The following is a 52,281-nucleotide window of genomic DNA, read 5'->3' on the forward strand; positions in this document are numbered from 1 at the left end:
GAGTTCTCCCAATTCACGCCGTACGTCCCCGTACAGTCTTTTCGTGCGGTATTTGCTGCCAAAAACAACGTGATACTTGCAGTCCCACGTCGCATGCGAGAGCGGTTGTTCATCCATAGAACCTCCTTGTTCGAAGTCTGGGCCAACCCAGCGGTTCAAGCAGGAGGTCTCTCAACTACCGTGTAGAACTCGTCCAGTCCTCCACCGTAGGTGGAGGTTTATTCATGAATATAAGAAAAGGCCCCGCACTGGCGAGGCCTTGTAGGTTCGCGTCGCGCCTGCGGCATCGTCGCAGGCGCAGACAAGTTGCTTCGTCTCAAATCAGAAGTTCCGCTCGAAACGGAGAATGCCGGCAACCGTATCATCCTTGATATAGTCGTAATGCATGTAGGTTACTTCAGGCTCGATCAGGAAATCCTTGACCGGGTGGATCTTGAGGTTTGTCGTTGCCTCGAAAATCTTCGATTCCGTATAGGCCAGCTGCAGATTCCATTTCAGCTTGTCATTGATCGGAACACCAACCCCGCCCCAAAGAGCCCAATCACCCCAGCCGCATTTGGCGGCATTGACGGTGCCGTTCGACGCCGTGCAGGCCGAAATATCCTGGTTGGTGCCGGCATATTTGTTCAGCTTGTCGCCATCAGTGTTCCAGCCTCCCATCAGGAAGGCTTCCACGCCACCGAATTTGGCATCGATGCGCGCCTTGATGGCGCCTTCCTCGGCGATCGAATCATAACCGCCGACGATCTTGAAGCCCCAATCACCGACCTTGTAACCAGCACCGGCGACGACGTCGGGAGCGTAGTGATTGGCCTTGCCGTCAGTCCACCAGCCTGCGCCATAGGATGCGCCGGAGCCGGTGGAGTAGCTGTCTTCGAGCGAGATGACCGCCGTAAAGCCGTTACCGGCATCGTAATTGTAGGTCAGCTGGTTCAGTTCATAAGGGCCATCATAGATCGCATCGTCGTTGATGACATCGCCGGCATAGCCCGCATAGAGATTGAATTGGGAATCGAGCTTGCCGACGGTGAAACCCGCGAGGCTGATATTGGCGAACAGCAGCTTGGACGAAGTGGCACCTCCATCGTGCCACTCCCAGCGGTCGACGGTGTTGGTCTTCAGGGGGCCGTATTCCGTGTCGGTGGCAGTATCGACATTGAGCTCTACGCGCTCATGCCAGAGCGTGCCGACCTTGCTGCGCGGATTGTAGGCATCGTACCACTCGCCTTCGGTACGGACCTTGCCGCCGATCTTCAGGCAGGTTTCAGTGCCCGGAATATAGAAATAGCCGGTGCCATAGGCATCGCAGATGCGGACATATTCCAGTGGCTCTGGTTCGGCAGACACGATTGCATCTGCAGCATGGGCAGCGCTCGCTGCGGCAATTGCAGCGGCGGAGCCAAGAAGAAGGCCCTTGATGTTCATGGTATCTCCATTCGACGATCCATCAGGGATGGAGTCTCCCGGCAGACAATCTCTTGCCTCTCCATAGCCTGACTGGCTGTTTCCCTTCCCCAAAGGGGTGAAGCAACGAAGCTTCATTATGAAGACTGGACCCGGAGATAAAGTGGAGCAAGTCAACAAGGCCGGCTAACGATTTCCCGCGGCACAGAGGCGGAGTCGTGTGACAAAATCGTCACCGCCATTCATTCGAGCCATCAACACGAAACAAGGTTGCGCCTGCAGGGGCGGGGCGGCGCGTCTCAAGCTACCAAAGATTGCATTCGGTCAATCGCACCGACACCTGCGCAGGTCGTCTTCGACCGCATGCTTGTTCTGCGAAGCAAGTGTTATCGCACCTGGTCGAGTAGGCGCTTGCACTCCAGAAGGTCGTAAAGCGTTTCCTGCAGCAGAGCCCGATCTTCTTTGCCGACACTGGATTTGCCGAGAGAAACATCCGGCACGCCATCGTCACCGCTTACGAAATTGAAGAAGCGGCGGCTTATCGGCGCCTTGGCGCGGCCGACGACCTGATCTTCATCCGGATTGGCGGAGTTCACTCTCGGCTCGACGGGTGCGTGCTCCTGCGCCGCAGAGGCCAGAGCCTCCACGCTGGCGAGATCTCCATGACCGACCGCGATGACGAACTTGTTGCCATTGGTCTTCAAGAGCTTCTGCACGCCCTTGATCGTATAGCCGTGATCGTAGAGCAGGTGGCGGATGCCATTCAGCAGGTCGACGTCCTCGGGTCGATAATAACGCCTACCGCCGCCGCGCTTCATCGGCTTGATTTGCGGAAAGCGGGTCTCCCAGAACCGTAGGACATGCTGCGGCAGATCAAGGTCTTCCGCAACTTCGCTGATCGTGCGAAATGCATCCGGGCTCTTGTCCATCATCATACTCCCACAGCGCGAATGCGGCGCCATTCGGGCCGGATCACGCAAAACCGGATATCGACATCGTATCTCGCCAGGATACGAATCACCATATTTCAACGGTTTGGCAGTGGAAATTCAAGTGGCTTCTGCGGCTGCTGCACAAGCAAGCTGCAAAAGCAGCGGAAAAACGAACGACAAAGGCCGCAGCGCAAGGCATACGGCCTATGGGAAAATCGATCTTTCGACTGAATTAGGAAGCGGGATTGGCCGGCCTGGCTTTCGCCTTACGACTGGCATGCGCCTTCAGAATGCGGGTCTTCAAAACATTCGATGCCTTGAAAGTCATCACCCGCCGCGGAGAGATCGGCACTTCCTCGCCGGTCTTCGGATTTCGACCAATGCGTTCGTTTTTATCGCGCACCTGGAACGTCGCGAACGAGGAGAGCTTTACAGTCTCGCCACGCACGATGGCGTTGCAAATTTCATCGATCACCGTCTCGACAAGCTCTGCCGATTCCGTCCGGGAGAGGCCGACTTTCCGGAATACCGACTCCGCCAAATCTGCGCGCGTCACTGTCTTGCCCGTCATGGCTCCCCGCCCGTATTGATAGGTGATCTTATTCTAGTCGTGCGAGACTATTGCCCTTGCGCCAAACGGTCAAGCTCTTGTTCGGAATCGGCTTTTAGAGATATGGCGTTACCAGCGCAGCAGCACCGCACCCCAGGTGAAACCGCCGCCCATGGCCTCGAGCATCACCATATCGCCCTTCTTGATTCGCCCGTCACCGGCAGCAACCGCGATCGCCAACGGGATCGAAGCGGCCGACGTGTTGCCATGAAGGTCGACCGTGACCACAACTTTTTCGGGAGCAATTCCAAGCTTCTTGGCGGAGCCGTCGATGATGCGCCGGTTGGCCTGATGCGGCACCAGCCAGTCCAGATCGTCCACGGTCGCGCCGGTCGCATCGAAGGCAGCCTGGATGACGTCCGTGATCATGCCGACGGCGTGCTTGAACACCTCGCGCCCTGCCATATGCAGAACGCCGACCGTACCCGTCGAAGACGGCCCGCCGTCGACGTAGAGCTTTTCCTTGTGCGCGCCATCGGAGCGCAGGCTTGCCGCCAGCACGCCACGGTCCGTATTGGCGCCGCTCCCCTCGCCCGCCTCGAGGATCAGCGCACCGGCGCCGTCACCAAAGAGAACGCAGGTGGTGCGGTCGGTCCAGTCGAGGATGCGCGAGAATGTCTCGGCACCGATAACAAGCACGCGCTTGGCAAGGCCACCGCGAATATAGGCGTCCGCAGTCGTCACCGCATAGACAAAGCCGGTGCAGACGGCTTGGACATCGAAGGCAAAGCCGTGATGCATGCCGAGCCGGTTCTGGATATTGACCGCAGTTGCCGGAAAGGTGTTATCCGGCGTCGACGTCGCGACGATGATCAAATCGAGATCGTCGGGCGTCATCCCGGCATTGGCGAGAGCGGCGCGCGCCGCCTGCTCGCCCAGTGAAGCCGTGGTCTCGCCTTCGCCGGCTATGTAACGCTGGCGGATACCGGTGCGCTGGACAATCCAGTCATCGCTGGTGTCGACAACCTGTTCCATCTCGGCATTGGTCATGACGCGCTTGGGGAGCGCCGCCCCAAATCCGCGAACAACTGAACGGATCATTTCGCTTATACCCCGTAGCTCATGCCGCTTCCGGCCCGATCGGGGGCAGCCGTTTGGCATGGTATTTTTTCAAATCGTTTTCGATTTTCTGTGTCAGCCCATTCTTGGCCATATCATAGCCGACATCGATGGCGGCCGCGAAAGCTTCTACATTCGCGCCGCCATGGCTCTTGATGACGATGCCGTTCAGGCCGAGAAAGACGCCGCCATTGACCTTGCTGGGATCCAGCTTCTCGCGCAGGAGATCGAAGGCGCCCTTGGCAAGGACATAGCCGATGCGCGCCAGCAGCGTGCGCGACATGGCCGCACGCAGATAGGAACCGATCTGCTTCGCCGTGCCTTCCGCCGCTTTCAGCGCGATATTGCCGGAAAAACCTTCCGTGACCACGACATCGACCGTACCCTTGCCGATATCGTCGCCCTCGACGAAGCCGAAATATTCCAGCGACTCGAGATTGGCTTCGCGGATCAGGCGGCCGGCATCCTTGACGTCTTCCTGGCCCTTGATCTCTTCGACGCCGACGTTCAGCAAGCCGATCGTCGGGCGCTCGATCTCGAAGAGCGCGCGGGCCATGGCGCCGCCCATCAGGGCGAAGTCGAGCAGCTGCTGCGCATCGGCGCCGATCGTGGCGCCGACATCGAGCACGATGCTTTCGCCGCGAAGCGTCGGCCAGATCGCCGCAATTGCCGGACGTTCGATATTCGCCATGGTGCGCAAACAGAATTTCGCCATCGCCATGAGCGCGCCGGTGTTGCCGGCGGAGACGACGACATCGGCGTCACCTGCCTTCACCGCCTCGATCGAACGCCACATGCTGGAAACGTAGCGGCCGCGGCGAAGCGCCTGGCTCGGCTTTTCATCCATGCTGATGGCAACGTCACATTCGTGAAAGACCGACTTTTCGCGAAGTTTCGGGTATTTAGCGAGGACCGCTTCGCAGCGATCCTTCTGTCCGTAGATGATGAATGTAATATCGGGATGCCTATCCAGCGCCTTGGCCGCGCCGGGAACAACAACCTCAGGGCCGAAGTCGCCACCCATTAGGTCAAGAGAAATTCTGATCACGCGTCCCTAGTCCTTTTTCTCCGCCGAGACCGGCGAATTTGGCGTCAAAATACCGTTTTCTCCCCCGGTTACAACTGATTTGTGCTCGATCGGCACCGGGACCTAATCCTTTTTCCAATCTTTTAGGACCGCAAACGGCGAAGGTTTCCTGTCATTTTCGCCGGTATCTTCCACATGCGCCTCGAACTCGACGCCGGGCTTGCGCGGGTAAGGATCGATGGCAAGAGCGGCGAATTCCGCAACGACGGCGCCGGCATCGATCGTATCCCCAGTGAACGTCTCCGGAAGATCCGGGCCGTCCGGATCGAGCACCATTTCGCCCGCATCCATCGAAGGCGAGCGCGCCAGCTTGGAATCCTCCGGCACGAAGATGTGCTCGAAATCCTCATCGATCTCAGATTCGACCGGCTCGAGCGTGACGACGCAAGCCTGGGTGATCTTTGCCTTCACGTTGCCTTTAACCCGCACCCCGTCACGCTTCCAGCGCGAGATCTTGAGATCGGCCTCCAGCTTTTCCACGGAAAGGACATCCCAAAGCTTAGCAAGCCCGGCAAGCTCGCGCTTGTCCGCCTCGACATGCACGTCGACGGGATTGGCCGAGATGTGGCCGACCTTCACGAGATAGGAAAAGGGCGTTTCGTCGGAACCGTGTGTTTTCATACCTGCCTCCTATAACTACTCTTGGCCGCGCCCGGACGGCAGCGGCAGCGCCGCCGAACCGGTAGCGAGCTCGGCCTCCGTCACGGCAGCCAGATGCGCCTCCGCCGTCATCATCCAGTCGGCCAGCGGGACCATCGACGCCGCGCCCTCATCCGCCTTCGGATAGATGTTGCGCCGAAGCGCCGCCGCAAGGGCGATGCGATCATCGACGTCCATGGCAGCCGCATAGCTTTCAAGCCGCCCGTAAAACATACCGGCCAGTTTCTTCATGCGCTTCGGCACGCTGTTGTCACCGATTCCCAGTTCGCGGATCGAATAGTCGATATCCTCGAAAAACGCATCGACGATTTCCTGCGCAAGTTCCTGGCCGCTGGTCGCGGAAGACCGCGTGCGGCGAAAAAACAGGATCATGACCACCGAAAGCAATTCGAAGCGCCCCATCACCGTGTCGGGCACGTCATAGTCGGTATAGAAAACCGGCTGCCGCGCCGTCGATGTCAGGAGTTCATATTGCCTGACGACGATGATCTGATTGTGATTTCTTTTGCGAAAGAGCCCAAAAATCATGAGAATTCCCGGTATTGGCTCATTCAGAGCGCGCCGTTTTTGCTTGGCCTTGTTGCATCCACGCAAAAGCTGGTTTACCGAAGCAGGCGCGAATTGCAATGCCGTTTTGCCCGCTTCGAGGCTCCTGCCCTTAACCGTCGTCACGTTGTGAATGATCGGTGATGAAGAGTGCCGAACAGCATCTTGTGCCTTTTTCAATCGCGGAAAGGCCACAATGATGTGCACAGCAAGGTCATACCGGCCGTCCGGCCATCGGATTGATTCATTAGGGGAGATGAGATGTCGTTGACCAGACGGTATTTCAAGTCTGACATATCTTTCAGCAGCACTGCCGCCATCGCCCTGGTGATTGCGACCATGGGACTTTCGGGTTGCAAGACCAGCGAGGTCATGAACAACGGCTACATCTTCGATCCGCAGTCGCTCGCGCTTGCGCCGGTCGGTTCAAGCCGCGAGCAGGTTCTGCTCTCGCTCGGCACGCCTTCGACCACCGCGACGTTCGACGGCGAGGTTTTCTACTACATCTCGCAGAAGCGCACGCGCGCTGCTGCCTTCATGAAGCCGAAGCTGGTCGACCAGAACATCCTGGCGATCTACTTCGACAAGGATGGCATCGTGAAGCAGGAAGCCAATTACGCGCTGAAGGACGGCAAGGTCTTCGACATGATCAGCCGCACGACGCCGACGGGCGGTCGCGACATCACCTTCCTGCAACAGATCCTGCAGGGCGGCGGCAGCGGCATCAACGGCGCGAGGAACTTCCTCAACAACCTCAATCCGGGCCAATAAGCCGGGAAGCTATTGCAGAGAAAAACCCGCGAGGCTTGCGCCCCGCGGGTTTTCTTTATGCATCCGGTTTGCTTTCCCTAGAGCCGGATGATTTTAGGTCGAACCGACCTAAAATCTGAATCCGCGCTAGAATCAAAGAAGTAGAGCATGATGTCGTGCGAAAACCGCAGACACTTTTCGGCATCATGCTCTATCCGGCAAGGATGGCGAGCAGCAGCAATGCGACGATATTGGTGATCTTGATCGCCGGATTGACGGCGGGGCCAGCCGTATCCTTGTAGGGATCGCCGACGGTGTCGCCCGTGACTGAGGCCTTATGCGCTTCGGAGCCCTTCATATGGCGTGTCCCGTCCTTGTCGACGAAGCCATCCTCGAAGCTCTTCTTGGCATTGTCCCATGCACCGCCGCCCGACGTCATCGAGATGGCGACGAAGAGGCCGTTGATGATCACGCCGAGCAGCGAAGCGCCAAGTGCGGCGAAAGCCGAAGCCTTGGAGCCGGAAAGCAGCAGAACGCCGAAATAGACGACGATGGGTGCTAGAACCGGCAAGAGCGACGGGATGATCATTTCGCGAATAGCGGCCTTGGTCAGCAGATCGACGGCGCGGCCGTAGTCGGGACGCTCCGTGCCCAGCATGATGCCCGGCTTCTCGCGAAATTGCCGGCGCACTTCCTCGACGATGGAACCGGCAGCGCGGCCGACGGCCGTCATGGCGATACCGCCGAAGAGATAGGGAATGAGGCCGCCGAACAGCAACCCGGCAACAACGTAAGGGTTCGAAAGCTCGAACGAGATCGTGCCCACATTGGCGAAGTAAGGGAACTTATCGCCGTGAGCGGCGAAGTACCGCAGGTCGTTCGAATAGGCTGCGAACAATACCAGCGCGCCGAGGCCGGCCGAACCGATGGCATATCCCTTGGTGACGGCTTTGGTGGTGTTGCCGACCGCATCCAGCGCATCGGTGGATTTGCGCACTTCCGGCGGAAGATGCGACATTTCCGCGATGCCGCCGGCATTGTCCGTGACCGGGCCGAAGGCGTCGAGCGCGACGATCATGCCGGCGAGGCCAAGCATGGCCGTCACGGCAATGCCCGTGCCGAACAGGCCGCCAAGCTGATAAGTAGCGATGATGCCGCCGACGATGACGATTGCCGGCAGCGCCGTCGATTCGAGCGAGACAGCGAGGCCTTGGATGACATTGGTGCCGTGACCGGTCACCGACGCCTGGGCGATGGAGTTGACCGGCCGCTTGTTCGTGCCGGTATAGTATTCGGTGATGACGACGATCAGCGCCGTGACGATCAGACCGACGATGCCGCAGGCAAAGAGCCTCGTGCCGGTGATATCGAAGCCGGCGACGGTGCCGATAGAGCCCCAGCCAATGGTCAGCGAGGTGGCTGCACCGAGACCGATGATCGACAGGATGCCCGTGGCGATCAGGCCCTTGTAGAGTGCGCCCATGATGGAGCCATTGGCACCGAGCTTTACGAAGAACGTGCCGATGATCGAGGTGATGATGCAGGCGCCGCAGATCGCCAGCGGATAGATCATGGCGGAGCCGAGGATCGGTGAGCCGGCAAAGAAGATTGAAGCGAGAACCATCGTCGCGACGACGGAAACCGCATAGGTCTCGAACAAGTCTGCCGCCATGCCGGCGCAATCGCCGACATTGTCGCCGACGTTATCGGCGATGGTGGCTGGGTTGCGCGGATCGTCCTCCGGAATACCGGCCTCAACCTTGCCGACGAGGTCGCCGCCGACGTCGGCGCCCTTGGTGAAGATGCCGCCGCCGAGACGGGCGAAGATCGAGATCAGCGACGCACCGAAACCGAGGGCCACCAGCGCGTCGATGACATCGCGCGAGCCGGCTTCATGACCGACGACCACCGTCAGAAAATAGAAATAGATGGAAACGCCAAGCAGGGCGAGACCCGCGACGAGCATGCCGGTGATGGCGCCCGACTTGAAGGCGATGTCGAGGCCCGCGGACAAGCTCTGCGACGAGGCTTGCGCGGTGCGGACATTGGCGCGCACGGAGACGTGCATGCCAATGAAACCTGCGGCGCCTGAGAGGATTGCGCCGATCAGGAAGCCAAAAGCGGCTTCGGACGACAAGAGGAGCCAGGCCGCGATGAAAACAATGACCCCGACAATGGCAATGGTTCTATATTGACGCGCAAGATAAGCCTGCGCTCCTTCACGAATATACCCGGCAATCTCTTGCATGCGGGCGTTGCCCTGATCGGCAGCGAGCACCGATCGAGTTGCCCATACGGCATAGATGACCGAGAGCAGTCCGCATGCGATCACTCCTAAAAGAATCGACATTTCGCTTTTTCCCTCCAAAAAAACCGGCGGTTCACTCCTCCCCCGGCCGCCTGCGACGTCGGTCGCTCCCCTCCTCCAGGGCAATCGACAGATGTGCAATGCGAGATTGCTGTTGAGAAAACGTCGCGTCAAGACCGCCCGCGGGTAAAACGCCCGCAGGAGGTTCAAAAGAATATTCGGAGATGAAATCAGGCGCGAACGAAGGAAACGAAAGTGCTGAACTTTGCCTTATTCGGGCTTGGCGAAACCTATTTCTTGGCTTCGCCGCGAACCTGCTTGGCGATTCGGTCGAGCACGGCGTTTACGAGCTTCGGCTCGTCCTCTTCGAAGAAGGCATGCGCGATCTCGACATATTCGGTGACGATGACCGGAACCGGCACGTCCTTGCGGTCGAGCAGCTCGAATGTGCCGGCACGCAGGATGGCGCGTACGGTGCTGTCGAGACGCGACAGCGCCCAGTCGTCCTGAAGGGCGGAGCCGATCAGCGGGTCGAGCCGGGTCTGCTCGCGCACGACACCGGACACGATGGAGCGGAACCAGGAGGCGTCGGCCTTCAGATAGGTCTCGCCGTCCAGCTCCTGTCCGAGACGGTGGGCCTCGTATTCAGCCACCACCTCGAGAACGCCGGTTCCGCCGATATCCATCTGATAGAGCGCCTGCACCGCCGCAAGGCGCGCTGCGCCCCGCTGGTTGGCGGGCTTTGCCGGTCGCTCGTTATCCTGATTGCTCATGAATTATGCACCCAACTTCTCTTTCAGCGCGATCATGGTCAGCGCCGCGCGAGCGGCAAAGCCGCCCTTGTCCTTGTCCGAACGGCGGGCGCGTGCCCATGCCTGCTCATCGTTCTCGACGGTCAGGATACCGTTGCCGATCGCGAGGGATTCGCTGACGGCCAGATCCATCAGCGCCCGCGAAGATTCATTGGCGACGATATCGAAATGATAGGTTTCGCCGCGGATGACCATGCCGAGGGCGACATAGCCATCATAGATGACGCCGCCATTATCGCCGCCGTCGAGCGCCATTGCAATCGCAGCCGGGATCTCCAGCGCGCCGGGCACGGTAACGATGTCATAGGTCGCGCCGGCGGCGTCGAGAGCGGCCTTGGCGCCGTCGAGCAGAGCATCGGCCATATCATCGTAGAAGCGGGCTTCGATGATGAGGATATGGGCATTGGAAGAGCTGGACATACATCACCTGAGGATTGAGAGGGGGCGCGGCACCTTATTAGGCCGGGTCAAACCACGGCGGGCCTCACTTGGCAAGTGTTTTTCAATGGTCCATGCCGATTCCGACCCTATTTGGAAATGATCGGAGCGACGCAGAAATTGTGGCTTCCGCGCACGCAACCGCTTCGATAATAATTTCGGGCCTGCAAAGGGGGAATTCATGACGAAGAAATCCGCACCCGCCGTCAATGTCGGCGAGCTTGAACTGGAGCACTGGCAGCAGGGCAGCTTCTTTGCCGGCAGCGATACGTCCTTCGGGTCGATGCTCGGGCTGAAGCAGCTCGGGATCAGTTACAACGAGGTGCCGCCGGGCAAATCCGGTTGTCCGTTTCACAATCACCACGTCGAGGAAGAGCTTTTCGTCATTCTCGATGGCGAAGGCGAATATCGCTTCGGCGATCAACGTATCGCGGTCAGCAAGGGCGATGTGCTGGGTGCTCCGGCAGGCGGCCCGGAGACGGCGCATCAGCTGATCAATATCGGCCCCGGCGTGCTGGTCTATCTTGCCATTTCCACGAAGGCGCGAACCGAAATTGTCGAATATCCCGATTCCGGCAAATTCCTGGCCAAGACCTACAGCGACGGCAAGACAGCGTTCCGTGCGATCGGTCGTGCCGCCGCTGCCAACCTCGATTACTGGGACGGCGAGCCCGGCGCCTCGAACGACTGAATATCACCAAATTTTGTCAGCAAAGATCCGTAGCTATGACCGTTATTCCGACGTTGACGACCGACCGCCTTTTGCTGCGCGGACACAGACTGGATGATTTCGATGACTTCCTGGCTCTCTGGAAGCACAAGGATCTCGTCCGCTTCATCGGCGGCGAGATGCCGACGCGCGAGCAGGTCTGGGCTCGCCTCCTGCGCTATGCCGGCCTGTGGCACCATCTCGGCTTCGGCTTCTTCGCAGTCGAGGAACGGCAAAGCGGGAAGCTGATCGGCGAAGTTGGCTTCCTCGATCTGCATCGGGACATGACCCCGTCAACGGAGGGCACGCTGGAGGCCGGCTGGGGTATTACACCGCCGATGCAGGGCAAGGGCTATGCGACGGAAGCCATGAGCGCGGCTATCGCCTGGGCCGACGGGCAGTTCGCGGGCCGGCGCATGACTTGCATCGTAGAGATCGAGAACAGATCATCGCTACGCGTGGCCGAGAAAATCGGCTTCCGCCGGATCGGTGAGATCATCTTCAAAGATAAGTCCCACGTGATGTTCGAGCGTTAGGCATCGTTTCGGAGGGCTCATCATGCCGGTGTCGCACGAAAAGTTCTCGATCAAGCCTTACGATCCGGATGATACGCAGGCGACGATCGACATTTTCCTGCGGGCCATTCGAGAGGTAGCTTCAGAAGATTACAGCCAGGCGCAGATTGCCGCCTGGGCAAAGGTCGATGACGTCGAAGCCTGGACGCGGCATCGGGCAAGCCGGCCGACCTGGCTTGCGATGGATTGCTCCACGCCCGTCGGCTTTACCGATCTGAAATCGGATGGCTGCCTGGATATGATGTTCGTCGATCCCGACTATCAGGGAAGAGGTGTCGCCAGCCTGTTGCTTGCGACTGTCGAAAGCGCAGCCCGCAAACAGGGCTTTCAGCGGATTTTCACCGAAGCGAGCCTGACCGCCCGCCCCTTCTTCGAGCGCAAAGGCTTTGCCGTCGTGGCCGCGCAGAAGGTCGAAAAGCGCGGCCAGACGCTGGCAAATTTCCTCATGGAGAAGATACTCGCATAAGACTGCCGAGGCGCCCCCAGAGCGCGCGCCTCCCTGGCGGCTAGCCAGTGAAACTCAGGCCTCGCGGACGACCGGGAACTCCGCCAGCCGTGCAGCGTAGCGCGCCATGGTGTCGACCTCGAAATTGACGAAGTCGCCGGCCTTGCGTGCGCCCCAGGTCGTGACCTCGAGCGAGTGGCGGATCAGCAGCACGTCGAATTCCAGGCCATCGACAGCGTTAACCGTGAGCGATGTGCCGTCGAGCGCAACCGAACCTTTCGGAGCGACGAACTTGGCGAGGTGTTCCGGCGCACGTAGGCGGAAGCGGGTGGCCTCGCCTTCGGGCGTCACGGAGAGAATTTCCGCCTTGCCGTCGATATGGCCGGAAACGATGTGCCCGCCGAGTTCGTCACCGATCTTGAGGGAGCGCTCGAGGTTGATCTTGTTGCCGGTTTCCCAGGTGCCGATCGTCGTCAGGCGCAGGGCTTCTTCCCACGCCTCAACCTCGAACCAGCGCCCATTGCTGCCCTGCTCCGGCAGTCCGGTGACCGTCAGGCAAACGCCGGCATGCGAAATCGAAGCACCCATGTCGATCGTTGCCGGATCGTAATTGGTGGCAACGCGCAGCTTGATGCCTTCCTTCATGGGGGAAATGGATTCGACCGTGCCGACGTCGGTGACAATTCCGGTAAACATCAAAAACCTCTTTCGTATTCGTCGCAGACATCATCGCCGAAGCGGCTCTGTCCGATATGCATGAAACTGGCTGGGATATTGGATTTGAGGACCGGGGATTCAATACCGCCTTCGCCGATATCAGCCGGCCCCTGAAACAAGAGGATGCGATCGACGAGATCCGCATCGAGGAACCGCTGCGCCATCCTGGCGCCCCCCTCCACCAGCAGAGACGAGATGCCGCGGGTGCCAAGCGCCTCCAGCAACCCTCCCAGTTCGTTCGTATTCGATTGCAATACCTCGACGCCCGCAGCATCCAGGGCAGCTCGGCGCCCCAGGAAGGCGGCATCGGTGCTGTCGTCGAAGGACGGTGGATGAGCGGCGACCGCGATGACCGGATACTTCCGCGCCGTCCGCACCAGCTTGCTGCCGAAGGGAAGCTGCAGTTGCTCGTCGATGACGATGCGCAAGGGCGAGCGGTCTTCCAGGCCGGGAATCCGGCAGGTCAATTCCGGATCGTCGGCGATCGCCGTGCCGATGCCGACGAGAATGGCGTCGCTTTCGGCGCGCAGCATCTGCACTTCCGCCCGAGCGGCATCTCCGGTGATGCGCACCTGCCCCTCGCCCGTTTTACCAATCATGCCATCGGCGGAAATGGCAAGTTTCAGAGTCACATAGGGCCGATTTCTCGTCTGGCGCATGAGGTAGCCTGCCAGAGATCGCCTGCCCTCCGTCTCCAGAATGCCGGTATCGACTTCGATGCCGGCATTGCGCAGCATGGTGATGCCACGGCCGGAAACGCGCTGATCGGGGTCGGTGACGCTGATGACGACACGCGCTACGCCGTACGCGATCAACGCCTCGGCGCAGGGCGGCGTTTTGCCGTAATGCGAACAGGGTTCGAGCGTCACATAGGCTGTGGCGCCCCTCGCCGCTTCACCAGCCTCGGCAAGCGCCTGAGGCTCGGCATGCGGGCGGCCACCCACGGCTGTGACGCCGCGGCCAATGACCACGCCATCCCTGACGATAAGGCAGCCGACGGAGGGATTGGTCGAGGTCAGCCCCAGATGCGTGCGCGACAGGCGGATCGCCTCCGCCATGAAACGCTCGTCTTCCGGCCGCTGCGCCATGGTCAGGGATCCAGCGGATCGCGGGCGATCTTCGCGTTGATCTCGTTGATGACGTGCTCGAAATCCTCCGCATGGGAGAAATCGCGATAGACCGACGCGTAGCGCACGAAGGCGACATCATCGAGGCTCTTCAGCGCTTCCAGCACCTGGAGACCGATCTGTTCGGAACTGATCTCGGTCTCGCCCGAGCTTTCGAGGCGGCGGACGATGCCGGAAACGGCCCGCTCGATGCGGTCGCGGTCGACCGGACGCTTGCGCAGCGCGATATCGAACGAACGCACCAGCTTTTCACGATCGAAAAGCACCTTGCGGCCGGTCTTCTTGATGACCATCAGCTCGCGAAGCTGCACGCGTTCGAACGTGGTGAAGCGACCGCCGCAATCCGGGCAGATCCGCCGCCGGCGGATGGAGGTATTATCCTCCGCCGGGCGCGAATCCTTAACCTGGGTATCTTCCGTACCGCAATAGGGGCAGCGCATGCGCCCTCCTTAGCCCATGTAGCCGTACATCGGGAAGCGGTCGGTGAGCTTGACCACCTTCTCGCGCACGGCAGCCTCGACGGCGGCATTGCCTTCGTCGGAGTTGGCGACCTTCAGGCCATCGAGCACTTCAATGATCAGATTGCCGATTTCGCGGAAGTCTGCCTCTTTGAAGCCGCGCGTCGTGCCAGCCGGCGTGCCGAGGCGGACGCCCGAGGTGACGAAGGGCTTTTCAGGGTCGAACGGGATGCCGTTCTTGTTGCAGGTGACATAAGCGCGGCCGAGAGCTGCCTCGGCGCGCTTGCCGGTGGCGTTCTTCTTGCGCAGGTCCACCAGCATCAGGTGGTTGTCGGTGCCGCCGGAAACGACGTCAACACCGCCGGAAATCAGCGTTTCGGCAAGTGCCTTTGCGTTCTTGACGATCTGAGCGGCGTAGTCCTTGAACTCGGGCTGCAGAGCCTCGCCGAGAGCTACAGCCTTGGCGGCGATGACGTGCATCAGCGGGCCACCCTGGAGGCCGGGGAAGACGGCCGAGTTGAACTTCTTGGCCAGATCCTCTTCATTGGTGAGGATCATGCCGCCGCGCGGGCCGCGCAGCGACTTGTGCGTGGTGGTGGTGGCAACGTGGCAATGCGGGAACGGTGACGGATGCTGGCCACCGGCAACGAGGCCGGCGATGTGGGCCATGTCGACCATCAGATAGGCGCCGACGCTGTCGGCGATCTCGCGGAAGCGCTTCCAGTCCCAGATACGGGAATAGGCCGTGCCGCCGGCGATGATCAGCTTCGGCTTGGTTTCTTCGGCCTTGCGCTGCACTTCATCCATGTCGAGCAGGTTGTCGCCTTCGCGCACGCCGTAGGACACGACGTTGAACCACTTGCCGGACATGTTGACCGGCGAACCATGCGTCAGGTGGCCGCCCGAATTCAGGTCTAGACCCATGAAGGTGTCGCCTGGCTGCAGCAGCGCGAGGAAGACGGCCTGGTTCATCTGCGAACCGGAATTCGGCTGAACGTTGGCGAAGTTGACGCCGAACAGCTTCTTGGCGCGCTCGATGGCGAGCTCTTCGGCGATATCGACGAACTGGCAGCCGCCGTAGTAGCGCTTGCCCGGATAACCTTCGGCATATTTGTTCGTCATGATCGAGCCCTGTGCTTCCAGCACGGCGCGCGACACGATGTTTTCCGAGGCGATCAGTTCGATTTCATGCCGCTGACGACCCAATTCCTTGCCGATCGCTCCAAATATGTCCGGATCGGTATCGGCAAGCGAGCGGTTGAAGAAGGATTCGGTGGACGCATTTGTCATCGTGAAAGCTCCTGAACGGCCGGAACGGCAATGCAGACGGTATTAACGTCAGGGTCGCCGGAGAGCAATACGATCAGCGACATTTGCTGGGCATTCTACGCTGGGCGGCGCCGGCCAATGAAAAAGCAGCGCCCAAGGACGCGGCTTCGACAATAATTAAGAGCGAAAGGCCGATTATTGAACTGGCTTTTCCATGCCCTGGGTCGTGTCGAGCGCCAGCTCGGAATTGCCGTCGAGCTGATAGATATCGTCGCGGAACTGGGCGATGCCGTCGGCCGCACTCCAGGCGGAGATATAGACGAAATAGACCGGCACTTCCGTCGCCAAGGTGATCGGTGTGTTGACGCGGCTGGCGATGACCTGCTCGATGTGCTGGCGCGGCCAGCCGGGCGTGTCCATAAGCAGCCAGTTCGTCAGGTCGCGCACGTTCTGAACGCGGACGCAGCCGGAGCTGTCGAAACGCATCAGCTTGTTGAACAGGCCCTGCTCGGGCGTGTCGTGCATGTATTCGTTGTTGGGGTTGTGGAAATTGATCTTCGTGGACGCCATCGCGTTGGTCTTGCCCGGGTCCTGGCGGAACATCAAATCCGGCGCCTTGTCGGAATTCCAGTCGATCGTCTCCGGCGCGACTTCCTGACCCTTGCCGTCGATGAGACGGATGTTGCTCCGCTTCAGATAGGTCGGATCCTTGCGCATCAGCGGCACGATGTCCTTGATGACGATAGAACGCGGCGCCGTCCAATACGGGTTGAGGATGACCTCGTAGATCTTCGAATTGATGATGTGCGTCGGGCGGGAGATGCGGCCGACGATCGCCTCGTGGCGCAGCGCCACCTGGCCGTCCTGCACTGCTTCGATATAGGTCGCCGGAATGTTGACCATGACATGGCGACGGCCGAGATCGGACGGGAACGTCTGCAGGCGAACGAGGTTGGTGTTCAGCTGCTGCAGGCGGACATTGGCGGAAATGTTCATCGCCTTCAGCGTGAAGTCGCCGATAACGCCATCCGGCGGCAGGCCATGGCGGGCCTGGAAGCGCTTGACCGCGCCGTCGACATAAGAATCGAAGGCCGACGAAACGCCTGCTTCACGCGGCAGGTCGCCGGTGACCATCAGATGCTGGCGCAGCGCCTGCACGGCCGGATCGGTCACGCCGAGCTGCAGCGACTGCTGGCTGGTCGGGTTGATCTGCGGCCAGCCGCCATTGGCGACGATGCTCTGATACTGGGCAATCGCCCGCTGGATATTCGGTACGGAATCGGGGCCGAGGATCGGCGTGTTGGACAGGACGGCGGCTGCCGTGCGTGCGGCGGCCTTGGCGTCGAACTGATCATCCCAATTGCCACGAGAACGGTCATTGATCAGCGCCTCCAGCGGGGAAGCGTTTTGCGCGAGGGCCGGCGCGGCCAATGCGGCAGCGCCGAACGTTGCGACCGACCGCAAGAAGGAGCGGCGCGAGAATGGTTCAATTCCGTTTTTCTTCGACATATCCCTACCGTTCAACGCTGCGATCCAGTTATGCGCAGCTTAGAGAGGAAGCAGTAAATAGCGCGGTTCGCGCCAAGTAACGCAGCTCAGTGTCGACCCGTCCCCTTAAAGCGCCATCAAGAGCTTCGCCCCGAACTATCACAATATTGCGAAGCGCGGGCTTGAGGGCAGGAAAATCGGAACTTGAGAACGCCGCTTGCCGTGAGTTTCCGCTGTCACAGTAATATGGCCAATTCGTGTCACCCGGCATGAAACTTGCCCTGTCATACCGCCACGAAAGAAAATCCATGTCGCGATTGCTAAAATACCACAAGTGCGGGTGGTTCATAGCGTGTATTAACCCGCCGTCAATGGCGCAGACGCCTGGAGCGTTACCTATGACACAAGGTGAAGGGCGGACGTGGCAAAAAGCGCACAATTGCAAGCTGGTAACAGGTTCAAGCCAGACACGCAGGGAACGTGTCCAGCTTGCTTTTACCGGATGGTCTCACGGTTTATCCGTCGCCGTTGCTTAAAGCGCGTCGCGATCCTTCAGATTCGCCGTGTGCGCTTTAAGCCTTTGATGTTTCGCATGTCGTTATCGCAAACCGCTGCGCACTTTTGCGCGACATACTTTAGAGGCGATACAGGATCTGGTCGTTCCAGAAGCGGTCGAGGCGCTGCAGGAGCTTGTTCATTTGGGTGAATTCGTCGGTGCCGATGCCGCCGACCTTGTCGATCGAGCCGATGTGGCGCTCATAGAGCTTGGCGACGGTTTCGGCGATATCCTGACCGGTTTCCGTCAGGCTGATGCGAACCGAGCGACGGTCGATGCGTGAGCGCTGATGGTTGATGAAGCCGAGGTCGACCAGCTTCTTGACGTTATAGGAAACGTTGGAGCCGAGGTAGAACCCGCGGGAGCGCAGCTCGCCGGCCGTCAGCTCGGAATTGCCGATGTTGAAAAGGAGCAGTGCCTGGACGGCGTTGACGTCGTCGCGACCCTGGCGGTCGAACTCGTCCTTAATGACATCAAGCAGGCGGCGGTGCAAACGCTCGACCAGGTGGAGGGATTCCATGTAGAGAGCCCGGATATCGTCAACCTGCTGGTCCCGAGCGTTCGCAACTGCCTGCGGCTTGATTTTCGTGTTCATCATGACTTGGCCTCACTCTGTTTTGTTTGGCGGTGTCGTTTTCTTCCCGCCTTGAGTGAGACCCTATCGAATACACATAAAATTCTACTTAAACTGCAGGCTTAACAGCACCTTACCAGGAAGTGTTGCTGTCTCAGGGTAAATCAACCATTACCTGCTGGCGACGGCGCCGACGCTTTTCCTGCCACAGCAGGATGCGGAAGAGGCAATAAAGCACAGCGACGCAGGCATGCAAGATCATGATCAGGGGATTGGATCCGAACACTTCCGGCCACACGCCATACATCAATCCCTGCCCGCCTGCAGCGAGCACCCACATGACCGGTCCCCAGGATACGGTAAGCCACAATCCGAGTGCTGCGACCGGGAAGACGACGGCAAGCCCGGCGCCTGCAACTTTCCAAGGCAGATTGAGAAGATCGAAGCGGGCATGACCATCCAGCGAATAGCCGACCAGCATCGCCCAATATTGCAGGCCGAGCCAGAAGCAGGCGATCGCGATCAGCCGCAGGAACAGCACGAACAGGATGTCCGTCAGCGTATTCTTGGGTACGGTCGAAGAATCAGGTTCCATGCGCGAACAATACGTAGGAGGCTCATGCCTCGCCAGAGAGATCTTGGCTGCGGCCTTTCGCCCGCTTTTGAATCCTGGGGACAGCGTGATAGGTACGCTCTCCATATAATAGGCCTTAATTAGACGAAGAAGGATGGCGGCATCATGGAAAACAAGACGCATCTCGTTGACGAGATCACCGGACATCGCCGCATGCGACGCAACCGCAAGGCCGACTGGACGCGCCGCCTCGTGCAGGAAAACAGGCTGACGGTCGACGATCTGATCTGGCCGATCTTCCTCATTCCCGGCACAGGCATCCTGGAGCCGATCCCCGCCATGCCCGGCGTCAACCGCATGACCGTGGACAAGGCCGTGGAAGCGGCTAAGGAAGCGGCCGATCTCGGCATCCCGGCTCTTGCCACCTTCCCGAACATAGAAATGGCGCTGCGCGACGAGACCGGCTCGAACAGTCTCGAGAAAAACAACCTCATCAATCTTGCCAGCGCTGCTATCAAGAAAGCCGTACCGAACATTGGCGTCATTACCGACGTCGCCCTCGACCCCTTCACCAGCCACGGCCATGACGGCATCCTGCGCGGCAACGAAATCGTCAACGACGAGACGGTCGAGCAGGTGGCGCAGGCGGCCGTCTATCAGGCCGACGCAGGTTCCGACATCATCGCGCCCTCGGAAATGATGGACGGGCGCATCGGCGCGATTCGCCAAGCGCTCGACGCCGCCGGCCACCAGAACGTCGGCATCATGAGCTATGCGACAAAATTCAGTTCGGCCTTCTACGGCCCCTACCGTGAGGCCATTTCGACCGGCGGCCTGCTGAAGGGCGACAAGAAGACCTATTACATCGATCCGGCCAACGGCACCGAGGCAGTGCGTGACGCCGCGCTCGACGTCGAGGAAGGCGCCGATATGCTGATGGTCAAGCCGGGCCTGCCCTATCTCGATATCTGTTGGCGGCTGAAGGAGGCTTTCGGCCTTCCGACCTTCGCCTATCAGGTCTCCGGCGAATACGCGATGATCAAGGCCGCGGCGGCCAATGGCTGGATCGACGGCAACAAGGTGATGCTTGAAACCCTGCTCGCCTTCAAGCGCGCCGGTTGCGATGGCATCCTCACCTATTTCGCGATGGATGTCGCAAGGCAGCTGGCGAAAAAATAGTTTCAAGCCGCGCGCCCGCAGCCTGCTTATTGTATTTGCAGACCCGGATACCATATGTTCGGCAAATGTTTCCCCAAGGAGGAAAACGATGAGCCTGAACCCCAGCCCGCTTTACGCAGCACCGGATGACTGGCGCGCCTATAGTGGCGTGCTGAGCCGGCGCGTCTTCGCCTTCATCGTCGACTACATCATCGTGGCCCTGCTCTGCATTCCGGCGGCGGTGCTTCTGTTTTTCGTGTCGATCCTGACGCTGGGCCTCGGTTTCGTCCTCTATCCGGTGCTCTTCATCCTTGTCGCAGGACTATATTTCGGCTGGACGCTTGGCGGCCCCTATCAGGCTTCGCTCGGCATGCGTGCCATGGGCATCACCATGGTGCGGGTCGATGGCCGGCGCATGGACTTCCTGACGGCGATCGTTCATCTCGCGCTGTTCTGGATCCTGAACTCGGTGCTGACACCGCTGATCCTGCTGGCAGGCCTCTTCACCGACCGCAGCCGCCTGATCCATGACCTGCTGCTCGGCACGGTCATCGCCCGCACGGTTTAACACCAAGGCAACCCTCACGCCATATGCATTCCCTGCGGCATCGATCGTGCTGCAGGGTGGCTTTCTCTTGTCTGGTCAATTAGGAAACTGTGATCTTTAGCAAAGGACGTAGTTGACGTTTTCCAAACTTGGGCCATGCTTGTGAAAACGCCAATGCCGAAAGAAGGGCAATCAACGGCAGATGAATACGCAGTCGACGCCATCTCCGCAGTTTTATCTGACGGCACCGGCTACCTGCCCGTACTTGCCGCACGAGATGGAGCGCAAGGTCTTCACGCATCTCGTCGGCCCGCGTGCGGTGGAGATGAACGATATCCTGACCCAGGGCGGCTTCAGGCGCTCACAGAACATCGCCTACCGCCCCGCCTGCGAAGCCTGCCGCGCCTGCATATCGGTCCGCATCCTCGCCCAGGAATTCGAGGCGACCCGTTCGATGAAGCGCGTGCTGGCGGCGAATAATGACGTCATCGCCACCGAATTCCCGGCACAGCCCTCCAGCGAACAATATTCCCTCTTCCGCCGATACCTCGACTATCGCCACCAGCAGGGTGGCATGTCCGATATGACCGTGCTCGATTACGCGATCATGGTCGAAGACACGCATGTGAATACACGTATCATCGAGTACCGCCGCCGCGAAGAAGGTTCGGGATTGGAACAGCGCCCGAAAGGCGAGCTTCTGGCGGCAGCCTTGACCGACGTGATGAGCGACGGGCTGTCGATGGTCTATTCATATTTCAATCCCGATCTCGACCAGCGTTCGCTCGGCACCTTCATGATTCTCGATCACATCAAGCGGGCGAAGGCGCTGGGATTGCCGCACGTCTACCTCGGCTATTGGGTCAGGGGATCGCGCAAGATGGACTATAAGACACGCTTCCAGCCGCAGGAGCACCTGACCCCGCGCGGCTGGGAGCGGTTCGATCCCGCCATAGACGGCGACAAAGACAACGCCCGCTGAATGTTCGCCAATCTCTCCGACCACAGGAAAGGCCTGTTGCTGACCACGTTCGGCGGCTTGGTCCTGTCGATGGACATACCGCTGATCCGGCTTTCCAGCGGCGAGGTCTGGTCGGTGCTATCGGCCCGCAGCCTGGCGACCGTCGTCGCGGCGGTTGCCGCTCTCTTCGTCATCCGGCGCGTCGTCGGCTCGGTGCGAAATGTGCTGCCGGGCAGGCTCGGAATTCCGGTCGGCTTCTTCTACGGATTGACGACGATCTGCTTTCTTCTCGCCGTCTATTACACGACGGCGGCGAATGTGGTGTTCATCATCGCCCTCAACCCGATGTTCACCGCGCTGCTTTCCTGGATCTTCCTCAAGGAGCGCCCGGCCCTTTCGACATTCATCACCATGGCCGTCATGATCCTCGGGGTCGGTCTGATCGTTGGGGATGGCATGGAAGCTGGCCATCTGCTCGGTGACGCACTCTCCGTGCTCGCATCATTTTCCAGCGCCTGCGCCATCACCATCAGCCGCGCCTCCCGGCGGGATATGGGCTTCGCCTCGCTGCTGGCCGCCATCCTTCCCGCCGTCGTGGGACTCTATCACATAGTGCCAACCGGCTTTTCCATCGATCACCCCGGCTGGATCCTCCTCGATGGCGGCGTGCTGATGCCCCTCTCCTTCTGGTGCCTCGCGACAGGCACACGCTTTCTCACCGCGCCGGAAGTCGCAATGTTCTATCTCTTGGAAACGATCCTGGCGCCAATCTGGGTCTGGCTGATCTTCGCCGAGGCGCCCGCCAGTATGACGCTGGCCGGCGGCGCGATATTGATCCTGGCACTCGCCACCCATTCGCTGTGGCAGGCGCGGGTCAAGGCGAGAGCGGCAGTTGCCGCGTAGCGCCTTGCGCATTGAAGCAACAAGCACCCTATGTTATAATTGGGTTGTTACATAGGAAACCAAAACATGAACGTCACCATCCGCAAAATCGGCAACTCCGAAGGCGTTATTATTCCGAAGGAAGTTCTCGACCAGTTGGGGCTCGGCGCTGGCGACACACTAGAACTCAGCCTCAAAGATGGCGGACTGCTCATGCAGCCAACCGACGCTGACTTTGCACGTCAAATAGAACACGCACAGCGTTTCATGGATCAGTATAAAGTGGCACTCAAGAAGCTGGCGGAGTAATGCCGTTTATTTTCCTGACTAGGCCGCTCATCGAACAATTGCACAAGATGCAGATCAAAAGGTTCGGCGGCTCCTATGGCCTGCGAGACGAAGGTTCCCTCGAATCCGCCTTGGCACGCCCGATTAACAAAGCCCAATACGGCAGCGATGATATCATCGAGCTGGCGGCGGCCTATCTATTTGGGCTGGTGAAAAACCATGCCTTCATAGATGGCAACAAACGCATCGCCATCGTGGCGACGGCAGTCTTTCTTATGGACAACGGCTACCGAATTCAAACGACGGACGCCAATCTTTACAGCTTCGTCGTAGCAGTGGCCGCCGGAGAAATCGATGAAGAGGGAGCGACACATTTCCTGCGAGACGTCTGTGTTCCCTACAGTGATTGAATCACTCAGGCACCGGCCAAGCCCCTATCAAGGTCAGGCCTTTCGCCGTCCAGACGACGTACCACCCGGCCCTTTGCTAAGTTTCAAGGCATTCGTCGCTGCGATCGACCCACTGGGCCGATCGCCCGGTCTTCGCCCGACCGCTCCTTACCCGGAAAACCTACCGCTTCTGGGGAAGCCCTTCGGCACGGCTCTGCCGACGCCGGCGCGATCACCCAGCCACTCCGTCAGTTCATCCTTGCTCTTGGTGAAGGTGCGGCCAGCGCTGTCTTCCCAGGTCAGGCCATCGGCGATGACGAAGCAGCGGATGTCGGAAATGCCGCCATCCTTGTATTTCTGAAGGCGCACGCCCTTGCCACGCGACATCTCAGGCACCTGCGAGAGCGGGAAGAGGACCATCTTGCGGTTCTCGCCGACCACGGCGACATGATCGCCGGAAACCGGGACCAGAAGCTTGGTCTCGTCGGGATAGGAGACGTTCATGATCTGCTTGCCCTTGCGGGTATTGGCGACCAGTTCCGCCTCGGCCACGATGAAGCCGTTACCTGCAGTGGAAGCGATCAGTTGCTTGCGCTGGGGATCGTGGACGAAGGCCGTCAGCACATCCTGATCGTTTTCCATATCGACCATGATGCGCAAGGGCTCACCGTGACCGCGGCCGCCGGGCAGCTTGTCGCCGCCGAGCGTGTAGGCCTTGCCACCCGTCGTTATGATCAGGATCTTGTCCGTGGTCTGTGCCGGGAAAGCAACCTTTAGGCCGTCACCCTCCTTGAAGGTGAGCGACGAGGTATCCGAAATATGGCCCTTCAGGGCGCGGATCCATCCCTTTTCCGAGACGACGACCGTGATCGGTTCCTTCTCGATCATCGCCTGCTGGATGGCGGCATCGTCGGCTTCAGGCGCTTCGGCAAACTGCGTACGACGACGGCCGATTTCCGTGGCCTTGGCGAATTTCTTCTTCACCTCGCCGATTTCCCAGGAAACCGTCTGCCACTGCTTTTCTTCCGAGGCGAGCAGTGCCTCGATATCGGCCTTTTCCTTGGTCAGACCGTCGAATTCCTTGCGGATCTCGAACTCTTCCAGCTTGCGCAAGGAGCGCAGCCGCATGTTGAGGATCGCCTCAACCTGATTGTCCGTGAGGCCAAACCGCTCCATCATCACGGGCTTCGGCTCATCCTCCTCGCGGATGATGGCGATGACCTCATCGATGTTGAGATAGGCAATCAGCAAGCCGCCGAGGATTTCGAGCCGCTTTTCGATCGCAGCGAGCCGGAAACGCGAGCGGCGTAGCAGGACTTCGCGACGGTGATCCAGCCACTCCTTCAGCACCTCGTTCAGGGCCATGACCTTGGGAATGCGGCCCATGGACAGAACGTTCATGTTGAGCGGGAAGCGGCTCTCCAGCTCCGTCAGCTTGAACATCGATTCCATCAGGATCGTCGCGTCGACAGTACGGCTCTTCGGTATCAGGACGACGCGGATATCCTCGGCGGATTCATCGCGGATGTCTTCCAGCAGCGGCAGCTTGCGCGCAATGAGCAGCTCGGCGATCTTCTCGATCAGCCGTGACTTCTGCACCTGGAAGGGAATTTCGGTAATGACGATCTGGTAGCCGCCGCGACCGAGGTCCTCGATCTCCCATTTGGAACGGACGCGGAAACCGCCACGGCCGGTCTTGTAGCTTTCGATAATGCTCCGGCGATCGTCGATGATGATGCCACCGGTCGGAAAGTCGGGACCGGGAATGTACAGCTCCACCAGTTTCTCGACAGTGGCATCGCGATCCTTGATCAGATGCAGCGCGGCGTCGCAGATCTCGTGGGCATTGTGAGACGGGATGGAGGTCGCCATGCCGACGGCGATGCCGGAGGAGCCGTTGGCGAGCAGATTGGGGAAAGCGCCCGGCAATACGATTGGCTCGGAATTCGACTCGTCGTAGGTGTCGCGGAAATCCACCGCGTCCTGGTCGATGCCTTCGAGCAGCAGTTCGGAAACCGCCGTCATCTTGGATTCGGTGTAACGCATCGCGGCCGGGCTATCGCCGTCGATATTGCCGAAATTGCCCTGGCCGTTCACCAGCGTGTAGCGCTGCGAGAAATCCTGCGCGAGGCGCGCCAGCGCATCGTAGATCGACTGGTCGCCATGCGGGTGGTAGTTACCCATCACCTCGCCGACGATCTTGGCGCATTTGCGGAACGCGGCGTTGGGGCGAAGGCCCATCTCGCTCATCGCGTAAACGATGCGGCGATGCACCGGCTTCAACCCGTCGCGGACGTCGGGAAGCGCGCGTTGCGTGATCGTCGACAGTGCATAGGCCAGGTAGCGCTCTTCGAGCGCGGCTTTCAGATCGACCGGAAGGATATGGTCGCCATCACCGGACGGCGGAGTAAGATTTTGTCCCATGGCTCTTGACTATCGGAGATGGCGATTCCCGGCAAGAAATCAGCGGAAAGCACCTGTGGATGAAGGCGGCTCCAGCACCTTTCGACGCGGATGCACACAGATTTTTGCTGCGCTTGCACACAAGCCTCTTTGTCATTGGATTTTTAGAGAAAGATCAATATAAATCGCGCAGCACATGCCGAATATGTACACCCGCCGATACCAACGGCCCAACGAGGAAACGCCAATATGACTTTCTACCGGACCACGCGGTTGATGCTGAGCAGCGCCGCCATCCTGTCTTTCGCCAGCTCGGCCTTCGCGCTTGACGGCAATGACCTGCTGAAGAAGATCAACGACGTTTACGGCCAGCAGGGCGGCTCGATCGCCGCCGAAGGTATCGACATCGACGGCAGCACGGTAACGCTGAAGGGTGCCACCATCAAGGCAGCCGGTATGGAAACCAGCATTCCGCTCGGCGACATCACCATGGACGGCGTCGAAGAAAAGGACGGCGGCTACACGATCGAAGAGATCGACTTTGCCGATGTCGATTTCGATAAGGATGGTGCTGCCGTTTCCGCGACCGACCTCAAGCTGAACGGCGTCGAGATCCCCGCGGACTCGAGCAAGGGCGACCTCGGCTCGCTCCTTTACTACAAGAGCGCCCATGCCGGCGCCGTGTCCGTTACCAAGGACGATGCCGAGGTGTTCTCGATCGAGGGCGCCGACGCCACGATGAACAAGCGCGACGACAAGTCGGGTATCGATTTCGACGCCAAGATCAATGGCATCAAGGGCGACCTGAGCAAGGTTGACGATGCCAAGGCCAAAGAAGCCATCGAAGCGCTGAAATTGCAGCAGATCGACGGCACGATCGCCATGAAGGGCAGCTGGGAAATCGGACCCGGCACCATCAACGTCAGTGAATATTCCTTCGACTTCAAGGATATCGGCAAGCTGAACCTGGCCTTCAGCATTTCGGGCTACACGCCTGCCTTCGCCAAGTCGATGCAGGAAGCGCTGAAGACGGTTCGTTCCAACCCGAACCAGCAGGAAGCGCAGCAGTCGGCCGGTCTCGCCATGCTCGGCCTTTTGCAGCAGCTGACGTTCAACAGCGCCAAGATCCGCTTCGACGATGCGTCGATCACCGGACGCGCGCTTGAGTTCGCCGGCAAGCAGCAGGGCGTCAGCGGCAAGCAGCTCGCCGACACGCTGAAGGCGATGACGCCGATCATGATGGCGCAGCTCAACGTTCCGGAACTGCAGAACGCCGTTTCCGCTGCCGTCAGCTCCTATCTCGACAATCCGAAGAGCCTGACGGTTACCGCCGCTCCGGGCAAGCCGGTTCCGGTGCCGATGATCATCGGCGCCGCCATGGGCGCTCCGCAGTCGATCCCGCAGGTCATCGGCCTCAAGGTTTCCTCGAACGACTAAGCGGTCGTTCCCGAGCCATTTCCAGAAACCCGGCGATCTCGGTCGCCGGGTTTTTCTTTGCCGTGAACTAAATCCCCTACCCCGGCTGGTATCTCCTGAGCTCGCTGAGCGCATGGGAGATCAGAGCAAGCAATTCCTCCGTCGTTGCGCCATCGCGCGCCTGAACGGACATGCCCTGCACGATCGCACCCAGAAAGCGGGCGAGCGAGCGAGGATCGGCATCCGGCCTCATGTCGCCTTCGGCGATGCCGCGTTCGATGCGTTTGGCGAAGATATCCAGTGACTGAAGGCGCATGGACGCGACATGATGGGCGACCGGCTCGTTCTCCTCCGCACAATTCAGCACCGCCGTCGATATCATGCAGCCTTTCGGATGTTCCGGCGCCGTGAAGATCTTGGCGGAGATCGTCAGAAAGCGCTCAAAGGCGGCGACCGTATCCAGCTTGTCCTGAAACGGATTGCCAGGCTCCGGCCGGGGCATGCGCCGATATTGCTCGAGCGTCTCGCGATAGAGCTCCGCCTTCGAATTGAAGGCGGCATAGAGGCTCTGCGGCGTGATCCCCATCGCCGCCGTGAGATCAGCGATCGAGGAGCCGTCATAGCCATGCTTCCAGAAAGTATCCCGTGCGGCGGCAAGAACCGTCTCTCGATCGAACGCAGGCGGGCGTCCACGCTTCCGCGGCGAAGAATTTTTCGCCTCCTTCTCATTTTTCACAATGGTCACTCTAGAAATGATCTCCGACTTGGTTTATTCAGGAATGGTCATTGTGATTATACAAGGTTTTGTCCCATGAGTCTTCCCCTGGAAAATTCCACCCGACCGAGCCACGGTATCGTTGCCACGGGCGTCGATGCTGCAATTGATTCCGCCCTGGCGGACAAGAGACTGGTCGGAGCCGTAGTCCTGGTCGCCCGGGACGGAGAGCTGGCCTATGCCCGCGCCGCCGGCCTGGCTGATCGTGAAAACAAGATGGCGATGCAGGAAGATACCATCTTCCGCCTTGCCTCCGTCACTAAGCCGATCGTCGCCATCACCGCCATAAGGCTCGTCGAACATGGCCGCATCGGGCTCGACGACCCGATCACCAAGTGGTTGCCGGATTTCCGGCCGCGGCTGCCAGATGGAGCCGAAGCCGTCATCCGCATTCGGCATCTCCTCACGCACACGTCTGGACTGGGTTACCCTTTCGCGGAAGGGCAAGATGGTCCCTATCATCGTGCCGGCGTATCCGACGGTCTGGACACTCCAGGCCGGTCGCTGGACGACAACCTCAAGCGCCTCGCCAGCGCTCCTCTTCTCTTTGCGCCGGGTGAAAGCTGGCGCTATTCGTTGGCGATGGATGTGCTCGGCGGCATTATCGAAAAGGAAACCGGTGGTGCTCTCGGCGATGCCGTCGCCGATCTGGTGATGAAGCCGCTCGGCCTGTTCGATACGGCCTTCTCGGTCCGAGATCGCAGCCGCCTGGCAGCCGCCTATGTGAATGGCGCTCCCGAGCCGCAACGGATGGGGGACGAGGCGATCGTTCCGATACTCGACGGCACGATCCGCTTCGTACCGGACAGGATCTTCGATCCCGCTTCCTATCACTCCGGCGGCGGCGGCATGGCCGGAACGGCAGGCGACGTGCTTGCCATTCTGGAAACCGTGCGCAAGGGCGGCGCGCCGCTGCTGTCGGCCGATACGGTGAAGATAATGATGACCGATCAGGCGGGCGGCAATATGCAGACGCAGCAAGCCGGCTTCGGCTTCGGCTATGGCTGGTCCGTTGTCGCCGATCCCGTTGTGGCTCAAGTCCCCTTCTCGCCGGGCACCATCAAATGGGGCGGCGTCTACGGCCACAGCTGGTTCGTCGATGCCGAAAAAGGTCTGACTGTCGTCGCATTGACCAATACGACCCTCGAAGGCATGTGGGGGCAGTTCACCACCGATCTCGCCAAAGCGATCTATGCCGGGATCTAGCTGACATCGTTGTCCCAAACAAAAACCCGGCGATTTCTGTCGCCGGGTTTTGCATTTCATCAAGCCTGTAAAAAGCTTAGTCCTTCTTCACCGGCGGCACCGGGCGGATCGCCAGTTCGCGCAGCTGCGTCGGCGTTGCGGCCGAGGGAGCGCCCATCAGCAGATCCTGTGCCTGCTGGTTCATCGGGAAGAGCGAGATCTCGCGCAGGTTCTTGGCGCCGACCAGCAACATGACGATGCGGTCGATACCGAAGGCAGCACCGCCGTGCGGAGGCGCACCGTACTGGAAGGCGCGATAGAGACCGCCGAAGCGCTCTTCGACGTCAGCCTGGCTGAGGCCGACCTTTTCGAAGGCGGCGACCATGGTTTCCGGCGACTGGTTACGGATTGAACCCGAAGCGATTTCGAAGCCGTTGCAGACGGCGTCGTACTGGAACGCCTTGATCGTCAATGGATCCTGGTTCTGCAGCGCCTCAAGGCCGCCCTGCGGCATCGAGAAGGGGTTGTGGGCGAAATCGACCTTCTTTTCTTCTTCGCTCCATTCGAAGAACGGGAAGTCGACGATCCAGCACAGCTCGAAACGATCGCGATCGATCAGGTTCAGCTCGTCGGCAGCGCGGTTACGGGCTTCACCAGCAAACTTGTAGAACTTGGAAGGATCGCCGGCGACGAAGAAGCAGGCATCGCCGTCATCGAGGCCGAGCTGGGTGCGGATCGCATCCGTGCGCTCTTCGCCGATGTTCTTGGCAAGCGGACCGGCGCCTTCGAGCTTTTCACCTTCCTTGCGCCAGAAGATGTAGCCGAGGCCCGGCTGGCCCTGGCTCTGTGCCCAGGCGTTCATGCGGTCGCAGAACGCACGCGAACCGCCGGTCTTGGCCGGGATGGCCCAGACCTCGACCTTCGGGTTGGAAGCGATCATGTTGGCGAAGACCTTGAAGCCGGAGCCGGCGAAATGCTCGGTGACGGCTTCCATGACGATCGGGTTGCGCAGATCCGGCTTGTCGGAGCCGTATTTGCGGATGGCGACGTCATAGGGGATACGCGGCCATTCCTTGGTGACCGGCTTGCCGTCGGCAAACTCTTCGAACACCTGGGTCATGAGCGGGGCCATCGTGTCCCAGACGTCTTCCTGAGTCACGAAGCTCATTTCTAGGTCGAGCTGGTAGAATTCGCCCGGCAGACGGTCGGCACGCGGGTCTTCATCACGGAAGCACGGCGCGATCTGGAAATAGCGGTCGAAACCGGCGACCATCAGCAGCTGCTTGTACTGCTGCGGCGCCTGCGGCAGTGCGTAGAAGGTGCCGGGATGGATACGGCTCGGCACGAGGAAGTCGCGCGCGCCTTCCGGCGAGGAGGCCGTCAAGATCGGGGTCGTGTATTCGGTGAAACCCACCTCGCCCATGCGGCGGCGCATGGAGGAGATAACCTGCGTGCGCTTGACGATGTTCCGGTGCAGCGTGTCGCGGCGCAGATCGAGGAAGCGATACTTCAGGCGGACATCTTCCGGATAGTCCGGCTCGCCGAAGACCGGCAGCGGCAACTCCTTGGCGGCGGAGAGCACTTCGATCTCCTGAGCATAAAGCTCGATCTCGCCGGTCGGCATGTTCTTGTTGACGGTGTCTTCCGTACGGGCCTTTACCAGACCGTCGATACGGATGACCCATTCGCCGCGAACGGTTTCGGCAAGCTTGAAGGCCGGAGAATCAGGGTCGGCGACGACCTGGGTGATGCCGTAGTGATCGCGAAGGTCGATGAACAGCACGCCGCCATGATCTCGGACGCGATGAACCCAGCCGGAGATGCGGACGGTCGAACCGACGTCGGACTTGCGCAGGGCGGCGCATGTGTGGCTGCGATAGCGATGCATAGTATATATCCTGGACTTGGCGGGCCGCGGCGAAAGGACATGCAAGCCCCTCGCCTGCCGACGAGAAAATCGGGCGGAAAAGCGCATGGTGCGCCCGATTTGTCAAGGCTCGAACGCTGTAAGTCGACTTAAAGCTGTCTCGGCCGCCGCCCATGTCGACATCTGAAAGTAGCCGTTGCGGCAGTTTGGCTACCTTGATGCTATTGCTGAACGCTGCAGTCAACTTTAAACAGGCATCCATATCTCGCCACCCCAGGAGCCTGACATGCCGATCCTCACCCGCCGCAATCTCCTGAAAGCCTCAGCGGTCGCCGGTGCCTATGGTGTCGGCCTCGGCATCGCCGGAAAATTTGCAGGCAACGCCGCGGCAGCAGCCGAACCGCGCGTGATGAAGACAGCCAAGATCGAGGCCAATCTCGCCGATGGCGGAGTGACCAAGAATGTCCTGACCTATGGCGAAGCAGGCATGCCGCCGGTCGTGCGCATGAAGAAAGGCGAGGCTTTCGCGGCCCGGCTCATCAACGGCATCGACGATCCGACGACCATCCACTGGCACGGCATCCGGCTGCCGAACAATATGGACGGCGTGCCCTTCCTCACCCAGCCCTATGTCTATACCGGCGATCATTTCGACTACGCTTTCACGCCACCCGACGCCGGCACCTTCTGGTATCATCCGCATTGCAATACGCTGGAGCAGATGGGCCACGGCATGACCGGCGTCATCGTGGTCGAAAATCCCAAGGATCCGGCATTCGATTCGGAAGTGGTGCTCAATCTACGCGATTGGCGATTGGGTGGAGATGGACAGTTCATCGCGCAGTTCCGTCCGCGCGATGCGGCGAAGTCGGGTACCTACGGCACGGTGCGGACGGCGAACTGGCAGCAGCAGCCGCAATATGACGCTCCCTCCGGCGGTCTGGTGCGGCTGCGCATCGCGATCACCGATGTCACCCGAATCTATTCCTTCCGCATGGACGGCGCCGAAGCGACCGTGATCGCGATCGACGGCAATCCCGTGCCGCAGCGTTTTCCGCTGGATGTCCTGCAGCTCGGCCCGGGACAACGGCTGGAGCTGGCCGTTCGCATGCCGGACAACGAGGGTGCGGTCGTCAAGCTTGAGGATATCAAGGGCACCGACCCGAAGGTGCTGGCGACACTGCGCGCGGTGGGTTCCTCGCTGAAGCGCGATGTCCGCGATCTGGCGCCGCTGGAAGACAATCCGGTCAAGAAGGTCGATCTGGGGTCGGCGACCCGCATTCCTCTGGCTCTCAGTGCTACGGCGGAAAACACCGCCGACAACAGCATTTGCGGCTCGCTCGGCTACAGTTTCTGGGCGATCAACAAGGTGCCGTGGCCAGGCGACACGCCCGATCCGACCGCACCGCTTGCCGATCTCAAGCTCGGCAAGAGCTATATCATCGACATGGAAAACCTGACGCCGCACAGCCACCCGATCCACCTTCACGGGATGAGCTTTACGGTCGTCTCCTCCTCCTCTCGCCAGGTACAGCCGTTCGTGTCCGACACTTATCTCATCCAGCCGGACGAAAAGGTGCAGCTCGCCTTCGTGGCCGACAATCCCGGCGACTGGCTGCTGCATTGCCACATCATCGAGCATCAGAAGACCGGCATGACCAGCTATGTCCGCGTGGCATAGCGAAGAGCGGCAAACCGCTCTCGCCCCGCATCGCACGCGTCGTAGCAGCATCATGTTTCGGCTAATTTCAGCCAAAAGCGAAATGCGGTGGGAGCTTTGCTCGCGAAAGTATTGACATATCCGGCTGAAAGGAGAAGGAAGTTAAAGAACTATTTTATCGATGAATGTGTTGAGATGATCGAAACTACCGCCCAATTAGAGGCGGCCTGCCAAGAGCTGGCCAAGTCGGATTTTATTACCATCGATACCGAATTCCTGCGAGAAACGACCTTCTGGCCGGAACTGTGTTTGATACAGATGGCGAGCCCGACGACCGAGGTATTAGTCGATCCGCTCGCCAAGGGGCTGGATCTGGCGCCCTTCTTCGAGCTGATGGCCAACCCGGCCGTGCTGAAGGTTTTTCACGCCGCGCGCCAGGATATCGAAATCATTTTCCATCGCGGCAATCTCATTCCGCATCCGATCTTCGATACGCAGGTCGCGGCGATGGTGTGCGGTTTCGGGGATTCCGTGTCCTACGACCAGCTGGTCAGTCGTATCAAGAACGTCCACATCGACAAGTCCTCGCGCTTCACCGACTGGAGCCGCCGGCCGCTCTCGGAAAAGCAGCTGGACTACGCACTCGCCGACGTAACCCATCTGCGCGACGTCTATCTTTCGCTGAACGAGCAGCTGACGCGCGAGGGACGCGCTTCCTGGCTGCAGGAGGAAATGGCAATCCTCGAAGCGCGCGATACCTATGATCTGCATCCTGACGATGCCTGGCAGCGGCTGAAGATGCGGCTGCGCAAGCCGCAGGAATTGGCAGTCCTCAAATATGTGGCCGCTTGGCGCGAGCGCGAGGCACGCAACCGCAACGTTCCGCGGGCCCGCGTGTTGAAGGACGATGCGATCTATGAAATCGCCCAGCAGCAGCCGAAGGACAGCGAGGCGCTTGCCCGGTTGCGCACCATCCCGAAGGGCTGGGAGCGCTCGGCTGCAGGTAATGCCGTGCTCGAGGCGATCAATGCGGCGCTGGAGTTGCCGAAATCCGAAATGCCGCATCCGCCACGCCATCAGCAAGCCCCGGAAGGCACCGCTGCGGCCGCCGAACTGCTGAAAGTCCTGTTGAAGCTGATCGCCGAAAAACACGGCGTCGCAGCGAAAGTCATCGCCAACAGCGACGACCTCGACAAGATCGCCGCCGAAGGCGAGAAGGCCGACGTCGCTGCCCTCACCGGCTGGCGGCGCGATCTCTTTGGCGCAACGGCTTTGCAGCTCATTCAAGGCCAGGTGGCATTGCGCTTCGTCGGAAAGCGAATCGAAACGGTCGCCCTCTAGCCGAAGCCGTGACATTCTCCTTCCCGACCGCGCTGCGATTGCGTATGATTCGCGGAAAGAGATGCCCGCCGTCATCACGATTGCGCCGCAAATCTCATGGAATGAACGTCTGATGTAATCGTTCTATTCGATGACGTTCCGGTTTGCCGGCGCAATTCCGCGTCGATGACAGGCGTCGCTTCTCGGCGGAAAAGTGAATGGGCATTCTCCATTCGATACGCAACTGGACCCTGACGTCGCTGGTTGTCGCCTCGACCGGCGTCATCTATGGCAAGATCTTCTTCCATGAAGCGCCGCTGTATATCGGTGCAGTCTTCGCGCTGTTCTGCGGCATGCCGCTGCTGGCCTTCGAGCGCCGCATGATCCTGCCGCGGCTGAACGTCTGGATGCACCGTCTGCCGACGCCGGCCTTCATTCTTTCCGCTCTCATCGTCGATTTCATCCTGATGAGCGCCGGCTATGCCGTGGCGGGCAGCCTGATGAAACTGCTGGGCCTGGTGGACGGCACGTGGGAGCAGCTCACGCTCCTCAAATTCGACGTCTACCTCTATGCCGTCCTGGTGACCGCCGTCATCATCTTCATCGGCCGGGTGCGTGAGCTCCTCGGCCGTGACGTGTTCCTTAGCCTCTTGACCGGCCGATACCGAAATCCAACGCAGGAGGAACGCGTTTTCCTGTTCATCGATCTCGTCGGCTCCACTGCCTTTGCGGAGGAGCATGGCGACCTCAAGACCCAGGAATTTCTCGGCGCCGTGTTTGCCGCCATGGCCGAGCCCGTGCGCCGGCACAAGGGCGCGATCGACGACTATATCGGCGATGCCGCCATCATTACCTGGCCGCTCCGCCGCGGCATCAAGAATGCCAATTGCGTGCGCTGCGTCTTCAATATCCTCGACGATATCGAAGCGAACTCCGAAACCTGGCTGAAATCCTACGGCAGGGTGCCGCGCCTGCGCGCCGCCCTGCATGGCGGCAGCATCGTTACGGCCGAAATCGGCGTCGACCATCACAAGATCGCCTATTTCGGCGACACGGTGAATACCGTCGCGAGACTGGAGTCGCTTTGCAAGTCACTAGAGCGCCAAGTGCTGATTTCGAGTGATCTCGCCAGACGGCTCGAACTCCCCGGAGCGATCGTCAAGGAAGAACTCGGAGAGCATGCGGTACGCGGCCGCGACCAGTCGCTCGGCGTCATCGCGCTTCATACGCAAAGCCGACAAGCCCTTAAGGCAGCCCGCGGAAGATCGTAAGCAATACAAATTATAGGCTGCATTTCGAAATCAATACGCGTCTTAGCTTCACACCCTATGGGTTGTCCACAGTCACCAAATCTTCACCTAAGCGTTAATTCGTCGACATGGCTCGCCTGTTAAGCGGGGGGTGTTTTCGCCACTCCCCACCAACAAGGTGACATGATGACTCGAATTCTTTCCGCCTCTACGGCACTCTTCATTCTGCTCGCCGCATCTGCCCAGGCAGACGAGCAGCAGTTCAAGGCAAAGCTCATCGGCCAGGCCATCCTGCCGGCCAATACCATTGCCGCGGCTCCTGCCGATGCACCGGAATTTCTGAAGACCTCCGGCAAGTTCACCACGCCGGATCGCAAGCGCACCGAAGCGCTCGGCACCGTGCCGGGCAAGGATGGCGCCCGCATCACCGACCTGAAGGTGCCCTTCGCCGGCCAGCCGATCCAGGGCTTCTCCGGCATCAAGACCATGCCCGACGGCACGTTCTGGACGCTCACCGACAACGGCTTCGGCTCCAAGCAGAATTCCAGCGACGCGATGCTCTTCCTGCATCAGCTCAAGTTCGATTGGGATAGCGGCAAGGTCGAAGTGGTCAAGAACCTGTTCCTGTCCGACCCGAACAAGAAAGCCCCCTTCCCGATCGTCATGGAAGGCGCCGACAAGCGCTATCTGACCGGCGCCGATTTCGACATCGAATCGATCCAGCCGGTCGCCGACGGCTTCTGGATCGGCGACGAATTCGGTCCCTATCTGCTGAAGTTCGATACGAGCGGCCAGCTGACGGACGTTTTTGCCACGACGCTTGACGGAAAACCTGTCATGTCCCCCGATAATCCGCTGCTGCAGCTGCCGGGCAACCCGACGCAGAAGATGCCGGCCTTCAACCTGAAGCGCTCGGGCGGCTTCGAAGGTCTCGCCATGTCGAAGGACGGCTCCAAGCTCTATGGCCTGCTGGAAGGCCCGATCTACAAGGAAGACGGCCAGGTGGAAAACGTAGACGGCATGACGGCCATCCGCGTGATCGAATTCGACGTCGCGTCGAAGAGCTGGACCGGCCGCAGCTGGCTGTACCCCTTCGCTAACAAGGGCATCGCCATCGGCGACTTCAACATGCTCGACGAAAAGACGGCTCTCGTTATCGAACGCGACAACGGCGCCGGCACGAAGGACAAGGCTTGCGCCGATCCCAAGCAGCCGAAGCCGGATTGCTTCGAGGCTCCGGCCGAGCTGAAGCGCGTCTACAAGATCGAATTCAGCGACGCCAACGTCGGCAAGTCGGTCCGCAAGATCGGCTATATCGACCTGATGCGCATCGAGGATCCGAACCACAAGCGTCGCCAAGGCGGCGGCGAAGGCTTCTACGACATGCCTTTCGTCACCATCGAGAATGTCGACCGCGTCGATGCCACGCACATCGTCATCGGCAACGACAACAACCTGCCTTTCTCGGCAGGCCGCGCCGTCAACAAGGCTGACGACAACGAATTCAGCCTGCTCGAAGTCGGTGATTTCCTGAACGCGAAGTAACAGCGACAAAACCGCCTCTCCCTGCCGTGCGGGGAGAGGCTTCAGGTCTATTCGAAGCAGAAGGCCAGCCGGCGGTTCGTGAGCTTGCCGAGCTGCTGCAGGCGACCTTCGAGCCTCTCACCGGCAAAATCGTGATATTCGGCCGGAACCACGAATTCGAGATCCAGATCCGGATTTGTCGAACGGCGGAACGACAGATTACGCACGACGCCGGGCATCGACGCCGAAAACAGGTAGACGACCCTCAAAAGGCCGCCGAGAAGCTTCGCCCGTTCGATGTACATCGGCGTGGCGATCGTCGACAGCGGTTCGGTTGCGCCGTCGTCGTTCAAGCCCTCAAAGCGGTAGTAGTTAGCAAGCGCGATGAAGGCGCGACCGGCATGGGTGATGCCGACGAAAGACGTATGGGCGATGATGTTCAGCGCCTGCAGGCCGCGATAGTCGGGATGGGCACGCCAGCTGATATCGGCAAGGAGGCAGGCTGCCTGACGATAGCGGCTTTCCTCTTCCGTCTCGGTGATCCCGAAGAATGGCATCATCCGCCCTGTCCACTCGGCAAGTTCGCGGGCATGCTCCGGCGAACGGGCGCGCAGGATCGCAAGCTCCCCTGCGGCCACCAGCAGCGGATCGCTATGGCGCTCGGCTTCCGTCAACAGCGAATAGAGATAGCCTTCGCGCACACCCTGTGCGGAAAAGGAGATGATGGAGGGGTTCATGGCCGTCAGCACTTCGCGCATGGCGACCGCGCCAAAGGGCAGCAGCGAACGGCGGTGCTTGGAAATCGTCAGCAGCGCCGGATCCTTGGCATCTCTCGCCTCGCCCAGCTGGTCGAGGAAGCGAATCATTTCGTCGAGCGGCACTTCGTAGCCCTGCATCATGTGCAGCGGATACTTTCGGATTTCCATATGCAGCTTGGCGATGTTTCGCCATGTGCCGCCAACGGCGTAGAACGTGCGGCCCTCGCCCTTGCTCAAGAGCTTCGCCGTCTTGACGTGCTTACGCGCAAAGCCGCGCGCCTTTTCGATCGAGCCGCCGGCATATTCGGACAGGCGCAGGCCACCGAGCGGCAGCGTGATGCCCTTGCCGATTTCGCGGTCCTTGATGTCGATCAGCTCCAGCGAGCCACCGCCGAGATCGCCGGCGATGCCATCCGGATGGAAGAAGCCGCTGATGATGCCGAGCGCGGAAAAGCGCGCTTCTTCTTCGCCCGAAAGCACACGCACCTTGCGCTGCAAGATGGTTTCGGCCTGATGGATGAATTCGGGGCCGTTGCTGGCCTCGCGTGCCGCTGCTGTCGCGAGCACATAAATGGTCGACGCACGAGCCTGATCGGAGAGCGCCTTGAAGCGATGCAAGGCCGCAAGGGCCCGCGCTACGCTTTCCTCATCCATCTTTCCGGTCAGTGCTATGCCCTTGCCGAGGCCGCAAAGCACTTTCTCGTTGAAAAGAATGGTCGGAGACCGCGAGTGGCCTTCATAGACGACGAGACGGACCGAGTTCGACCCGATATCGACAACGGAGACAGGGGCAATACCGGGAAGGCGCCCCTGGGCTTCTGATTCAACCATGCAGGTCCAGTTTATTTGTTGCGGCCCGACAACAGCCCAGCGATCAGTTTCGGCGCACTGGATTTCAAGGCTTCACCGCGGCCCGACAGGCTGGGGTTGGTCATGAAATACTGCTGCGCATTGAATGGCTCTTTTCCCTGGCGCACTTCCATGCGCCTTGAAGTACCGTCCGGCAATATCTCGTAGCTCTGTTGATTGTCAATAATATTGCCCAGCATGATCTGTGAAAGCACCTGTTCGTGCACCGTCTTGTTGGTCAGCGGCACGAGGGTTTCAACGCGGCGGTCGAGGTTTCTGGGCATCATGTCGGCCGAGCCGATATAGACCAGCGCCTTCTCCGACGGCAGACCCTGACCGTTGCCGAAACAGAAGATGCGGCTGTGCTCGAGGAAGCGGCCGATGATCGACTTGACGCGGATTTTCTCGGAAAGACCGGGCACCTGCGGACGCAGGCAGCAGATGCCGCGCACGACGAGGTCGATCTCGACGCCCGCATTGCTGGCGCGATAGAGCGCGTCGATGATATCGGGATCGACGAGCGAATTCATCTTCATCCAGATCGCCGCCGGCTGGCCGCTCTTGGCATGCTCGATCTCACCCTCGATATGCTCGAGGATGCGGCTGCGAAGCGTGTAAGGCGAAACCGCAATCTTCATGTCATGTTCCGGCTCGCCGTAGCCGGTGATGAAATTGAAGATGTTTGCCATGTCGTGGGCGATCTTCGGATCGCAGGTAAAATAGGAAAGGTCGGTATAAATCTTCGCGGTGACCGGATGGTAGTTGCCGGTGCCGAGGTGGCAATAGGTGCGCAGCTTGCCGTCCTCGCGGCGCACGATCATCGACATCTTCGAATGGGTCTTGAGTTCGATGAAGCCGAACACGACTTGCACGCCGGCACGCTCCAGATCGCGCGCCCAGCGGATGTTTGCCTCTTCATCGAAGCGGGCCTTGAGTTCCACCAGGGCCGTAACCGACTTGCCGAGATCGGCCGCATCGATCAGGGCGCGCACGATCGGGCTGTCGTTCGAGGTACGATAGAGCGTCTGCTTTATCGCCAGAACGTCAGGATCGCGCGCAGCCTGGAGAAGGAACTGGACCACCACGTCGAAGGATTCGTAGGGGTGGTGGACCACCATGTCCTTTTCGCGGATGGCGGCGAAGCAATCGCCGGCATGCTCGCGGACGCGTTCAGGAAATCGCGCATTGTAGGGCTCGAAACGAAGATCGTCGCGCGGGGCCTTGCAGATCTCGGAGAGCGTATTGAGGGCGAGCAGACCCGGCAGAACCGCGATACGGTTGCCCGGCACGTTCAGCGATTCCACCACGAACTGACGCAGTTCGAGCGGCATTTCGGAATCGGTCTCGATGCGGATCACCGAGCCGCGGCGGCGGCGCTTCAATGCGGTTTCGAAGAAGCGCACCAGATCCTCGGCCTCTTCCTCGACTTCAATATCGCTGTCGCGGATGATGCGGAACGTACCAGAGCCCTGCACCTCGTACCCGGGATAGAGCCGGTGAATGAAGATGTTCACGACGTCTTCAAGCGTGATGTAGCGGATGACGTTGCTGGCGTCCGGCAGGCGGACGAAGCGGTCGAGCGCCGGCGGCAGGCGGAGCAGCGCCGTCATCGGCTCGCGGCCGTTCATGCTCTTCAGCTGCAGCGCAATGGAGAAGCCGAGGTTCGGGATGAAGGGGAACGGATGCGCCGGGTCGATGGACAGCGGCGTCAGGACCGGGAAGATCGCCTGTTCGAACTCGGTGTGGAGCCATTGCCGGTCCATGTCGGAAAGCGCGGCCGGGCGGACGATCAGAATATCTTCCTTGGCGAGATATTGCTGCAGGACGGCAAGCGAGGCCTGCTGCTCCATCTGCAGATTGTCGATCTCGCGCAGGATATCGTCGAGCTGCTCGGCGGGCGTCTTGCCGTCGGGCGTGCGCACCAGGATCTTCTGGCGGACCTGGCCTTCGAGGCCGGCGACACGCACCATGAAGAATTCATCGAGGTTAGCGGCGGAGATAGACAGAAAGCGCACCCGCTCAAGCAGAGGATGGGCGGTGTTCAGCGTCTCCTCGAGGACGCGGCGATTGAACTGCAGCCAGGAAAATTCGCGGTTGATGAAGCGCTCGGGGCTGGTCAGCAATTCGCTGATGGGAGGTGCTGCCTCCGGGGCCTGCTGGTTGGCATCCTGATGTTCCGTGAGTGCCGAGTCCATGTTCCACCTACCCTCTTTTTAATCTTGTGCCACGTATATCAGTTTGACGACGGAACTGTGACAGTTCGGCATCAACTCAATCCGGCTGACCGGAATTGCCCAGCTCATTCAAGACTTCAGCGGCCAATACGCGCGTGATCCTCGTGCCTCGCGCCAGCGCCAGCCGGTCCAAACGGTCGACGATCAGCTGCGCCGCATTCATGGAACGCTCCATCCGATTGACGATATAAAGAACGAGTTTGTCATCGATATAAAGCTGGCGGTCGGCGAAGAGCTTTACGATGATCTGCGACAGCAGTTCCTCGTCGGGTTCTCCGATCTCGACGACCGTTGCCGCTTTCAGACGAGAGCGCAGATCGGGAAGCGCGACCGGCCAGGACATCGGCCAGAGACGCGTCGTCATCAGCAGGCTGGTGCCATTCTCGCGGACGCTGTTGATGACGTGGAAGAGCTCGGTATCGTCAAAACCCAGGCGATCCACATCCTCGAAAATGACCGGACCGTCCGCCGCAATAACGGCAGCATTGGAGCCTGCCACGGGATGAATTGATGTCGCGTCGCATCTCTCGCTCCAGATGCTGGCGAGATGCGATTTTCCCGAGCCGACGGGACCCGCCAGAATGACGACCGGCGACGGCCATCGCGGCCAGGAATCGACAATCCTCACGGCCGCGCTCAGCGGATCCGCGACGAGCAGGTCGTCGCGACCGCTTGCGGGGTCGTGCGTAAAGGCCAAGGGTAGCTGTTCGGCGGCCCTGCGCCTCAAATCAGCATTCTTTGCGTCGGTCATGTCTAGCTATTCTCGGGTTTGCCGGCCTTGGCTCTGCGCGCCCGGCCAGCTTCCGAGCGTCCATGATAGAGATCGCTCTGAAGGTACCGCGAAAGGGCGAAGCGGACAAGGACGCCGCAGGCGGCGGCGGCCGGAACCGCGATCAGCAGCCCGACGAAGCCGAAGAGGGCGCCGAAGGCGAAAAGCGCGAACATCAGCCAGACCGGATGCAGGCCGACGCTTTCGCCGACGAGTTTCGGCTGCAGCACATTGCCTTCCAGGAACTGGCCGGTGAAGAAGACGACAAGCGTCAGGCCGACCCACAGGTAATCGGGCCAGAACTGAACGAGCGCTACGCCGACGGCCAGAACGAGGCCGACCATCGAACCGACATAGGGAATGAAGCTGATCATGCCGGCAAAGAGGCCGATCAGCAGACCGAAATTCAGGCCGACCAGCGAGAGGCCGACACCGTAGTAGACGCCGAGAATGATGCAGAGCGAGCCCTGCCCCCGGATGAAGCCAGCAATCGCCTGATCGATCTCGCGAGCAATCTGGCGGACGGTGGCGACATGGTCGCGCGGGATCCAGTCGTCGACCTTGGAGATCATCCGGTCCCAATCGAGCAACATGTAGAATGCGACGACGGGCGTGACGACCATGAGAGAGATGATGTTGGCGAGCGCCTTTCCGGAACTCCAGATCTGCGCGAAGAGCCCACCGACGAAGCTCAGCCCATCCGACATGATGCTGGAGAAGTTGTCCTTGATGGCTCCGAGCTGATTGCGGATCCAGTCCGGCAGCACCATCGTCTGCGCCTTGGCGACCAGCTGCTGCGCTTGCTGCACATAGGTCGGTATGTGCTGAATGAAATCGTTGAACTGGTTGACGATGATCGGGATGAAGATCGTCAGCGCCAGCGCGAAGATGAGCACGAAGGATACGAGGATCACCACCGTCGCCATCAGGCGGTTAAGGCCGATCCGCTCCAGCCGGTCGGCGACCGGATCGAGAAAATAGGCAACCGCCATGCCGGCGATGAACGGCAGCAGGATCGTGCTGAAGATATAAACAAAGGAGACGAAGGCGACGAGCACGATCGCCCAGAACGTGACTTGACGCTTGAGGCTCGCTCCGCTGACCTTTTGCTCCATCATCTTCCCCGTTGCTTCGCGCCCGTTTGCCGTGTGCTTAGGACATAGGATGATGCCGCAATTATGGTCAAGCCTGAGGCCGGAAATCTGCATCAGGCAATGGGAAGCGGGGAAAATCGAGGGGTTTGCGGCGCTTGCGCCTTGCATAAAGGCCCCTATCATGCAATGGCGACCCGATCAAAGCCCTGTCGCGACGGACAGGCTGCCATCGGAGGCGGAAGCATGAGCCAGTCTGGAAAAAACGGTCTGACCTATAGCGACGCGGGCGTCGACATCGACGCCGGCAACCTGCTGGTCGAAAAGATCAAGCCTGCCGTCCGTTCGACGCGCCGACCCGGTGCTGACGGCGAGATCGGCGGCTTTGGCGGCCTCTTCGACCTCAAGGCTGCAGGCTTTACCGATCCGGTGCTGGTTGCCGCCAATGACGGCGTCGGTACGAAGTTGAAGATCGCGATCGACGCGAACTATCATGACACCGTCGGCATCGACCTGGTCGCCATGTGCGTCAACGATCTTGTCGTCCAAGGCGCMGAGCCGCTGTTCTTCCTCGATTACTTCGCCACCGGCAAGCTYGATCCCGAYCAGGGCGCGGCGATCGTCGGCGGCATTGCTGCCGGCTGCCGCGATGCAGGCTGCGCGCTGATCGGCGGCGAGACCGCGGAAATGCCGGGCATGTACTCCCACGGCGATTACGATCTGGCGGGCTTTGCCGTCGGTGCCGCCGAGCGCGGCCAGCTGCTGCCGTCAGGCGATATTGCCGAGGGCGATATCATTCTCGGCCTCGCTTCCTCCGGCGTGCATTCCAACGGCTTTTCGCTGGTGCGCAAGATCGTCGAGCTTTCGGGCCTTGGCTGGGATGCGCCGGCTCCTTTCGCAGAAGGCAAGGCGCTTGGCGAAGCGCTGCTGACGCCGACGCGCATCTATGTGAAGCCGCTGCTCAAGGCCATCCGCGAAACGCATGCCCTCAAGGCGCTCGCCCACATCACCGGCGGCGGCTTCCCGGAAAACATTCCGCGCGTGCTGCCGAAGCATCTGGCCGCTGAAATCGACCTTGCGGCCGTCAAGGTGCCGCCGGTCTTCTCGTGGCTTGCAAAGGTCGGCGGCGTCGAGGCCAAGGAAATGCTGCGCACCTTCAATTGCGGCGTCGGCATGATCGTCGTCGTCGCGGCTGAAAACGTCGAGGCCGTCAAAGCTGCGCTTGAGGCCGAAGGCGAAGCGGTGGTTACGCTCGGCCGCATGGTCGCTCGCGCAGAAGGCGCTCCAGGCACCGTCTACAAGGGCACGCTGGCTCTATGACCACGCCGCGCAAACGCGTCGTCGTCTTCATCTCCGGCGGCGGCTCCAATATGCTGGCTCTGCTGAAGGCGACGGCGGCTGGCGACTATCCGGCCGAGATCGTGGGCGTCATCTCCGACAAGGCGGATGCCGGCGGACTGGCAAAGGCCGCCGCAGAAGGCATTGCCACCTTCGCTTTCGTGCGCAAGGATTTCGCCAGCAAGGAAGCCCATGAAGAGGCGATCCTTTCGCAGCTGGAAGCCTTGTCGCCCGACGTCATCTGCCTCGCGGGCTATATGCGGCTACTCTCCGGCCGCTTCATCCAGCGCTATGAAGGGCGGATCATCAATATCCATCCGTCGCTGCTGCCGCTTTTCCCCGGCCTGCACACGCATCAGCGCGCGATCGACGCCGGCATGCGTATAGCCGGCTGCACCGTGCATTTCGTCACCGAAGGCATGGATGAAGGCCCGGTTGTCGGCCAGGCCGCCGTGCCCGTACTAACAGGCGATACCGCCGATAGCCTCGCCGCTCGCGTCCTCACGATCGAGCATCAGCTCTATCCGCAATCGTTGCGGCTGGTGGCAGAAGGCAAGGTCAGGATGAAAGACGGCAAGGCCGTGAGCCTTGCCAGCACGCCTGCCGCCCATGGACGGCAGGTCATGTCACTACTCGGTGACGCAAGCTAGAGCGCTTTCGCTTTTCATTGAATCGAAAATGCGCTCTATCTTCTTGTTTTCTTACGCATTCCGGACGGAAAACCGCTGCGCACTTTTCCTGGAAATGCTCTGGCTTTCAAGCTGCCATGGTCATCAGCGGATGCAGCGTGCCGTCGCTATAGACGATACGGCCGCCGCGGAAGGTTGCGCGAATACGGTGAACCGAACCGGGTTCGACCGCGACCAGATCGGCAAGCTGACCGACAGCGATTTCGCCGCGATCCATCAGGCCGGCCGAGCGGGCCGCGTTCGAGCTTGCCATCGCGACTGCCGCCGGCAAGCCACCGCTGGCAACATCGGCGATCTTGAAGATCGCCGGCACAAAGGCAGCCGGGTGATAATCGGCCGCGATAATGCCGAGCAGGCCGGCGCGGGCCGCATCCAGGGCGCTGAGATTGCCGGACATCGACTGGCCGCGCAGCGCGTTCGGTGCCCCCATCAGGGTCCAGAGACCACGGCGGCAGGCTTCTTCAGCAGCCGGTCCGGTGACTGGAAACTCGCTGATCGTCACACCGAGATCGTGCATCGCCGCCACCTTTTCGGCGCTGTCGTCGTCATGCGATGCCAGCGACAGCTTGTGCTTCAGCGCAAGCCCGACGACGTCATGCAGCTTGCGCTCGATCTCCGGATCCTGGCGCTGCGCGATGCGGTTTGCGACAACTTCCTCGGCGGCCTCGCGCGACATAGACCGGCGCTCCGACATGCTACGGATATAGCTTTCGATATCGTTGTATTGTCCCTGCCCCGGCGTGTGGTCGGTCAGGGACACCATGTCGACGGAGCCCTCCTCCAGCAGCCGCTCCAGAGTGGGAGCAGCACCCAGATTGGTGATTTCGTAGCGGGCGTGGACACGATGGTCGATCAGCAGCTCGTTGTGCAGGCCGCCGATGCCGCGGATGACAGCCGAGGTGGTTTCGAGCGAACGGACGTGACCGTAGACGCTTTCAGTCGCAAAGGAGAGCGCCGCGAAGGCGGTGGTGACGCCAGCCGCCGCCAGCTTCTTGTCGAGCTCGTGAATGCCGAAATCGATCGGCATCATCGCATTCGGCCGCGGCGCGATTTCGCGCTCGATCATATCGCAGTGCAGGTCGACGAAGCCTGGCATCAGCAAGCGGCCGCCGCCGTCGAAGGTCGGCTGCTCGACCGGCTCCGAGCGGATTTCGGCAATCACGCCGTCCTCGACGCGTACCGCGCCATTTTCGACGACTTCATTGGGAAGAACGAGCGTGAAATTGCTGAGCCACATCGGCTTTCTCCTGAAACAGCGTCAATGATTGAGAAGGCTCGGAAACATTCGAATGTTTTCAGCCAGCACGCCCCGGTAAGCTCGATTCGTGACATTGTGATGAAAGCTTGAAAGATAGCCTCATCCCGCTTCCCGACGGTTGAAGGAGCTACTTCAGGCTGGCCCTGTTCAGAACTGCCCATTGCAGCAGCATGATCGTCTTGGCGTCATAGATATCACCGCTCTCGATCATCGCCATCGCGTCGGACAGCCGAACTTCCAGAACCTCGATATCCTCATGCTCCTCCGCGAGCCCGCCGCCATCGGCAACGCGATCGGACGTGTCGATCACGGCAGCGAAGAAATGGATGATCTCGGTGATGGAGCCCGGTGAGGTCATCGCCTTGAAGAGGAAGCGGACATCGCGCACGCGGAAACCGGTCTCTTCCATGGCCTCGCGGCGGATGGCTGCATCCGGATCGTCGCCATCGAGCAGGCCAGCGGGCACTTCGATCATCCAGGCCGGCTCGCCGACAAGCTGGGCCGGCAGACGGAACTGCCGAACGAGCACCACCGTTTCACGCTTGGGATCATAAAGCAGAATGCAGGCGGCCGGCGTGCGATGATAGATCTCGCGCTTCAGGCGATGCTTCTCGCCGTGCGAATCCGTATAGTCGAGATCGAAGCTGCTCAGCCGCGTCCATTGATCCGCCAGCGTCTTTTCACTGACGATTTCGGCTTTCGCCTTTTCGAATTTACTCATGCAACATCCTTGCGGAGCCATACTTTGTTGTCGTGGACAGCCGCGCCGCCATACGGCGCGACCGGATCGGCGCCGGTAAGTACGTTGATGCCCTCACCGTCGACATGGGCCTTGTTCGGCCACAGGCCCTCGGCGATCAACACGCCCGGCTTCACGTCCGTCGTCACGCGCGCATGAATGCGGATGTCGCCTCTGATGTTGCCAATACAAACGAGTTCGCCATCGGCAATATCAAGCGCCTCCGCATCGGCCGGATTGATCATCACTTCGGGGCGACCTTCCTTCTGCCGCGAGGTCTTGGTCTCCGAAAAGCTCGAATTCAGGAAGTTGCGCGATGGCGAGGTCGCAAGCCGGAACGGATGCTCGGGATCGGCCACCTCGATCACGTCGACCTGGTCCGGAAATTCCGGCAGCTCGACATGCGGCCCAAGCAAGCCGACCGAGGCAGGTGGACGATTCGGCGCCGGCTGGTTGGACCAATCCGGGCGGAACCGGAACTTGCCGTCAGGATGGCCGAAGCCATTGATGAAATGGGCATCGTCAAAATCGGGCTGACGGTCGAACCATTTGTGTTCGAGGAAATAATCGTAATCCGGCAGACCGCTCTTCGACAAAACCCGGTCGATCATCTCGCGCGCCGAGAAGCCGAAGCCGGGACGATCCGCTACGCCAAGGCGCTTGGCCAGTTCCTCAATGACGAAGAGATTGCTACGCACGGTTGGCGGCGGTTCCACCAGTTTCGGGCCGAGGAGAATGTGGTTCTGGCCGCCAGCGCGATAGATGTCGTCATGTTCGACGAACATGGTGGCGGGGATGACGATATCGGCCATGTCGGCCGTATCGGTCATGAACTGTTCGTGCACGGCGACGAAGAGATCGGAGCGGGCGAAGCCACGCTTCACCAGCCGCTGTTCCGGCGCGATGTTCACCGGATTGGTGTTCTGGATCAGCATGGCCGTGACCGGGCCGCGATGGCGGAGCGCCACGGCATCGCCGGTCAAGGCGCGGCCGATCTGCGACTGATCGATCATGCGGACGTCATGATCCTTCATGGCGCGACCAGTCAGTTCGCTCGCGTCCATGCGGAAGATATCGCTGTTCGAATGAAAGGCGCCGCCACCCTCGTATTGCCAGGAGCCGAGAACGGTGGCGATCGACGCCGCCGCATGCATGGCGATCGCGCCGTTGCGCTGGCGGGTGAAGCCGTAGCCAAGACGGAAGTAGGTCTTCTTGGTCTCCCCCACGAGCTTGGCGAACGCTTCGATCTCATCCACCGAAAGGCCGGTGATATCAGCCGCCCATGCCGGGGTCTTCGACTTCAGATGCTCTTCGAGGCCGTTGGGGTCGTCGGCATACTTTGCCATGTAGGCGCGGTCGGCATAGCCGTCGCGGAAGGCGACGTGCATGACGGCGCAGGCAAGTGCTGCATCGGTGCCCGGCTTGACGATCAGGGCCATGTCGGCCTGCTTCATCGTCGGGTTGTCATAGATATCGACGACGACGATCTTGGCACCGCGTTCCTTGCGGGACTTGATTGCATGGGTCATGACGTTGACCTGTGTCGCGACCGCATTCGTGCCCCAGATAACGACACAATCCGTGCGGCTCATTTCCCGCGGATCGGGACCGCGCAGCACGCCCGTCGCCATGGTGAAACCGGTCCAGGCCGGATTGGTGCAGATCGATGAGAAGAAGCCGGAATAGCGCTTGGCATGGCGGAGGCGCTCGATGGAATCGCGCTGCACCCAGCCCATCGTGCCGGCGTAGAAATACGGCCAGATCGCCTCGCTGCCGTCTTTGGCTTCAGCCTTGACGAAGGCTTCGGCAATCTCATCAAGCGCTTCGTCCCAGGAAAGCTCCTGCCACCGCCCTTCGCCCTTGGCGCCGGCACGGCGCAGAGGCTTCATCAGGCGATCGGGGTGATAGAGTCGCTCGGCATAGCGAGCGACCTTGGCGCAGATGACGCCCGAGGTATAAGAATGGTCGTTGGCACCGCGGACCCGGCCGATCTTGCCTTCATCCGTCAGATCGACCTCCAGCGCGCAGGTGGAGGGACAGTCGTGCGGACAGGCCGTGTAGCCTATGCGCGATTTGGCTTGAATGGGGGTCGCAATGTTCATGAGGTTTGTATATTTCAAGCAGTGACCGGCCACTAGCGATAATCCGGCCCATCTCAACAATTCATGCGGACTTCACCGACAATGAACTATCGGCACATCTATCACGCGGGCAATTTCGCCGATGTCTTGAAACACGCGATCCTCGCCCGGCTCGTCCGCTACATGCAGAACAAGGACAAGGCGTTCCGCGTTCTCGACACCCATGCCGGCATCGGGCTTTACGATCTCTCGTCCGAGGAAGCCCAGAAGACGGGCGAGTGGCGGGACGGAATCGGCCGGCTGCTGGAGGCGGACCTTGTGCCGCAGGTGGCCGATCTGCTGGAGCCTTATCTTGCCGCCATCCGCGAGCTGAACCCTGAAGGTGGCCTCAGGCTCTATCCCGGCTCGCCGAAGCTTGCTCGCATGCTGTTTCGCCCGCAGGACCGGCTTTCGGCCATGGAACTGCATCCGGACGATTTTCAGCGGCTTCACCGACTGTTCGAGGGCGACCACCACGCGCGCATTACCGAGCTGGACGGCTGGCTGGCGCTCGGGGCACATCTGCCGCCGAAGGAAAAGCGCGGCATCGTACTTGTCGACCCGCCTTTCGAAGAGGAAGGCGAATATGAGCGGCTGGTCGACGGCCTGGCGAAAGCCTGGCGCCGGTTCCCCGGCGGCACCTATTGCCTCTGGTATCCGATCAAGAAGGATGCGCCGATCAAGCCGTTTCACGAGGCGTTGCAGGCGCTGGAAATTCCGAAGATGCTGTGTGCCGAGCTCAACGTTAAAAGCGATCGCGGTTTCACAGGACTTACCGGCTCCGGCCTCATCATCGTCAACCCGCCCTTCACGCTAAAAGACGAGCTGCATGCGCTGCTGCCTGCCTTAAAGGACATGCTGGCGCAGGACCGCTTCGCCTCGCAGCGCGCCTTCTGGTTGCGCGGCGAACATTGAGATTTTTCAAGCACATATCTCACAGGTGATTCCATGAGACTTCTTTGCTCGCCCACCTCCCCCTTTTCCAGCAAGGTGCGCATGGCGGCGCGCCATCTCGGCATCAAACTGGAGGAAATCCACGTCGACACCAATGCCGGGCCGACGCTTCTCATCGACAACAATCCTCTCGGCAAGATCCCGACATTGCTGACCGGCGAAGGCGAAGCCATTTTCGATAGCCGCGCTATCATGCATTATTTCGACCGGCAGGAAGGCGGGCTCTATCCTTCGAAGAAGGGGAAGCGCACCGAAATCGAAGTTCTGGAAGCACTCTGCGACGGCACCAACGAATGCCTCCTGTCGATCGTCTATGAGCGCCGCTTTCGCGAGATGGAAAAGCAGCACCAGCCCTGGATCGACCGGCAGTGGACGAAGGTCCGCCGCGCCCTCACCCATCTCGATGCCGAACCGCCGAAGATCGGCAAGAAGCTGCATGCCGGCCATTTCGCGCTTGCTGCCCTCATCGGCTATCTGCAGCTCCGCTTCGAAGGGCAGTGGGAAGCGGACTATACAGGATTGATCGACTGGGCCCACAAGTTCGAGAAGCACTTCCCGGATTATCCGGCGATGAAGCCGCAGGTCTGACGCCACCCGGCTTAGCTTTGTTTGATATCGCCGCTCTTCACGAAATCGACGAAGGCGCGCAAGGCTGTCGGCAACTGCCGGCGGCTCGGATAATAGAGGAAGAAGCCGGGGTAATACGGGCACCAATCCTCCAGCACGCGGATCAGTCGGCCGTCCTCCAAAGCCGGCAGCGCGTAATCCTCAAACAGGAAAGCAAGACCTGAGCCGTTAACCGCGGCGTCGAACATCATGTCGAGATCGCCGAGCGTCAGCGGCCCCTGTACCTCGATCTCCAGCTCGATACCTCCACGTTCGAACTCCCAGCGATAGTAGGTGCCGCTCGGAAAACGGTAGCGGATGCAGGGGTGATCCTTCAGATTGTGGGGCGTGACCGGTTTAGGGAAACGCTGAAAATGTTCGGGCGAGCCGACGATCGCCGTCCGCTGACGGGGGCCGATGGCGATGGCAATCATGTCGGCGGCGATGCTTTCGCCGAACCTTATGCCAGCGTCAAAACCGCCGGAGACCGTGTCCACCAGCGCATCGTCCACCACAACCTCCATTTCGACGGCGGGATAAGCGCTCAAGAACTTTGACACGATCGGCAGCAGCACCTTCTTGGCGGCGCGCGGGGCGTTGATGCGCAGTTTGCCGTAGGGTTGGTCGCGGAATTTATCGAGATCCTCCAGCGCGTCATCGATATCGAGGAAAGCCGGGCGAATGCGGTCGAACAGGCGCTCGCCAGCCTCCGTCAATCCGACGCCACGCGTGGTGCGGTTGACCAGCCGCACGTCCAACCGTTCCTCGATCGCACGCAACGAATGGCTGAGCGCAGACGCCGTCACGCCGAGCTCCACCGCCGCCTTGCGAAAGCTGCGGTGTTGGGCAATCGCCAGGAAGATCGCCAGATCGGTGGAACGGATGCGTCGCATTGATGAGATTTTCTCATTACTTCATGGAAGACAAAGTAGATTATCTCAACGATGCCATCAAGCTACCTTTCTCCTGCAAGCGAATTCCACCCACGGAATTGCAAACTCACGAAGGAGCAAGTCATGCGCGTTTGGTTCATTACGGGTGCATCCCGAGGCTTCGGCGCCCTTATCGCCCAGGAAGCCCTCGCCGCCGGCGACGGTGTTGTCGCTACGGCTCGCAATCCCGCCGGCCTGGCGGAGAAATTCGGCAATCACCCGAACCTCCTGCCCGTCGCCCTCGACGTTTCGAACGAGACGCAGGCCCATGAAGCTGCTGCGGAAGCCGTCAAGCGCTTCGGCAAGATCGATATCCTCGTCAACAATGCCGGATACGGGCTGCTGGGTGCGGTGGAGGAGGCAACCGCCGAGGAAATCGAGAAGCTCTATGCGACCAACGTCTTCGGCCTGCTGAAGGTGACCCGCGCTATCCTGCCGCATATGCGCCGGCAGCGCTCAGGCCATGTGATCAACATGTCCTCGGTCGGTGGCTATCAGAGCTTTGCCGGTTGGGGCGTCTATTGCTCGACAAAGTTCGCGATCGAAGGTCTGTCCGAGGCAATGGCGGTTGAACTTCAGCCGCTCGGCATCAAGGTCACGGTCGTCGAACCCGGCTTCTTCCGGACCGACTTCCTTGACGAAAGTTCGCTCGCCGTCAGCCCAAGCTCGATTGCCGACTACAGGGACACGCCGGCCGGAGCGATGCGCGATTTCGCTGCCGGTCACAACCACCGCCAGCCCGGCGATCCGGCACGGCTTGCGAAGTCGACGATCACGCTTGCACATTCGGCCAACCCGCCGCTGCGCATGCCTTTCGGCTCCGACACAGTCGGCGCGATCGAGGCCAAGAATGAATATGTCGCCAAGGAGCTGGCCGACTGGCGCGAACTGGCCGTATCGACGGACTTCCCAAAGGACGCCGCATAATATTCAGAAGCAGAAAACAAAAAAGCCGGGGCGAAACCCCGGCCGTCAGACCGCTGACAAACCCGTCGATATTTTCGGCGGGTTTTGTGTTTGCGGATTGATGCTTTTGAGAAGGTGGCGTTTCGATTTTGTTGAAACGGCCTGATCTGCTCAGGCCATGCTTGGCTTTGGCGCCTTTGTGAGGGCCATTGCGATCTTCTTGATGTTCTGGGCGGCGGCAGCCAGCAGGCACTGGCATCTGACGCACACGAGACTTCGGAAGCGGGCGTATCGGTGACCGTGGAGTTGCTTGGC

50 protein-coding genes and 1 pseudogene are annotated in these 52,281 nt (G+C 60.3%); 21 read left to right on the forward strand and 30 right to left on the reverse strand.

Annotated elements, in window-relative coordinates:
* From QD409_RS27990 to QD409_RS28025, 8 genes are all read right to left on the reverse strand, one after another.
* The coding region (locus QD409_RS27990; protein WP_430763276.1) for a transposase at positions 1 to 117 on the reverse strand (117 nt) is incomplete at its 3' end.
* A 204-nt stretch (positions 118 to 321) separates the two neighbouring features.
* A complete protein-coding gene (locus tag QD409_RS27995; RefSeq protein WP_092852317.1) occupies positions 322 to 1,425 on the reverse strand; it encodes a porin in 1,104 nt (367 codons plus the stop codon).
* 365 nt (positions 1,426 to 1,790) lie between these two features.
* Positions 1,791 to 2,339 carry a MerR family transcriptional regulator gene (locus tag QD409_RS28000; protein ID WP_092852315.1) on the reverse strand — a complete coding sequence of 183 codons (549 nt, stop codon included), beginning with the start codon at positions 2,337 to 2,339 and terminating at the stop codon, positions 1,791 to 1,793.
* A 229-nt stretch (positions 2,340 to 2,568) separates the two neighbouring features.
* Entirely contained in the window at positions 2,569 to 2,907 is a 339-nt protein-coding gene (locus tag QD409_RS28005; RefSeq protein ID WP_007692773.1) for an integration host factor subunit alpha, read from the reverse strand.
* A gap of 108 nt (positions 2,908 to 3,015) precedes the next feature.
* Positions 3,016 to 3,987 carry a beta-ketoacyl-ACP synthase III gene (locus QD409_RS28010; protein ID WP_092852313.1) on the reverse strand — a complete coding sequence of 324 codons (972 nt, stop codon included), beginning with the start codon at positions 3,985 to 3,987 and terminating at the stop codon, positions 3,016 to 3,018.
* A gap of 19 nt (positions 3,988 to 4,006) precedes the next feature.
* Positions 4,007 to 5,053: a phosphate acyltransferase PlsX gene (plsX, locus tag QD409_RS28015; RefSeq protein WP_430764213.1), complete on the reverse strand. Its 1,047-nt coding sequence runs from the start codon at positions 5,051 to 5,053 to the stop codon at positions 4,007 to 4,009.
* 102 nt (positions 5,054 to 5,155) lie between these two features.
* A complete protein-coding gene (locus tag QD409_RS28020) occupies positions 5,156 to 5,713 on the reverse strand; it encodes a YceD family protein (RefSeq protein ID WP_430764214.1) in 558 nt (185 codons plus the stop codon).
* Between the two features lie 15 nt (positions 5,714 to 5,728).
* Positions 5,729 to 6,280, reverse strand: coding sequence for a ubiquinol-cytochrome C chaperone family protein (locus tag QD409_RS28025; RefSeq protein WP_092852307.1), 552 nt, complete (start codon positions 6,278 to 6,280; stop codon positions 5,729 to 5,731).
* Positions 6,281 to 6,559: 279 nt separating this feature from the next.
* Between QD409_RS28025 and QD409_RS28030 the strand changes: the two genes are divergently transcribed.
* Positions 6,560 to 7,069 (forward strand): outer membrane protein assembly factor BamE, encoded by a 510-nt coding sequence (locus QD409_RS28030; RefSeq protein ID WP_092852305.1) that lies wholly within the window; start codon positions 6,560 to 6,562, stop codon positions 7,067 to 7,069.
* 190 nt (positions 7,070 to 7,259) lie between these two features.
* Here the strand turns inward: QD409_RS28030 and QD409_RS28035 are convergent, their stop codons facing one another.
* From QD409_RS28035 to ribH, 3 genes are all read right to left on the reverse strand, one after another.
* On the reverse strand, positions 7,260 to 9,398 hold the full coding sequence (locus QD409_RS28035) for a sodium-translocating pyrophosphatase (protein ID WP_430764215.1): 2,139 nt from the start codon (positions 9,396 to 9,398) through the stop codon (positions 7,260 to 7,262).
* 248 nt (positions 9,399 to 9,646) lie between these two features.
* Positions 9,647 to 10,129 (reverse strand): transcription antitermination factor NusB, encoded by a 483-nt coding sequence (gene nusB, locus QD409_RS28040; RefSeq protein ID WP_004122322.1) that lies wholly within the window; start codon positions 10,127 to 10,129, stop codon positions 9,647 to 9,649.
* Between the two features lie 3 nt (positions 10,130 to 10,132).
* Positions 10,133 to 10,588 carry a 6,7-dimethyl-8-ribityllumazine synthase gene (gene ribH / locus QD409_RS28045; RefSeq protein ID WP_092852301.1) on the reverse strand — a complete coding sequence of 152 codons (456 nt, stop codon included), beginning with the start codon at positions 10,586 to 10,588 and terminating at the stop codon, positions 10,133 to 10,135.
* A gap of 199 nt (positions 10,589 to 10,787) precedes the next feature.
* Here ribH and QD409_RS28050 point away from each other — a divergent pair, with 199 nt between their 5' ends.
* The 3 genes from QD409_RS28050 to QD409_RS28060 are packed head-to-tail and all read left to right on the forward strand — an operon-like array spanning position 10,788 to position 12,356.
* A complete protein-coding gene (locus QD409_RS28050) occupies positions 10,788 to 11,297 on the forward strand; it encodes a cupin domain-containing protein (protein WP_092852299.1) in 510 nt (169 codons plus the stop codon).
* Positions 11,298 to 11,332: 35 nt separating this feature from the next.
* Entirely contained in the window at positions 11,333 to 11,851 is a 519-nt protein-coding gene (locus QD409_RS28055; RefSeq protein WP_092852297.1) for a GNAT family N-acetyltransferase, read from the forward strand.
* A 22-nt stretch (positions 11,852 to 11,873) separates the two neighbouring features.
* A complete protein-coding gene (locus QD409_RS28060) occupies positions 11,874 to 12,356 on the forward strand; it encodes a GNAT family N-acetyltransferase (protein ID WP_092852295.1) in 483 nt (160 codons plus the stop codon).
* Positions 12,357 to 12,410: 54 nt separating this feature from the next.
* Here the strand turns inward: QD409_RS28060 and QD409_RS28065 are convergent, their stop codons facing one another.
* From QD409_RS28065 to QD409_RS28095, 7 genes are all read right to left on the reverse strand, one after another.
* A complete protein-coding gene (locus tag QD409_RS28065) occupies positions 12,411 to 13,031 on the reverse strand; it encodes a riboflavin synthase (protein WP_092852293.1) in 621 nt (206 codons plus the stop codon).
* Complete coding sequence (gene ribD / locus QD409_RS28070) at positions 13,031 to 14,140, reverse strand: bifunctional diaminohydroxyphosphoribosylaminopyrimidine deaminase/5-amino-6-(5-phosphoribosylamino)uracil reductase RibD (RefSeq protein ID WP_092852291.1); 1,110 nt, start codon at positions 14,138 to 14,140, stop codon at positions 13,031 to 13,033. Before ribD ends, QD409_RS28065 begins: the two co-directional genes overlap by 1 nt.
* Positions 14,141 to 14,142: 2 nt before the next feature.
* Complete coding sequence (nrdR, locus tag QD409_RS28075) at positions 14,143 to 14,619, reverse strand: transcriptional regulator NrdR (protein WP_092852289.1); 477 nt, start codon at positions 14,617 to 14,619, stop codon at positions 14,143 to 14,145.
* A 9-nt stretch (positions 14,620 to 14,628) separates the two neighbouring features.
* Positions 14,629 to 15,927: a serine hydroxymethyltransferase gene (gene glyA / locus QD409_RS28080; RefSeq protein WP_184701643.1), complete on the reverse strand. Its 1,299-nt coding sequence runs from the start codon at positions 15,925 to 15,927 to the stop codon at positions 14,629 to 14,631.
* Between the two features lie 174 nt (positions 15,928 to 16,101).
* Positions 16,102 to 17,415 carry a L,D-transpeptidase family protein gene (locus QD409_RS28085; protein ID WP_430764216.1) on the reverse strand — a complete coding sequence of 438 codons (1,314 nt, stop codon included), beginning with the start codon at positions 17,413 to 17,415 and terminating at the stop codon, positions 16,102 to 16,104.
* A gap of 614 nt (positions 17,416 to 18,029) precedes the next feature.
* Positions 18,030 to 18,545, reverse strand: a complete 516-nt coding sequence (gene ldtR, locus QD409_RS28090; RefSeq protein WP_069616333.1) for a transcriptional regulator LdtR — start codon at positions 18,543 to 18,545, stop codon at positions 18,030 to 18,032.
* A 133-nt stretch (positions 18,546 to 18,678) separates the two neighbouring features.
* On the reverse strand, positions 18,679 to 19,119 hold the full coding sequence (locus QD409_RS28095; protein ID WP_430764217.1) for a DUF6163 family protein: 441 nt from the start codon (positions 19,117 to 19,119) through the stop codon (positions 18,679 to 18,681).
* Positions 19,120 to 19,263: 144 nt separating this feature from the next.
* Here QD409_RS28095 and hemB point away from each other — a divergent pair, with 144 nt between their 5' ends.
* The 6 genes from hemB to QD409_RS28125 all read left to right on the forward strand — a co-directional run bounded on the left by hemB (position 19,264) and on the right by QD409_RS28125 (position 23,344).
* On the forward strand, positions 19,264 to 20,277 hold the full coding sequence (gene hemB / locus QD409_RS28100; RefSeq protein WP_430764218.1) for a porphobilinogen synthase: 1,014 nt from the start codon (positions 19,264 to 19,266) through the stop codon (positions 20,275 to 20,277).
* 88 nt (positions 20,278 to 20,365) lie between these two features.
* A complete protein-coding gene (locus tag QD409_RS28105; RefSeq protein WP_092852277.1) occupies positions 20,366 to 20,824 on the forward strand; it encodes an RDD family protein in 459 nt (152 codons plus the stop codon).
* A 181-nt stretch (positions 20,825 to 21,005) separates the two neighbouring features.
* Entirely contained in the window at positions 21,006 to 21,785 is a 780-nt protein-coding gene (locus QD409_RS28110) for an arginyltransferase (protein WP_430764219.1), read from the forward strand.
* Entirely contained in the window at positions 21,786 to 22,667 is an 882-nt protein-coding gene (locus QD409_RS28115) for a DMT family transporter (protein WP_430764220.1), read from the forward strand.
* A gap of 66 nt (positions 22,668 to 22,733) precedes the next feature.
* Positions 22,734 to 22,955 carry an AbrB/MazE/SpoVT family DNA-binding domain-containing protein gene (locus QD409_RS28120; RefSeq protein WP_004122286.1) on the forward strand — a complete coding sequence of 74 codons (222 nt, stop codon included), beginning with the start codon at positions 22,734 to 22,736 and terminating at the stop codon, positions 22,953 to 22,955.
* Complete coding sequence (locus QD409_RS28125; protein WP_430764221.1) at positions 22,955 to 23,344, forward strand: type II toxin-antitoxin system death-on-curing family toxin; 390 nt, start codon at positions 22,955 to 22,957, stop codon at positions 23,342 to 23,344. Before QD409_RS28120 ends, QD409_RS28125 begins: the two co-directional genes overlap by 1 nt.
* Before the next feature lie 147 nt (positions 23,345 to 23,491).
* Here QD409_RS28125 and parC read toward each other — a convergent pair whose 3' ends face one another.
* Positions 23,492 to 25,747, reverse strand: coding sequence for a DNA topoisomerase IV subunit A (parC, locus tag QD409_RS28130; protein WP_430764222.1), 2,256 nt, complete (start codon positions 25,745 to 25,747; stop codon positions 23,492 to 23,494).
* A gap of 228 nt (positions 25,748 to 25,975) precedes the next feature.
* On the opposite strand from parC, the gene QD409_RS28135 reads away from it, so the two are divergent.
* Positions 25,976 to 27,163 carry a hypothetical protein gene (locus QD409_RS28135; protein ID WP_430764223.1) on the forward strand — a complete coding sequence of 396 codons (1,188 nt, stop codon included), beginning with the start codon at positions 25,976 to 25,978 and terminating at the stop codon, positions 27,161 to 27,163.
* A gap of 76 nt (positions 27,164 to 27,239) precedes the next feature.
* Here the strand turns inward: QD409_RS28135 and QD409_RS28140 are convergent, their stop codons facing one another.
* Complete coding sequence (locus QD409_RS28140; protein WP_430764224.1) at positions 27,240 to 27,887, reverse strand: TetR/AcrR family transcriptional regulator; 648 nt, start codon at positions 27,885 to 27,887, stop codon at positions 27,240 to 27,242.
* 66 nt (positions 27,888 to 27,953) lie between these two features.
* On the opposite strand from QD409_RS28140, the gene QD409_RS28145 reads away from it, so the two are divergent.
* Positions 27,954 to 29,123, forward strand: coding sequence for a serine hydrolase domain-containing protein (locus tag QD409_RS28145; protein ID WP_430764225.1), 1,170 nt, complete (start codon positions 27,954 to 27,956; stop codon positions 29,121 to 29,123).
* A 76-nt stretch (positions 29,124 to 29,199) separates the two neighbouring features.
* Here QD409_RS28145 and aspS read toward each other — a convergent pair whose 3' ends face one another.
* A complete protein-coding gene (aspS, locus tag QD409_RS28150) occupies positions 29,200 to 30,990 on the reverse strand; it encodes an aspartate--tRNA ligase (protein WP_430764226.1) in 1,791 nt (596 codons plus the stop codon).
* 265 nt (positions 30,991 to 31,255) lie between these two features.
* Between aspS and QD409_RS28155 the strand changes: the two genes are divergently transcribed.
* The 4 genes from QD409_RS28155 to QD409_RS28170 all read left to right on the forward strand — a co-directional run bounded on the left by QD409_RS28155 (position 31,256) and on the right by QD409_RS28170 (position 36,744).
* The gene (locus tag QD409_RS28155) at positions 31,256 to 32,650 is read left to right on the forward strand and encodes a multicopper oxidase family protein (RefSeq protein ID WP_430764227.1); all 1,395 of its coding nucleotides are present in this window, start codon (positions 31,256 to 31,258) and stop codon (positions 32,648 to 32,650) included.
* Positions 32,651 to 32,824: 174 nt separating this feature from the next.
* A complete protein-coding gene (gene rnd / locus QD409_RS28160) occupies positions 32,825 to 33,970 on the forward strand; it encodes a ribonuclease D (RefSeq protein ID WP_092852255.1) in 1,146 nt (381 codons plus the stop codon).
* A 197-nt stretch (positions 33,971 to 34,167) separates the two neighbouring features.
* Complete coding sequence (locus QD409_RS28165) at positions 34,168 to 35,220, forward strand: adenylate/guanylate cyclase domain-containing protein (protein WP_092852253.1); 1,053 nt, start codon at positions 34,168 to 34,170, stop codon at positions 35,218 to 35,220.
* A 165-nt stretch (positions 35,221 to 35,385) separates the two neighbouring features.
* Positions 35,386 to 36,744 (forward strand): esterase-like activity of phytase family protein, encoded by a 1,359-nt coding sequence (locus tag QD409_RS28170; protein ID WP_430764228.1) that lies wholly within the window; start codon positions 35,386 to 35,388, stop codon positions 36,742 to 36,744.
* Positions 36,745 to 36,791: 47 nt separating this feature from the next.
* Here the strand turns inward: QD409_RS28170 and ppx are convergent, their stop codons facing one another.
* From ppx to QD409_RS28190, 4 genes are all read right to left on the reverse strand, one after another.
* Complete coding sequence (gene ppx / locus QD409_RS28175; RefSeq protein ID WP_430764229.1) at positions 36,792 to 38,312, reverse strand: exopolyphosphatase; 1,521 nt, start codon at positions 38,310 to 38,312, stop codon at positions 36,792 to 36,794.
* An 11-nt stretch (positions 38,313 to 38,323) separates the two neighbouring features.
* Positions 38,324 to 40,525, reverse strand: coding sequence for an RNA degradosome polyphosphate kinase (locus QD409_RS28180; protein WP_092852249.1), 2,202 nt, complete (start codon positions 40,523 to 40,525; stop codon positions 38,324 to 38,326).
* Between the two features lie 76 nt (positions 40,526 to 40,601).
* Positions 40,602 to 41,315: a DnaA regulatory inactivator HdaA gene (hdaA, locus tag QD409_RS28185; protein ID WP_430764230.1), complete on the reverse strand. Its 714-nt coding sequence runs from the start codon at positions 41,313 to 41,315 to the stop codon at positions 40,602 to 40,604.
* Positions 41,316 to 41,317: 2 nt separating this feature from the next.
* Positions 41,318 to 42,448, reverse strand: a complete 1,131-nt coding sequence (locus QD409_RS28190; protein ID WP_092852245.1) for an AI-2E family transporter — start codon at positions 42,446 to 42,448, stop codon at positions 41,318 to 41,320.
* Positions 42,449 to 42,670: 222 nt separating this feature from the next.
* On the opposite strand from QD409_RS28190, the gene purM reads away from it, so the two are divergent.
* Positions 42,671 to 43,744 (forward strand): phosphoribosylformylglycinamidine cyclo-ligase, encoded by a 1,074-nt coding sequence (gene purM / locus QD409_RS28195; RefSeq protein ID WP_430764231.1) that lies wholly within the window; start codon positions 42,671 to 42,673, stop codon positions 43,742 to 43,744.
* Complete coding sequence (gene purN / locus QD409_RS28200; protein ID WP_430764232.1) at positions 43,741 to 44,412, forward strand: phosphoribosylglycinamide formyltransferase; 672 nt, start codon at positions 43,741 to 43,743, stop codon at positions 44,410 to 44,412. The genes purM and purN overlap by 4 nt, the downstream gene beginning before the upstream one ends.
* A 106-nt stretch (positions 44,413 to 44,518) precedes the next feature.
* Here purN and QD409_RS28205 read toward each other — a convergent pair whose 3' ends face one another.
* From QD409_RS28205 to QD409_RS28215, 3 genes are all read right to left on the reverse strand, one after another.
* Entirely contained in the window at positions 44,519 to 45,688 is a 1,170-nt protein-coding gene (locus tag QD409_RS28205; RefSeq protein WP_430764233.1) for an alpha-D-ribose 1-methylphosphonate 5-triphosphate diphosphatase, read from the reverse strand.
* Positions 45,689 to 45,836: 148 nt separating this feature from the next.
* On the reverse strand, positions 45,837 to 46,430 hold the full coding sequence (locus QD409_RS28210; RefSeq protein WP_430764234.1) for an NUDIX domain-containing protein: 594 nt from the start codon (positions 46,428 to 46,430) through the stop codon (positions 45,837 to 45,839).
* Positions 46,427 to 48,550, reverse strand: coding sequence for a molybdopterin-containing oxidoreductase family protein (locus tag QD409_RS28215; RefSeq protein WP_430764235.1), 2,124 nt, complete (start codon positions 48,548 to 48,550; stop codon positions 46,427 to 46,429). Before QD409_RS28215 ends, QD409_RS28210 begins: the two co-directional genes overlap by 4 nt.
* Positions 48,551 to 48,631: 81 nt before the next feature.
* On the opposite strand from QD409_RS28215, the gene QD409_RS28220 reads away from it, so the two are divergent.
* A complete protein-coding gene (locus QD409_RS28220) occupies positions 48,632 to 49,483 on the forward strand; it encodes a 23S rRNA (adenine(2030)-N(6))-methyltransferase RlmJ (RefSeq protein ID WP_430764236.1) in 852 nt (283 codons plus the stop codon).
* A 33-nt stretch (positions 49,484 to 49,516) separates the two neighbouring features.
* On the forward strand, positions 49,517 to 50,110 hold the full coding sequence (locus QD409_RS28225) for a glutathione S-transferase (RefSeq protein ID WP_430764237.1): 594 nt from the start codon (positions 49,517 to 49,519) through the stop codon (positions 50,108 to 50,110).
* Positions 50,111 to 50,121: 11 nt separating this feature from the next.
* Here QD409_RS28225 and QD409_RS28230 read toward each other — a convergent pair whose 3' ends face one another.
* Complete coding sequence (locus QD409_RS28230) at positions 50,122 to 51,021, reverse strand: LysR family transcriptional regulator (protein WP_430764238.1); 900 nt, start codon at positions 51,019 to 51,021, stop codon at positions 50,122 to 50,124.
* A gap of 123 nt (positions 51,022 to 51,144) precedes the next feature.
* On the opposite strand from QD409_RS28230, the gene QD409_RS28235 reads away from it, so the two are divergent.
* Positions 51,145 to 51,987: an oxidoreductase gene (locus QD409_RS28235; protein ID WP_430764239.1), complete on the forward strand. Its 843-nt coding sequence runs from the start codon at positions 51,145 to 51,147 to the stop codon at positions 51,985 to 51,987.
* Positions 51,988 to 52,137: 150 nt separating this feature from the next.
* Here QD409_RS28235 and QD409_RS28240 read toward each other — a convergent pair.
* Positions 52,138 to 52,281, reverse strand: a pseudogene (locus QD409_RS28240) (IS5/IS1182 family transposase); the annotation flags it as partial.

Origin of the sequence: Rhizobium sp. BR 315, from assembly GCF_050577975.1 — a bacterium.
In the GTDB taxonomy this organism is placed as follows: domain Bacteria; phylum Pseudomonadota; class Alphaproteobacteria; order Rhizobiales; family Rhizobiaceae; genus Rhizobium; species Rhizobium miluonense.

Bases quoted from the DNA above. Each gene is read 5' to 3' on its own strand.
- QD409_RS27995 (WP_092852317.1), bottom strand. From the start codon at position 1,425: ATGAACATCAAGGGCCTTCTTCTTGGCTCCGCCGCTGCAATTGCCGCA.
- QD409_RS28000 (WP_092852315.1), bottom strand. From the start codon at position 2,339: ATGATGATGGACAAGAGCCCGGATGCATTTCGCACGATCAGCGAAGTT.
- QD409_RS28005 (WP_007692773.1), bottom strand. From the start codon at position 2,907: ATGACGGGCAAGACAGTGACGCGCGCAGATTTGGCGGAGTCGGTATTC.
- QD409_RS28010 (WP_092852313.1), bottom strand. From the start codon at position 3,987: ATGATCCGTTCAGTTGTTCGCGGATTTGGGGCGGCGCTCCCCAAGCGC.
- QD409_RS28020 (WP_430764214.1), bottom strand. From the start codon at position 5,713: ATGAAAACACACGGTTCCGACGAAACGCCCTTTTCCTATCTCGTGAAG.
- QD409_RS28025 (WP_092852307.1), bottom strand. From the start codon at position 6,280: ATGATTTTTGGGCTCTTTCGCAAAAGAAATCACAATCAGATCATCGTC.
- QD409_RS28030 (WP_092852305.1), top strand. From the start codon at position 6,560: ATGTCGTTGACCAGACGGTATTTCAAGTCTGACATATCTTTCAGCAGC.
- QD409_RS28035 (WP_430764215.1), bottom strand. From the start codon at position 9,398: ATGTCGATTCTTTTAGGAGTGATCGCATGCGGACTGCTCTCGGTCATC.
- nusB (WP_004122322.1), bottom strand. From the start codon at position 10,129: ATGAGCAATCAGGATAACGAGCGACCGGCAAAGCCCGCCAACCAGCGG.
- ribH (WP_092852301.1), bottom strand. From the start codon at position 10,588: ATGTCCAGCTCTTCCAATGCCCATATCCTCATCATCGAAGCCCGCTTC.
- QD409_RS28050 (WP_092852299.1), top strand. From the start codon at position 10,788: ATGACGAAGAAATCCGCACCCGCCGTCAATGTCGGCGAGCTTGAACTG.
- QD409_RS28055 (WP_092852297.1), top strand. From the start codon at position 11,333: ATGACCGTTATTCCGACGTTGACGACCGACCGCCTTTTGCTGCGCGGA.
- QD409_RS28060 (WP_092852295.1), top strand. From the start codon at position 11,874: ATGCCGGTGTCGCACGAAAAGTTCTCGATCAAGCCTTACGATCCGGAT.
- QD409_RS28065 (WP_092852293.1), bottom strand. From the start codon at position 13,031: ATGTTTACCGGAATTGTCACCGACGTCGGCACGGTCGAATCCATTTCC.
- ribD (WP_092852291.1), bottom strand. From the start codon at position 14,140: ATGGCGCAGCGGCCGGAAGACGAGCGTTTCATGGCGGAGGCGATCCGC.
- nrdR (WP_092852289.1), bottom strand. From the start codon at position 14,619: ATGCGCTGCCCCTATTGCGGTACGGAAGATACCCAGGTTAAGGATTCG.
- glyA (WP_184701643.1), bottom strand. From the start codon at position 15,927: ATGACAAATGCGTCCACCGAATCCTTCTTCAACCGCTCGCTTGCCGAT.
- QD409_RS28085 (WP_430764216.1), bottom strand. From the start codon at position 17,415: ATGTCGAAGAAAAACGGAATTGAACCATTCTCGCGCCGCTCCTTCTTG.
- ldtR (WP_069616333.1), bottom strand. From the start codon at position 18,545: ATGAACACGAAAATCAAGCCGCAGGCAGTTGCGAACGCTCGGGACCAG.
- QD409_RS28095 (WP_430764217.1), bottom strand. From the start codon at position 19,119: ATGGAACCTGATTCTTCGACCGTACCCAAGAATACGCTGACGGACATC.
- hemB (WP_430764218.1), top strand. From the start codon at position 19,264: ATGGAAAACAAGACGCATCTCGTTGACGAGATCACCGGACATCGCCGC.
- QD409_RS28105 (WP_092852277.1), top strand. From the start codon at position 20,366: ATGAGCCTGAACCCCAGCCCGCTTTACGCAGCACCGGATGACTGGCGC.
- QD409_RS28110 (WP_430764219.1), top strand. From the start codon at position 21,006: ATGAATACGCAGTCGACGCCATCTCCGCAGTTTTATCTGACGGCACCG.
- QD409_RS28115 (WP_430764220.1), top strand. From the start codon at position 21,786: ATGTTCGCCAATCTCTCCGACCACAGGAAAGGCCTGTTGCTGACCACG.
- QD409_RS28120 (WP_004122286.1), top strand. From the start codon at position 22,734: ATGAACGTCACCATCCGCAAAATCGGCAACTCCGAAGGCGTTATTATT.
- QD409_RS28125 (WP_430764221.1), top strand. From the start codon at position 22,955: ATGCCGTTTATTTTCCTGACTAGGCCGCTCATCGAACAATTGCACAAG.
- parC (WP_430764222.1), bottom strand. From the start codon at position 25,747: ATGGGACAAAATCTTACTCCGCCGTCCGGTGATGGCGACCATATCCTT.
- QD409_RS28135 (WP_430764223.1), top strand. From the start codon at position 25,976: ATGACTTTCTACCGGACCACGCGGTTGATGCTGAGCAGCGCCGCCATC.
- QD409_RS28145 (WP_430764225.1), top strand. From the start codon at position 27,954: ATGAGTCTTCCCCTGGAAAATTCCACCCGACCGAGCCACGGTATCGTT.
- aspS (WP_430764226.1), bottom strand. From the start codon at position 30,990: ATGCATCGCTATCGCAGCCACACATGCGCCGCCCTGCGCAAGTCCGAC.
- QD409_RS28155 (WP_430764227.1), top strand. From the start codon at position 31,256: ATGCCGATCCTCACCCGCCGCAATCTCCTGAAAGCCTCAGCGGTCGCC.
- rnd (WP_092852255.1), top strand. From the start codon at position 32,825: ATGATCGAAACTACCGCCCAATTAGAGGCGGCCTGCCAAGAGCTGGCC.
- QD409_RS28165 (WP_092852253.1), top strand. From the start codon at position 34,168: ATGGGCATTCTCCATTCGATACGCAACTGGACCCTGACGTCGCTGGTT.
- QD409_RS28170 (WP_430764228.1), top strand. From the start codon at position 35,386: ATGACTCGAATTCTTTCCGCCTCTACGGCACTCTTCATTCTGCTCGCC.
- ppx (WP_430764229.1), bottom strand. From the start codon at position 38,312: ATGGTTGAATCAGAAGCCCAGGGGCGCCTTCCCGGTATTGCCCCTGTC.
- QD409_RS28180 (WP_092852249.1), bottom strand. From the start codon at position 40,525: ATGGACTCGGCACTCACGGAACATCAGGATGCCAACCAGCAGGCCCCG.
- hdaA (WP_430764230.1), bottom strand. From the start codon at position 41,315: ATGACCGACGCAAAGAATGCTGATTTGAGGCGCAGGGCCGCCGAACAG.
- QD409_RS28190 (WP_092852245.1), bottom strand. From the start codon at position 42,448: ATGGAGCAAAAGGTCAGCGGAGCGAGCCTCAAGCGTCAAGTCACGTTC.
- purN (WP_430764232.1), top strand. From the start codon at position 43,741: ATGACCACGCCGCGCAAACGCGTCGTCGTCTTCATCTCCGGCGGCGGC.
- QD409_RS28205 (WP_430764233.1), bottom strand. From the start codon at position 45,688: ATGTGGCTCAGCAATTTCACGCTCGTTCTTCCCAATGAAGTCGTCGAA.
- QD409_RS28210 (WP_430764234.1), bottom strand. From the start codon at position 46,430: ATGAGTAAATTCGAAAAGGCGAAAGCCGAAATCGTCAGTGAAAAGACG.
- QD409_RS28215 (WP_430764235.1), bottom strand. From the start codon at position 48,550: ATGAACATTGCGACCCCCATTCAAGCCAAATCGCGCATAGGCTACACG.
- QD409_RS28220 (WP_430764236.1), top strand. From the start codon at position 48,632: ATGAACTATCGGCACATCTATCACGCGGGCAATTTCGCCGATGTCTTG.
- QD409_RS28225 (WP_430764237.1), top strand. From the start codon at position 49,517: ATGAGACTTCTTTGCTCGCCCACCTCCCCCTTTTCCAGCAAGGTGCGC.
- QD409_RS28230 (WP_430764238.1), bottom strand. From the start codon at position 51,021: ATGCGACGCATCCGTTCCACCGATCTGGCGATCTTCCTGGCGATTGCC.
- QD409_RS28235 (WP_430764239.1), top strand. From the start codon at position 51,145: ATGCGCGTTTGGTTCATTACGGGTGCATCCCGAGGCTTCGGCGCCCTT.